The organism is Paraburkholderia steynii (assembly GCF_900100565.1).
Classification (GTDB): Bacteria; Pseudomonadota; Gammaproteobacteria; order Burkholderiales; family Burkholderiaceae; genus Paraburkholderia; species Paraburkholderia terrae.
Map to the genome: position 1 here is coordinate 1 of NZ_FNDI01000022.1, position 57,671 is coordinate 57,671.

Annotated in this window: 45 protein-coding genes and 3 pseudogenes; 36 read left to right on the top strand and 12 right to left on the bottom strand. The window is 56.4% G+C overall.

What is annotated here, in order from left to right:
* The coding region (locus tag BLT65_RS31540) for a transposase (RefSeq protein WP_143036597.1) at positions 1-262 on the bottom strand (262 nt) is incomplete at its 3' end.
* Positions 263-570: 308 nt separating this feature from the next.
* Between BLT65_RS31540 and BLT65_RS31545 the strand changes: the two genes are divergently transcribed.
* The 17 genes from BLT65_RS31545 (at position 571) to BLT65_RS31625 (ending at position 16,028) form a co-directional block, all read left to right on the top strand.
* Positions 571-1,041: an SRPBCC family protein gene (locus BLT65_RS31545; RefSeq protein ID WP_091785351.1), complete on the top strand. Its 471-nt coding sequence runs from the start codon at positions 571-573 to the stop codon at positions 1,039-1,041.
* Between the two features lie 157 nt (positions 1,042-1,198).
* Positions 1,199-1,561, top strand: a complete 363-nt coding sequence (locus BLT65_RS31550; RefSeq protein ID WP_091785357.1) for a nuclear transport factor 2 family protein — start codon at positions 1,199-1,201, stop codon at positions 1,559-1,561.
* Between the two features lie 304 nt (positions 1,562-1,865).
* Positions 1,866-2,630: a glucose 1-dehydrogenase gene (locus BLT65_RS31555; RefSeq protein WP_091785360.1), complete on the top strand. Its 765-nt coding sequence runs from the start codon at positions 1,866-1,868 to the stop codon at positions 2,628-2,630.
* A 117-nt stretch (positions 2,631-2,747) separates the two neighbouring features.
* Positions 2,748-3,512: an SDR family NAD(P)-dependent oxidoreductase gene (locus BLT65_RS31560; RefSeq protein WP_091785689.1), complete on the top strand. Its 765-nt coding sequence runs from the start codon at positions 2,748-2,750 to the stop codon at positions 3,510-3,512.
* 250 nt (positions 3,513-3,762) lie between these two features.
* Complete coding sequence (locus BLT65_RS31565; RefSeq protein WP_091785364.1) at positions 3,763-5,229, top strand: 2-hydroxymuconic semialdehyde dehydrogenase; 1,467 nt, start codon at positions 3,763-3,765, stop codon at positions 5,227-5,229.
* A gap of 8 nt (positions 5,230-5,237) precedes the next feature.
* Positions 5,238-6,047, top strand: a complete 810-nt coding sequence (gene dmpE / locus BLT65_RS31570) for a 2-oxopent-4-enoate hydratase (RefSeq protein ID WP_091785367.1) — start codon at positions 5,238-5,240, stop codon at positions 6,045-6,047.
* Complete coding sequence (dmpH, locus tag BLT65_RS31575; protein ID WP_091785371.1) at positions 6,032-6,829, top strand: 2-oxo-3-hexenedioate decarboxylase; 798 nt, start codon at positions 6,032-6,034, stop codon at positions 6,827-6,829. The genes dmpE and dmpH overlap by 16 nt, the downstream gene beginning before the upstream one ends.
* 50 nt (positions 6,830-6,879) lie before the next feature.
* Positions 6,880-7,803 (top strand): acetaldehyde dehydrogenase (acetylating), encoded by a 924-nt coding sequence (locus BLT65_RS31580; protein ID WP_091785374.1) that lies wholly within the window; start codon positions 6,880-6,882, stop codon positions 7,801-7,803.
* The gene (dmpG, locus tag BLT65_RS31585; protein WP_091785377.1) at positions 7,800-8,864 is read left to right on the top strand and encodes a 4-hydroxy-2-oxovalerate aldolase; all 1,065 of its coding nucleotides are present in this window, start codon (positions 7,800-7,802) and stop codon (positions 8,862-8,864) included. The genes BLT65_RS31580 and dmpG overlap by 4 nt, the downstream gene beginning before the upstream one ends.
* Before the next feature lie 2 nt (positions 8,865-8,866).
* Positions 8,867-9,058, top strand: coding sequence for a 2-hydroxymuconate tautomerase (locus BLT65_RS31590; protein WP_091785380.1), 192 nt, complete (start codon positions 8,867-8,869; stop codon positions 9,056-9,058).
* Between the two features lie 67 nt (positions 9,059-9,125).
* Positions 9,126-9,992 carry a VOC family protein gene (locus BLT65_RS31595; protein WP_091785691.1) on the top strand — a complete coding sequence of 289 codons (867 nt, stop codon included), beginning with the start codon at positions 9,126-9,128 and terminating at the stop codon, positions 9,990-9,992.
* Between the two features lie 93 nt (positions 9,993-10,085).
* Positions 10,086-11,096 carry a CDP-6-deoxy-delta-3,4-glucoseen reductase gene (locus BLT65_RS31600; RefSeq protein ID WP_091785383.1) on the top strand — a complete coding sequence of 337 codons (1,011 nt, stop codon included), beginning with the start codon at positions 10,086-10,088 and terminating at the stop codon, positions 11,094-11,096.
* Between the two features lie 82 nt (positions 11,097-11,178).
* Positions 11,179-11,664 (top strand): VOC family protein, encoded by a 486-nt coding sequence (locus BLT65_RS31605; protein ID WP_244186780.1) that lies wholly within the window; start codon positions 11,179-11,181, stop codon positions 11,662-11,664.
* Between the two features lie 42 nt (positions 11,665-11,706).
* Positions 11,707-12,669 carry a fumarylacetoacetate hydrolase family protein gene (locus tag BLT65_RS31610; protein ID WP_091785386.1) on the top strand — a complete coding sequence of 321 codons (963 nt, stop codon included), beginning with the start codon at positions 11,707-11,709 and terminating at the stop codon, positions 12,667-12,669.
* 109 nt (positions 12,670-12,778) lie between these two features.
* Positions 12,779-13,474 (top strand): class II aldolase/adducin family protein, encoded by a 696-nt coding sequence (locus tag BLT65_RS31615; protein WP_091785389.1) that lies wholly within the window; start codon positions 12,779-12,781, stop codon positions 13,472-13,474.
* Between the two features lie 141 nt (positions 13,475-13,615).
* A complete protein-coding gene (locus tag BLT65_RS31620; RefSeq protein ID WP_091785392.1) occupies positions 13,616-14,587 on the top strand; it encodes a LysR family transcriptional regulator in 972 nt (323 codons plus the stop codon).
* Between the two features lie 808 nt (positions 14,588-15,395).
* Positions 15,396-16,028 (top strand): response regulator, encoded by a 633-nt coding sequence (locus tag BLT65_RS31625; RefSeq protein WP_091785697.1) that lies wholly within the window; start codon positions 15,396-15,398, stop codon positions 16,026-16,028.
* 974 nt (positions 16,029-17,002) lie between these two features.
* Here the strand turns inward: BLT65_RS31625 and BLT65_RS47365 are convergent.
* A complete protein-coding gene (locus BLT65_RS47365; protein ID WP_167306586.1) occupies positions 17,003-17,272 on the bottom strand; it encodes a hypothetical protein in 270 nt (89 codons plus the stop codon).
* A gap of 1,020 nt (positions 17,273-18,292) precedes the next feature.
* On the opposite strand from BLT65_RS47365, the pseudogene BLT65_RS31635 reads away from it, so the two are divergent.
* Positions 18,293-18,565: pseudogene (locus tag BLT65_RS31635) on the top strand (transposase); the annotation flags it as partial.
* Between the two features lie 109 nt (positions 18,566-18,674).
* On the opposite strand, the gene BLT65_RS48820 reads toward BLT65_RS31635, so the two are convergent.
* The gene (locus tag BLT65_RS48820; protein WP_143036598.1) at positions 18,675-19,538 is read right to left on the bottom strand and encodes an SET domain-containing protein-lysine N-methyltransferase; all 864 of its coding nucleotides are present in this window, start codon (positions 19,536-19,538) and stop codon (positions 18,675-18,677) included.
* A 662-nt stretch (positions 19,539-20,200) separates the two neighbouring features.
* On the opposite strand from BLT65_RS48820, the pseudogene BLT65_RS31645 reads away from it, so the two are divergent.
* From BLT65_RS31645 to BLT65_RS31655, 3 genes and pseudogenes are all read left to right on the top strand, one after another.
* Positions 20,201-20,715: pseudogene (locus BLT65_RS31645) on the top strand (autotransporter-associated beta strand repeat-containing protein); the annotation flags it as partial.
* Between the two features lie 367 nt (positions 20,716-21,082).
* Positions 21,083-21,719: pseudogene (locus tag BLT65_RS31650) on the top strand (IS91 family transposase); the annotation flags it as partial.
* A 716-nt stretch (positions 21,720-22,435) separates the two neighbouring features.
* On the top strand, positions 22,436-23,539 hold the full coding sequence (locus tag BLT65_RS31655; protein ID WP_091785400.1) for a hypothetical protein: 1,104 nt from the start codon (positions 22,436-22,438) through the stop codon (positions 23,537-23,539).
* A 510-nt stretch (positions 23,540-24,049) separates the two neighbouring features.
* Here the strand turns inward: BLT65_RS31655 and BLT65_RS31660 are convergent.
* On the bottom strand, positions 24,050-25,606 hold the full coding sequence (locus BLT65_RS31660) for an SEL1-like repeat protein (protein ID WP_167306587.1): 1,557 nt from the start codon (positions 25,604-25,606) through the stop codon (positions 24,050-24,052).
* 31 nt (positions 25,607-25,637) lie between these two features.
* Positions 25,638-26,453: a hypothetical protein gene (locus BLT65_RS31665; protein ID WP_143036599.1), complete on the bottom strand. Its 816-nt coding sequence runs from the start codon at positions 26,451-26,453 to the stop codon at positions 25,638-25,640.
* A gap of 1,330 nt (positions 26,454-27,783) precedes the next feature.
* On the opposite strand from BLT65_RS31665, the gene BLT65_RS31670 reads away from it, so the two are divergent.
* Entirely contained in the window at positions 27,784-28,701 is a 918-nt protein-coding gene (locus BLT65_RS31670) for a lysozyme inhibitor LprI family protein (RefSeq protein ID WP_143036600.1), read from the top strand.
* 263 nt (positions 28,702-28,964) lie between these two features.
* Here BLT65_RS31670 and BLT65_RS31675 read toward each other — a convergent pair whose 3' ends face one another.
* Positions 28,965-29,588, bottom strand: a complete 624-nt coding sequence (locus BLT65_RS31675; RefSeq protein WP_091785408.1) for a GIY-YIG nuclease family protein — start codon at positions 29,586-29,588, stop codon at positions 28,965-28,967.
* Positions 29,589-29,836: 248 nt separating this feature from the next.
* On the opposite strand from BLT65_RS31675, the gene BLT65_RS31680 reads away from it, so the two are divergent.
* The 4 genes from BLT65_RS31680 to BLT65_RS31695 all read left to right on the top strand — a co-directional run bounded on the left by BLT65_RS31680 (position 29,837) and on the right by BLT65_RS31695 (position 33,853).
* Positions 29,837-30,493 carry an H-NS histone family protein gene (locus BLT65_RS31680; RefSeq protein WP_091785411.1) on the top strand — a complete coding sequence of 219 codons (657 nt, stop codon included), beginning with the start codon at positions 29,837-29,839 and terminating at the stop codon, positions 30,491-30,493.
* A gap of 178 nt (positions 30,494-30,671) precedes the next feature.
* Positions 30,672-30,938, top strand: a complete 267-nt coding sequence (locus tag BLT65_RS46700) for a hypothetical protein (protein ID WP_143036601.1) — start codon at positions 30,672-30,674, stop codon at positions 30,936-30,938.
* A gap of 318 nt (positions 30,939-31,256) precedes the next feature.
* Positions 31,257-32,438 (top strand): hypothetical protein, encoded by a 1,182-nt coding sequence (locus BLT65_RS31690; protein WP_143036602.1) that lies wholly within the window; start codon positions 31,257-31,259, stop codon positions 32,436-32,438.
* Between the two features lie 80 nt (positions 32,439-32,518).
* Positions 32,519-33,853, top strand: coding sequence for a MurL-like N-terminal domain-containing (locus tag BLT65_RS31695; protein WP_143036603.1), 1,335 nt, complete (start codon positions 32,519-32,521; stop codon positions 33,851-33,853).
* A gap of 172 nt (positions 33,854-34,025) precedes the next feature.
* Here BLT65_RS31695 and BLT65_RS31700 read toward each other — a convergent pair whose 3' ends face one another.
* From BLT65_RS31700 to BLT65_RS31710, 3 genes are all read right to left on the bottom strand, one after another.
* Complete coding sequence (locus BLT65_RS31700; RefSeq protein WP_091785422.1) at positions 34,026-34,895, bottom strand: DUF5677 domain-containing protein; 870 nt, start codon at positions 34,893-34,895, stop codon at positions 34,026-34,028.
* Positions 34,896-35,050: 155 nt separating this feature from the next.
* Complete coding sequence (locus BLT65_RS31705) at positions 35,051-37,288, bottom strand: KAP family P-loop NTPase fold protein (RefSeq protein WP_167306588.1); 2,238 nt, start codon at positions 37,286-37,288, stop codon at positions 35,051-35,053.
* Positions 37,289-37,712: 424 nt separating this feature from the next.
* Complete coding sequence (locus BLT65_RS31710) at positions 37,713-38,354, bottom strand: hypothetical protein (protein WP_091785428.1); 642 nt, start codon at positions 38,352-38,354, stop codon at positions 37,713-37,715.
* 737 nt (positions 38,355-39,091) lie between these two features.
* Between BLT65_RS31710 and BLT65_RS31720 the strand changes: the two genes are divergently transcribed.
* The 4 genes from BLT65_RS31720 to BLT65_RS31735 all read left to right on the top strand — a co-directional run bounded on the left by BLT65_RS31720 (position 39,092) and on the right by BLT65_RS31735 (position 47,677).
* Complete coding sequence (locus tag BLT65_RS31720) at positions 39,092-39,430, top strand: helix-turn-helix domain-containing protein (RefSeq protein ID WP_091785434.1); 339 nt, start codon at positions 39,092-39,094, stop codon at positions 39,428-39,430.
* 891 nt (positions 39,431-40,321) lie between these two features.
* Positions 40,322-42,556: a UDP-forming cellulose synthase catalytic subunit gene (gene bcsA / locus BLT65_RS31725; RefSeq protein ID WP_091785700.1), complete on the top strand. Its 2,235-nt coding sequence runs from the start codon at positions 40,322-40,324 to the stop codon at positions 42,554-42,556.
* Entirely contained in the window at positions 42,553-44,850 is a 2,298-nt protein-coding gene (locus tag BLT65_RS31730) for a cellulose biosynthesis cyclic di-GMP-binding regulatory protein BcsB (protein WP_091785437.1), read from the top strand. Before bcsA ends, BLT65_RS31730 begins: the two co-directional genes overlap by 4 nt.
* Positions 44,851-45,217: 367 nt before the next feature.
* Positions 45,218-47,677, top strand: coding sequence for a cellulose synthase subunit BcsC-related outer membrane protein (locus tag BLT65_RS31735; protein ID WP_244186782.1), 2,460 nt, complete (start codon positions 45,218-45,220; stop codon positions 47,675-47,677).
* A gap of 10 nt (positions 47,678-47,687) precedes the next feature.
* Here the strand turns inward: BLT65_RS31735 and BLT65_RS31740 are convergent, their stop codons facing one another.
* The gene (locus tag BLT65_RS31740) at positions 47,688-48,839 is read right to left on the bottom strand and encodes a DUF2971 domain-containing protein (RefSeq protein ID WP_091785443.1); all 1,152 of its coding nucleotides are present in this window, start codon (positions 48,837-48,839) and stop codon (positions 47,688-47,690) included.
* Between the two features lie 739 nt (positions 48,840-49,578).
* Here BLT65_RS31740 and BLT65_RS31745 point away from each other — a divergent pair.
* The 3 genes from BLT65_RS31745 to BLT65_RS31755 all read left to right on the top strand — a co-directional run bounded on the left by BLT65_RS31745 (position 49,579) and on the right by BLT65_RS31755 (position 52,733).
* Positions 49,579-50,172 (top strand): hypothetical protein, encoded by a 594-nt coding sequence (locus BLT65_RS31745; protein ID WP_244186784.1) that lies wholly within the window; start codon positions 49,579-49,581, stop codon positions 50,170-50,172.
* A gap of 123 nt (positions 50,173-50,295) precedes the next feature.
* A complete protein-coding gene (locus BLT65_RS31750; RefSeq protein WP_091785446.1) occupies positions 50,296-51,330 on the top strand; it encodes an HNH endonuclease in 1,035 nt (344 codons plus the stop codon).
* Between the two features lie 665 nt (positions 51,331-51,995).
* Positions 51,996-52,733, top strand: coding sequence for a transporter substrate-binding domain-containing protein (locus BLT65_RS31755; protein WP_091785449.1), 738 nt, complete (start codon positions 51,996-51,998; stop codon positions 52,731-52,733).
* A gap of 161 nt (positions 52,734-52,894) precedes the next feature.
* Here the strand turns inward: BLT65_RS31755 and BLT65_RS31760 are convergent, their stop codons facing one another.
* Positions 52,895-53,980, bottom strand: coding sequence for a helix-turn-helix domain-containing protein (locus tag BLT65_RS31760; RefSeq protein WP_091785453.1), 1,086 nt, complete (start codon positions 53,978-53,980; stop codon positions 52,895-52,897).
* A gap of 544 nt (positions 53,981-54,524) precedes the next feature.
* Between BLT65_RS31760 and BLT65_RS31765 the strand changes: the two genes are divergently transcribed.
* Entirely contained in the window at positions 54,525-54,716 is a 192-nt protein-coding gene (locus BLT65_RS31765; protein ID WP_091785706.1) for a hypothetical protein, read from the top strand.
* 16 nt (positions 54,717-54,732) lie between these two features.
* The gene (locus BLT65_RS31770; RefSeq protein WP_091785456.1) at positions 54,733-55,011 is read left to right on the top strand and encodes a hypothetical protein; all 279 of its coding nucleotides are present in this window, start codon (positions 54,733-54,735) and stop codon (positions 55,009-55,011) included.
* A 261-nt stretch (positions 55,012-55,272) separates the two neighbouring features.
* Here BLT65_RS31770 and BLT65_RS31775 read toward each other — a convergent pair whose 3' ends face one another.
* The gene (locus tag BLT65_RS31775) at positions 55,273-55,881 is read right to left on the bottom strand and encodes a hypothetical protein (RefSeq protein ID WP_244186786.1); all 609 of its coding nucleotides are present in this window, start codon (positions 55,879-55,881) and stop codon (positions 55,273-55,275) included.
* A 672-nt stretch (positions 55,882-56,553) separates the two neighbouring features.
* Between BLT65_RS31775 and BLT65_RS46705 the strand changes: the two genes are divergently transcribed.
* Entirely contained in the window at positions 56,554-57,507 is a 954-nt protein-coding gene (locus BLT65_RS46705; protein WP_143036604.1) for a hypothetical protein, read from the top strand.
* Positions 57,508-57,671 lie beyond the last annotated feature (164 nt).

A 57,671-nucleotide genomic window follows, 5' to 3' on the forward strand; every position in this document is an offset into this window, starting at 1 on the left:
CGATGACTGGCACGAACGCCGACGGTGACGCGTCCATGTCGTCGTTACTTGCGCGCGTTTGTGCCTGCCGGTGCAGTCGAACCCATTTGCGCAACTGGTTGGCGTTCACCCCGGCCTTCAATGCCAGGCCCGACAGTGACGCGCCTGGCTGCTGGCAGGCTTCCACAAGCAGGCGCTTACCCGTCACATCGAAGCTGCGCTTGCCACCCACGCCCACGCGGGTCACCCGCAAAGGCAAAAACGAAAGGTCATCCCGGGTCATAAATTGCGTCCGCAAGTTAGAGGTTGCGGACGCAATCGTGGCTCTTGATACACGCAAAAGCTAGGTGGGGGAAATTGCGCGCTTACGATTGATCGGCGAGCGGAGTGGCAGTCGACGCACGAAAGCGGTACGCCATAACTCAAGCAAATAGAGCAAATCAGACGAAACGATTTCCGTAGGAGGCGAGGAATAGCTACTCTTTCCTCGAGGCGATAGCTGTAAAAGCCTAAAGCTGTCATTCGTTGTCGTCACGCAATGCGGCAGACAACACCCAAAGATATGAATCATCTAGATTCAAGGAGACGAAAATGCTCTACGTAACGAAAGAAGTTTCTGTCAATGGCACTCGCAAGCCAGAAGATCCGGTTCTGACCCGGTCTCAGGTTTGGAGCGGGCTGAAAATGAAAGCGTCCAACGCGTTGCCTTTTGTGGCTGTAATGTCCAAGTGCGAGGTCGTCGAGCAAACCGAGAACGGCCTTGTTCGAGACATCGAGGCTAGGGGGCAGGCTGCACGCGAGCGCATTACGTTCTATCCTGAGAAGCGCGTGGTTTTCCTGCGCCTCTCCGGTCCTGCTGACGGTTTCATCGTCAATGAGATCTTGGACGGTGAAGATGGAGATCTCAAGCTCCGCTTCAGCTTTGCTCTACAACTAGTTGACGTCGATTCCGGTTCGGCAAAAGAACTGGAATTTGGCGAGACTATGAAAAGAGACTATGCAACCGCCGTTGATACGACGCTATCGGCAATCCGGCAGGCTGTTAGCTCCGGTCAGTTGTAACTGCCGATCTCCAAGTCGGTAAATCCTATTTCACCAAGCAGCTAGATAATTCCGGCAGTCCATTCGGCTGTCAACGCCGACGCGCTGTGTCTTCAGTGCGTTGGTGTTGATTCGATAGATCCGAGTGCGACATGCCTACATAAACTAGGAGACGAAAATGAAGCGCTTGTGGTATGAAGAGATGTTCGATCACATCGACAACAAGCGGATGGACGAGTTCCTTGCCTTCGTTACAGACGATATCAAGCTTACTTTCGGGAATCAGCCGAGTGCCACAGGCAAGGATCAGGTGCGTGCGGCATTGACAGCGTTCTGGCAGTCGATCGAGGGTCTTAAACATCACTTCGTCAATGTATTCGAAAGCACCGGTCACTTCATCTTCGAAGAAACGGTGAGCTACACACGGATGGACGGTCCTACCGTAACAGTCCCGTGCGTTACGGTTATTCAATTCGACGGTGAGCGTGCTCGCGACTGGCGGATTTACACAGACCTGACCCCTGTCTTCTCTCCCGGTTGAAATTTGCCGTTCGGCGCGAGTGGTCTCGATAGGCGTATTGCCTTTGTATCGTCGCCGTCGATCCATCGACTTGAAATTTGGTCGAAGGAAATTCGTTTTAGCGGACCATACGTCGCGTTGTAACACAACGAGAACCCACAACGCAGGTAGGCGGTCTCTATCAACGCCATGGAAACAGAACAAATAGGTTCGGTCCAGCGTATGGGCAGATAGCTATTGATCACACCCCCTCCTATTGGCCGCATCGGCCAATCGAGGGGAATCTATCGCATCAACTGTGCTTCAAAAAGCAACTGGAGGGGACATGAAAGCATTGCACGAAGGTGGGGTTGTCATCGTAACCGGCGCCGGCGGTGGCATCGGTCGCGCAGCGGCTCAGGTATTTGCCCGTGAAGGGGCGATTGTTGTACTCGCGGATGTGTCGCGCACAGCGGGCGAGGAAGCCGCACATCAGGTTGTTCAATCGGGCGGAGAGGCCATCTTTGTTCCGACGGATGTGACCAAGGGCGAGGAGGTTCGCAGACTTGTATCCGTTGCTATCGAGAAGTACGGCAAATTGACGGCAGCATTCAACAACGCAGGCATCGAAGGGCCGCTCGCGCCAACTGCAGACTATGACGAAGCGGAATGGGACCGTGTCATACAGGTGAATTTGAAGGGTATCTGGAACTGCCTGCGTTTCGAGATTCCCGAGATGGTCAAGGCCGGGAAGGGTTCGATTGTCAATACTGCTTCCGCCTTGGGGCAGGTCGGCGCTTGGAGCATGCCTGCATATGTGGCGTCCAAACACGCCGTCTTGGGTTTGACTCGTACAGCAGCTCTGGACTATGCACCTCACGGTGTGCGGGTAAATGCGCTTATGCCTGGTGTGGTAGAGACGCCAATGATGATGTCGCGCGTTTTCAAGGATAACCCTGCATTGATGGACATTCTAAAGCAGGCTCACCCGATCGGGCGTTTCGCACAGCCTGATGAGCCCGCAGAAGCAGCCGTGTGGCTGTGCTCGGAGCGGGCATCATTTGTGACCGGCGAAGCGCTCGCTTGTGACGGCGGCTATCTGGCGCATTGAGAGGAAGTCAGGGGCGCCTAGTCCAAGGAGTCTAGGTCATACGTATTGAAGGTCGTCGGGGAGCTGCGCGAGCAATTTGCGGCTTTCGTGCCTCGTAATGAGAGTGAGATAATTAGGATGGCAAATCGTCTTGAGGGAAAGGTTGCTGTTATCACCGGAATCGGTAGTGGAATGGGGCGTGCAGCGGCGCTGCTATTCGCGAGAGAGGGTGCGAGGGTGGTCGGATGCGACGTGAATGAGGCCGGCTGTCAATCAACTATCGCCGCGATTCGTAACACCGGGGGGGACGCTGCCGCACTCCAACCTTGTGATCCATCTGAGCAAGAGCAAGCCCAAGCGTTGATCGACTTCGCAATCGAGAGCCATGGTCACATCGACGTGCTTTATAACAATGCTGCGAGTGTCCACTTCGCGCCAATAGAAGATATGACACTTGAGATGTGGCGCGGCACGATGAAGGGGGAGCTAGACATCGTCTTTAACGTGTGCAAAGCGGCGTGGCACCATCTCAAGAAACGCGGTGGCTCGATCATAAATTGCGGGTCGGTTTCTGGAAAGATCGCATACGAAGTTCTACCGGCACTCGCACACTCAGCGGGAAAGGGTGGCGTCATTGCCATGACGCACCAGCTTGCAATGGAGGGTGGCAAGCACGGAATCCGCGTTAACAGTATCTCGCCCGGGTTGGTGCGTACTGGTGCAACGTCGGCTCTTATCGATAACCCGGAATGGTTTGAGCCTATGAAGCGCAAGCTCATGCTCAACGGTCAAGTCGGAACACCCGAAGACATTGCTTACTGCGCGCTATACCTGGCCAGTGACGAGTCAAAGTGGGTGACGGGCGCCGACTTTGCAATCGACGGAGGAACGACCGCGTGGTGAAGTGCCCTTCTTAATGAAGGCTAGCCGAGCGGTTCGAGACGACCGATCCGCTCGGGGTCGCTCTCATTTCGATGTTCAGTTTGGCAGCGGAAAGGACCCGTGATTACAGAGCAGGAAAGGGAATAAATCCCCTTGATATTGCGCATAAGCAGATGTAGTTAGCGGTAAGCCGACCTGGAAACAATAATGAAGACGCTGATGTTTGCCCGATAGTTTGAAGCCGGGGATATGTCTTGGATTGGTATCGAGAATGGAGTCGTCCGTGTTCAAAAATTTCATTAATGGCGAATATGTGGATTCGGTAGAAGCAAAGAGCTTCTCGAAGCGATCGCCAATTGACAATACAGTGCTTTATTCGGTGCCAGAGGCCGGAAAAGTCGAGGTAGATGCGGCGGTCGACGCCGCTCGCAACGCGCTCCAGGGTGAATGGGGGCTCCTTACGACCGACCAGCGTGTGGACTTGCTTTTTGGGGTGGCCAACGAGATAACCCGCCGCTTCGACGACTTTGTCGATGCGGAAATGGCGGACACAGGTCAACACCGGCACGTGATGGAGAACGTCTTCATTCCTCGCGGTGCCGCAAACTTCAAGGTCTTCGCCGAAACGATCAAGAGTGCTTCCGGCGAGTCGTTTCAGACTGCGACACCGGACGGAAAAGGTGCGATCAACTACTCGATTCGAGTACCGAAGGGAGTCATAGGTGTCATCTGTCCGTGGAACGCTCCCCTCATGCTTATGACGTGGAAAGTGGCCCCGGCTCTTGCGTGTGGGAATACGGTGGTTGTCAAGCCATCGGAAGAGACGCCTGCCACCGCCAGCTTGCTCGGCGAGGTGATGAACGCCGTTGGCGTGCCGCGTGGCGTGTACAACGTCATTCATGGTTTCGGACCCGATTCGGCCGGGGAATTGCTCGCTCGGCACCCGAAAGTCGACGCCATCACGTTCACCGGCGAAACCCGCACCGGTGCAGCGATTATGAAATCGGCTTCGGATGGTATCCGAGACGTCTCCTTCGAGCTGGGTGGCAAGAACGCAGGCATCGTGTTTGCCGACGCAGACTTCGAGGCAGCGGTGGACGGGATCTATCGCGCAGCCTTCCTTAACTCCGGCCAGATTTGCCTTGGTACAGAGCGTGTCTACGTCGAACGTCCCATTTTTGAGCGCTTCGTTGCCGCACTGAAGGACAGGGCGGAGGCGGTCAAGTACGGGCGTCCGTCGGATTCTAATGCCAACTTTGGGCCGTTAATTAGCCAAGAGCACAGGCAAAAGGTGTTGTCTTACTACGCCAAAGCAGCGGCGGATGGCGCAACGATCGTCACCGGAGGTGGTATCCCTGATGTGCCCGCAGACCTCGCTGAAGGCGCGTGGGTGCAACCCACCATCTGGACCGGGCTGTCTGAGACTTCCGCAGTTGTGCGCGAGGAGATCTTCGGCCCGTGCTGCCATATCCGCCCGTTCGATAGCGAGAATGAGGTCGTCGCGCTGGCAAATGATAGTGAATGCGGGCTGTCTACCACGATCTGGACTCAAAACCTCGCGCGCGCTCATCGCATGGCAGCTCGGATCGAGGTCGGGATCAGTTGGGTAAATAGCTGGTTCCTTCGCGACCTGCGCACACCATTCGGCGGGTCGAAGCAGTCGGGTATTGGGCGGGAAGGTGGCGTGCACTCTCTCGAGTTCTATACGGAAACACGTAACGTCTGTGTGAAGCTGTGAGGGCAAAAATGGACGACAAGCTGATTGAGCGGTATGGGGACGAGCTGTACGAGGCGTTAATTACACGCACTCCGGTTACTCCGCTGACGGAGCGTGAGCCCACTGTGTCGATTGCGGACGCCTACCGCATTCAGTTGCACATGGTGGAGCGACGTGTGCTCGCCGGCGAAACCATTATCGGAAAGAAGATTGGCGCTACGAGCAAGCCGGTACAGGAGCGTCTTGGAGTACATCAGCCGGACTTTGGCCAACTCACCTCCGGGATGATTTACCGTGAAGGTCAACCGATCGACCTCTCCGGTTTGATCCAGCCAATGGCGGAGGCCGAATTGGCCTTCGTACTCAAGTACGATCTCATCGGCCCAGGCATTACCGCGATGGATGTCATTCGCGCGACGGACTACGTGGTTCCCTGTTTCGAGGTTGTCGATTCGCGAATCGCTGACTGGAACATCAAGATTCAGGACACGGTGGCGGACAACGCATCCTGTGGATTCTTTGTTCTTGGTGAAACAAAGGGCGATCCCCGCAAGCTTGACCTCACACTCGCCGGAATGGTGCTTGAGAAAAACGGCGAGGTCTGCGCGACGGGGGCTGGCGCGGCCGTACAAGGTGGACCGGCAAACGCGGTGGCTTGGCTAGCGAACACGTTGGGGGCGCTTGGTATCCCATTCAAGGCGGGTGAAGTCATTCTGTCCGGTTCACAGTCTGCCTTGATCCCTGTCGCGGACGGTGATGAACTTGTGTGCACTGTAGGTGGCCTCGGCACCTGCAGGATGACGGTTTCACGAAAGGAGGCGGTATGGCTGGCACGTTAACGAGCAACGTAATCGACCAAATTTCGGAACAAGTCGAACAGGCTCAGCGTCAGGCTAGGGTTATTCCGAAACTTAGCGAACAATGGCCCGAAATCACGGTTTCAGACGGGTATGCGATTCAGGCGAATCTGCGACGTCGATATCTCGCATCGGGGGAGCGGCTCGTAGGCTGGAAAGCGGGCCTTACCTCGCGAGCCAAGATGAAACAAATGGGAGTTCACCATCCCTGCATCGGCTTCTTGACGGATGCCATGGCGCGCCCGGAGAACTCGGCAATATCGACCGGTGATCTGGTGCATCCGCGCGTCGAGTGCGAAGTTGCCTTCGTTACGTCGAAGGACCTCCGAGGCCCGGGGTGTACTGCCGAAGCTGTGCTCAACGCGACGGACTATGTGTTGCCTGCTATCGAGATCATCGACTCGCGATACACCGGGTTCAAATTCGACTTGGCAAGCACAGTGGCAGATAACTGTTCGTCGGCGAGGTTTGTCGGTGGTGGTCGTGCACGCTATGCCGAAGAACTCGATCTGCGCACGCTAGGTGTCGTACTCGAGAAGAATGGCGAAATCGTCGCGGTGGCTGCGACAGCTGCAGTTTTGGGACACCCCGCGGAGGCGGTGGCAATGCTCGTCAACGTGTTGGCAGAGCAAGGAGAGATGCTCCCTTCCGGAAGCTTCGTGATGAGTGGTGGGATTACGGAAGCGATCCCTGTGAGCCCCGGCGATAGCGTCGTAGCCCGATTCCAGGAACTCGGCAGCGTTTCGATCCGGTTTGTCGAGTAGCTGTCTGCACTTGGGCATAGGCAACTGTGCCTGACCAGGAGAAGTATTCAATGAAGAAAGTCAGATGCGCGTTGATCGGTTCCGGCAACATCGGAACCGATCTGATGTACAAAATTGCCCGCAGCCCTGTATTGGAGCCGGTTTGGATGGTGGGCATCGATCCTGCGTCGGAGGGACTGGCGCTTGCGCGCGCCAATGGTCTGAAGACCACGGCGGAAGGCATTGATGCACTATTACCATTTATTGAAGAGGATCAGATTCAGATTGCCTTCGATGCGACCAGTGCCTACGTTCATCCGGAAAATAGCCGGAAACTGAACGAACTCGGCGTGCTGGCGATCGATCTCACGCCGGCGGCCATCGGACCGCTGTGTGTTCCTCCCGTGAATCTACGCGAACACGCGCAGGGCGGGGCGATGAATGTGAACATGATTTCGTGTGCAGGTCAGGCGACGATTCCGATGGTTTTCGCCGTCTCCCGTGTTCAAACAGTGTCTTACGGTGAAATCGTCGCGAGCGTTTCGTCGAAGTCCATCGGGCCTGGGACACGTAAGAATCTGGACGAGTTCACATTCACGACCTCCGGTGCCGTTGAACGAATTGGTGGAGCCAAAAAGGGTAAGGCTTTGGTCGTGATCAACCCGGCTGAACCGCCGGTCATCATGCGAAACACGATCTACTGTTTGACCGAGACCGCACCGGACGAACAGAAGATCACGCAGTCTGTGCTCGAAATGGTTGCAGAGGTACAGAAATATGTACCCGGCTATCGTCTCGTGAATGGACCTGTCTTTGACGGCAACAAGGTCTCGATCTACCTCGAGGTTGCCGGCCTCGGCGATTACCTGCCCACGTATGCGGGCAACCTTGACATCATGACTGCGGCAGCCACGCGTACCGCTGAACTCTTTGCCGAGGGCATCCTCGGCGAAACGATCAAGCTCCAGGCCACACAGGCGGAGGAACTGCGATGAGCCACTTGAAAGGTAGGAAAGTACTGCTCCACGACATGTGCATGCGCGACGGCATGCACGCAAAGCGTCACCAAATGTCCGTTGAAGACATGGTGAAGCTCGCAACTGCGCTAGACGACGCAGGCGTGCCGCTGCTTCAAGTAACGCACGGCGATGGGTTGGGAGGCTCGTGCGTCAATTATGGATTTGGCTTGCACACCAACGAAGAGTACCTCTCGGCTGTTGTTCCTCAACTGAAGCGCGCCAAGGTATCGGTGCTGTTGTTGCCTGGTCTGGGGACGATGAAGGACCTGGAGTCGGCAAGAGCCTGTGGCGCGCACAGCGTGCACGTCGCGACGCACTGTACCGAGGCCGATGTTGCTGAGCAGCACATTGGATTTGCCAGAAAGCTTGGAATGGATACTACGGGCTTTCTGATGATGGCTCATATGAATTCGCCAGAAGGTCTGGCGAAGCAAGGCAAGCTGATGGAGTCGTACGGTGCACAGACCGTCTATATCACCGACTCCGCTGGATACATGCTTCCCGAGGACGTTCGGGCGCGAGTTAGTGCGCTTCGCGAGGCATTGAATCCGGATACCGAGATCGGCTTTCATGGGCATCACAACCTCGGTATGGGTATCGCGAATTCGATCGCTGCAATCGAACAGGGAGCGAGCCGCATTGATGGGTCAGTCGGCGGGCTCGGTGCGGGTGCTGGCAACACGCCGTTGGAAGTCTTCGCTGGTGTCTGTGAACGCATGGGCATCGAGACGGGCGTCGACGTATTCAAGCTGGTGGATGTGGCTGAAGACATCGTTGTCCCGATGATGGACCAGATTATTCGCGTTGACCGTGACTCGTTCACAATTGGATACGCCGGGGTCTATTCCACGTTCCTTCTTTTTGCGAAGCGTGCGGCAGCGCGTTACGGCGTTCCGTCCCGTGACATCCTTCTTGAACTCGCGAAGAAGAAGATGGTGGGTGGCCAAGAGGACATGATCGAAGACACCGCACTGACGATGGCAAAGGAGCGCGGTCTTCTCAAGGGCGTAACTGCGACCGCGGCACTGGGGAGCTAAAAATGCCATTTGCTCAAATCTACTTGGTAGAGGGAAGAACAGAGGAGCAAAAGGCGGCGGTGATCGAAAAGGTCACTCAGGCACTCTGTGAAGCCGTGGGCGCCCCGAAGGAGAATGTCCGCGTCTGGATTCTCGACGTACCCAAAACGAACTGGGGAATTGCGGGTGTCACGGCAAAAGCGCTGGGGCGCTGAGCCTCGATATGAGCCCGGTGTGCGGGCTCATACGTAGTACATCGGAAGGCGCATGAGGGAGGAGACAATGCTTAAATTACACGAAATCCGCTACGTCCGGCTTGGGACGAAGAATCTGGACAGCGCGGAGGAATATGCGACCAAGATCCTTGGGATGGAATCCGTAAGGAGAGAGGGTAAGTCGCTATATCTTCGCTCGGACAGTCGGGATCATACGCTCTGCTATTTCGAGGGGGATCCCAACGACCAGACTGTAGGTTTCGAGGTGGTCTCAAGCGACTATCTCTCCAGCGCGGCAGATTCCTTGGAAAACCGCGGGTACAGGGTTCGCGCGGGAACCAGCGAAGAATGCGAACAACGCCGTGTTAACGCATTCATTCATTTCGTAGATCCGTCGGGAACTCAGGTCGATGTTGTCTTGCGTCCTCACGCGAGCGGTCGACGCTATTTCCCTTCGCGCGACGCTGGAATAACAGGCTTTAGCCACGTTGGGCTCTATAGCAGTGACCCTAAGCGTGATGAGCAATTTTGGACGCAAATCGGTGGTGCCAGGGTCAGCGATCGGATTGGTGATGCCGCTCTCCTGCGAATCAACCCGGTGCACCATACTCTAGCCCTGTTCCCGGCGAATCATGGTGGCATCCAGCATATCAACCATCAGGTGGAGTCTATCGATGACATCTTTCGAGCCTACTACTTTCTTAAGGAAAAGGGTGTCGAGATACGGTTTGGGCCGGGACGTCACGCGACATCTGGTGCCCACTTCTTGTATTTCGCCGGACCAGACGGGATGACGTTTGAGTACTCGTGCGGAGTGAAAGTGTTCACGGACGAAGAAGAACGGGTGCATCACCCTCGGCAGTTCCCGGTAGAGCCGAAGTCATTCTGCATCCTCGGTTCCAAGCCGATGGGCATTCCTGGATTTGAGAGTTAGCGTTCGAAACCTACATGTTTGCTCCGACGATCGCTTGCTCGAGTCGAGCGAGATTCGAGCGCCGGTCCAGCATTCTGAATATGAGAGAAGTAAATGAGCTTTAAAGTTACATTGAAACCGACCGGGCATAGCTTCGAGGTGGATGACGGGAAAACTGTCCTGAAAGCAGGCATGGATGCCGGTCTGTTGTTTCCCTACAGCTGCCGCGCAGGCGGATGTGCCACGTGTCGGGGGAAGATCCTGGAAGGGCAAGTGGATTACGGTCCGATCATTCCGGGTGTGCTCCCGGATTCGGAGCGTAAGGCTGGATATGCGCTAATGTGCGTGGCGAAGCCCCTGACGGATCTTGTCGTCGAACTGAAGGAGCTTGATGGTATCAGCTCCGTTAAAGCGATGACGTTCCCGTGCCGTGTTGCGAGTATTGAGCGAACTGCACCTGATGTCATGAAGGTACGGCTCCGCATCCCGATGAACTACAACATCTACTTCCTGCCGGGACAGTACATCGACGTCTTGCTGAAGGATGGACAACGCCGTAGTTATTCGATTGCGGTTCCCCCTCACCATGAAGACCTTACACATCTCGAACTGCACATTCGTCACTCACCGGGTGGGGTGTTTACGGACCACGTCTTTGGCTCAATGGCGGAAGGTGAGATGCTGCGCTTTGAGGGACCGTTCGGCACATTCTTCCTGCGGGAGGACTCTGACAAACCAATCGTGATGTTGGCTGGCGGAACTGGATTCGCGCCGATCAAGTCGATCGTCGAATATATGCTTAGCCAAAATATCCGTCGTCCCATCAAGCTGTACTGGGGTGGACGTGCGCGCCGCGACATTTACATGATGGAACTGGCTCGGGATTGGGCACGACAACATGACCACATCACTTTCGTCCCGGTGCTCTCGAATGCGACGGAAGCGTGCGAATGGGACGGACGAACTGGCTTCGTTCATCAAGCAGTAATGGAGGACCTTCCCGACCTCTCGAGCCACCAGGTTTATGCCTGCGGGACGCCGCTGATGGTCAGCGCAGCCCGGAAGGACTTCGTGGAGCGCTGCAATCTTCCGTCGAGCGAGTTCTTCGCAGACTCGTTTGTCTAATGAGTTCGAGCCGGCGTATGCCGCTAGATAACCAGAACGCAAGGCAACCTGCAATACCTCAGTGCATTTAAAGGTCACCACCATGGCTCAGATTATTCCTCAGATTCCAGAAATCACCCGTATTCCTGTCAATAACCAGGATTCGGTCATCAAGCCCTACGTTTTGGGGCATGGCACGCTGGCTTGCCGCGACATCAACGAAACTCGCGCGTTCTATAAAGAGTTTCTTGGATTGGAGACCGTCAGGCATGGCCCTCGATCGTTCGCGGTCCGCTTGGGCATGAAGTTCCACATCTTCAGCGTCGAAATTGGCGATGAGATTGAACCAGTGCCCTTCCTGAATCATTGGGGGCTCGATGTTACGAGCAAGGAAGAGGTCGATGCCGCCTATGAGAAGACGGTGGCACTGAAGGAAAAGTACAAGATTCGTCAAATCACTGAACCTGCCCTCCAGCATGGTGTGTACTCGTTTTACCTCGAGGACATGGACTACAACTGGTGGGAGGTCCAGTACTACGAGGGAAATTTCCAGGATGACGATCTGTTTGATTTCGGCGACCTGTTCTAAGAATACCTCCGGCCACACTAAACCAAGTAATAGGAAAGTTGCGTGAAGACTGAATACAAGCTTCTCACGTATGCGGACGATGAAGGGATCCCTCGTGGTGGTCTGCTTATCGGCTCCAGGATTTTTGATGCCGCTACGACACTGAACCGCGTCCATCAGACGAAATTTGAAAGCCTCTCTGTGCTGGATGTTCTGCGCGAATGGGATACGTTCATTCCGTTGCTCGACATGGTTGCAACCAGGGTAGAGGACGAACCAGAAGTATCGGCTCACGGAATGGACGTTGCGAATACGAAGTTGCTCGCGCCGATCCAATTTCCCGACGCGATCTTCGGAGCCGGAGCCAACTTCTCGGACCACGTCGAAGAGATGCGTCGTGCGTTCAGTCTGCCAGAAGAACCAAGTCCGCGAGAAAATGGGGGATCGCCGTGGTTTTTCATCAAGTCGCCGACGCCCCGGGTAATCGTCGGGCCGGGTGCTCAGGTAAAACTACCTGCATATGCGAAATCGGTTGACTACGAGGTCGAGCTTGCAGCGGTCATTGGTCGCAGTGCACGCAACGTTTCCGCGTCGGAGGCCCTGGGCTATGTGGCGGGTTATACCATCGCGAACGACTTGTCCGCTCGTGATGGCCTATGGCGCACCAATTTCTCCGAGCGCTCGCCATTCAGGTTTGACTGGGTATCGCACAAATGCTTTGATGGCAGTTGTCCGATCGGTCCGTGGATTACCCCAGCCAAATTTGTCGGTGATCCACAGGAGCTGGAAATGAAGCTCTGGTTGAACGAAGAGATCCGCCAGGACGGTTCGACTAGCTCTATGATTTTCAGCGTCGCCGAACAAGTCGCGTTTCTCAGCAGCCGAACGACGCTCCAACCCGGAGACATTATTCTCACTGGTACTCCAGCTGGTGTTGGGTCGGCGAGAGGGGAGTTCCTGAAGGCTGGGGATAGCGTCCGAATCTGGATCGAGAAGATTGGTGAGATGAGGCATTCTCTGGTGTGATGTGTACCGGGAGGCGGGGATCAAACTGGCGAGCCCGGATGCGGCAGGCTCGCCGAGTGCTCGTTTAGGGACGTCGTCAGGTGGTGCTCAATAACATTGGCGAGTAAGCGTGAATCAGTCGAACACACAATCAGAAGGGTCACTTCAGAGGCAGCTTAGGGTCGCTGCACGCGCGCTGGCTCGGGCTGGCTTGGTGCACGCATATGGTCATTGCAGCGTTAGACTCAATGAGGAGGCGTTTCTTGTCTGTGCCCCTAAACCCATGGGGCTGATTCTCCCTGGGGAAAGCGGGGTTGTCGTTCCGATAGACGGACCTCTTCCCGAGGAGGTGCTCGGGGAAGTGCGTATTCATCAGGCAATATACCGGTTGCGATCCGACGTCCATGGAATTGCCCGTACGACGCCGGCGAATCTGATGACGCTTTCTGTCGCTGAGAAAACACCAGCCCCCCGGCACGGCCTAGGGGCTTATTTCGCCCCTTCGGTCCCTCTTTGGAATGACACGAGATTGGCGAGAAGTAATGAGCTCGCAACTGAAGTCGCCGAAGCGATGGGCGAAGGACGCGCGGTCGTGTTGCGTGGTAACGGCGCGGTCGTGGCAGCGGCTTCCTTACAGGAAGCAGTCGCTCTAAGCTACTATCTTGAAGACGCAGCACGAATCGAGATGCAGATTCGTATGGCGGCCCTTTATGCTGAAGCGCGCGTCCTAACGCCGGAACAGGCGTCTCAACGTGCGGTAAGAAGCGGGGGTATTATGGAGCGGATGTGGGATTACCTAACGGCTGGCGATCCCGAAGCTGACTGACGGACGTAGCGAAGTAGGGTGTAAGACTAGCGACTGCGGGTTCAGTGCGACTGGGCAGGTTCAGCTGGGGAAAAATAAATCGCGATTGGTGTTAGCACCAAGCGGAGACGCGAGACCGACGGGTTTCGCCGCGAGTGCAATATGAAACTTGATTTGAACCTCCTGCGTGTATTTGTAGCCATCTACGAAACACGCAACATCACCGCAGCTGCGGCTTCGCTAAACGTCAGTCAGCCAGCTGCCAGTGCAGCATTGGCGCGCTTGCGGGATGCATTTAGTGACCCGCTATTTGTTCGTGCTCCCCTCGGAATGGAGCCAACCCCTAGAAGTCAGAGCATTATCGATAAGGTCAAGCAAGTATTGGAGTCGATTGACCAGGATATCCTGTCTCAACAGGTGTTTGTGCCGCAGCAAGCGACCGACGAGTTCGTGTTCTGCATGACGGCGATTGCAGAGTACGTGTTTCTTCCTCGCCTGTTTGCTGTTTTGAAGAAGCATGCACCGTTGACACGTATCCGCTCTCTGTCGCTATCGCCGCCGGATCTTATCGAAAGTTTCCAGGGTGGTAAGGTCGACTTGGCGATTGGATTTTACCCCGACCTTGTCTCGGCCGACATCTACCAGCAAAGGCTTTTTTCGCACAATCTCGTCTGCGTGTTGAGGAAGGAGCATCCGATCACCGGCAAGCAGATGACTTTGGACGCGTTTCAGAACTCAGGCCATGTCGATGTCAGGGATGGAAGCCGAACCAGCGAGATGTTCGAGGAGATTCTGGTCGACAGAAAGATTAAGCGCAACATCGTACTGACTACGTCGCACTACATGAGCATCCCAAGAATCATCGCTGAATCGGATCTCATAGCTGTTGTCCCTCTGATTGTAGCGAAGATATTCGCAAGCACGTATAACCTGCGATTGATATCGTTGCCTATCGAGCTGCCTGGGTACGATTTGAAGCAATATTGGCATCGGAAGTACCACCATGATCAACGCCTGCTCTGGTTGCGTTCGTTAATTCAAAGTGAGTTCTCGGATGCATATGTCTCTGACCTGTTGAGAGACATGGGCACAGACAGCTGCTCAGACAACCCGATAGTTCAGGTTCATTTATAAGAAGCTAATTTCCAGATAGGTGTGGGTGCCTGACCTCAGTGAGCTCGGGTATCGTTGTGGGCATGCAAGTGTCGAGGCACGCCATTCTGTGCTTGGCCGATTCTTGGTCAGCGACCCTCTCAGGGCTGCATGCGACTTCTCGAACACCACGTGGATCTTTGTCGACTGCCTGAGTGGGACACGATCGAAGCGTCAATCGCCCCCGCCCCTCCGGTGGCGCGAAATGACAGGGTGCTGGCGGCGCTTGGTGCCCGGGCTTCGCGCCGATCCGTTCGTTGTCGATCACGACCCGGCGGATTGAAGTGACTTTCAACTATCTCCATTATTGCGTGATGACTTGGGGCTATTGACAACGGGCGGCCTCGCATATTGGCCTTTATGCCGGATGATGCGTATAAGTTCAAATGGCAGCTCGTATTGTGACTCGCTGGGGCGTTAAGGAAATGCCGACATGAAATCCAGCGGATTCTGACTTCAGCTGCTTGACCTGACGCCGATATATACTTTTCACGTTCTCTGGACGCTCAACGCTTTTCAAGGCGTGCAGGATGCCATGTCAAGTACGGACCAGCTCGCGATTGCCACTCGAATACCGCGTGACGCTATTTGACCAGACCGAGATCCTATGTGCAGCACTCGAAAGCGCAAGCGTGAGTCCTCGATAGGCAGTTCGCAATAAGCGCGTATTTGTCGTTTAGGTGTTGTCGTAGGCTAACATGTCGGATCCGGAGAATGACACGCGGGGATGCCCGTTACTTTCTGGAACTGCGAAGCATTGACGTCATCATTCGATGGCGGTTCATCAAATATGATCACGATATTAATTGCAGATGACCACGCGATTGTCCGCAGCGGACTCAAGCGAATCATTGCGACGGCGACCGACATGGTTGTCGGGGCGGAAGCGTCGCATGGGGCGGCCGTTTTCGACAAGCTGCGCACCTGTGCGGTCGATTTGCTATTGCTCGATATGACGATGCCCGGTATCAGCGGCATCGATCTGATCCGACGCGTGCGCGCGGAAAGGCCTTCGTTGCCGATTCTGGTGCTGAGCTTCCACGAGGAAGCGCAGGTGGCGTCGCGTGCGCTGCGGGCGGGCGCAACAGGTTATCTGACGAAAGACAGCGAGCCCGACGTGCTACTCGCGGCGATCCGCAAGCTTGTGGACGGCGGCCGCTTCATCGATCCGAAGCTCGTCGACTCGATGGTCTTCGAGACCGATCGCAGCGACCTGCCACCACACGAAGTGCTGTCCAACCGCGAATTTCAGGTGCTGCAGATGATGGCGGCTGGCAACAGCATCAACGAAATCGCCGACACATGCGCTCTCAACGCAAAAACGATCAGCACGCACAAGATGCGGCTGATGCAGAAACTCGGCCTAGTGAATAACGCAGAGGTGATTCGCTACGCGATCCGGCACGGACTTATCGCTGAATAGCTTTCGCGTCTTCCGAAGAAAAAATTTGCTCGCCCGAAAACCGGACTTTTAGCAATTGGCAGGCAAGTCCAATTTCATGAACATCTTCACATGGCCTCCGATCGCTTACTCGGTTCCTTTGGCTCCCTGCGCTCGAGCGAAGTCACGATATTAGAGACGCAAATAGTTGACGGGCTTGGCGATTAGTAGGTAGACGTTCAGCAAATCCGTCAAGACGGGTTCGCTCGATATATCGGCGGCGCCAAGTTCAGCAGCAGGAAGCTTGATGTTGTGTGGATGTAGGGAATTGCCTACAGAATTAATCAGGTCACCCTGATTTCCTCTTTTTTCGGATGCTAGGACAATGGCGTCTGCTCTGCTTGTAGTCGTTCCCCTGCAGCGCGAGGTTGCTGGGTTTTGACACTGTGCCCGATGGACACGGTGTCTATTTTACTTGAACCTTCGGTTTCTTTGTGGCGGTAAGCGCGGAAATAGGAGATCTCGCGAGCACTGTTTTATCGCATTTACTCTTGCCGCAAAAATCTAAATTTTCACTGCCTTGGGCGTCGCGCTTGGAAGGTCAACAGCTGCTTTGAGATAGGTTGCTGTTGGTGCTGGGCACATTTCCGATCGCTGTTGGCAGCTAGTGACGGGAGATTGGCAATGGATGATGCAGCGATGAAGCAGAAGCTAACGATCTTCGATGGGCATGCTATGAGAGATAACTTCGATGTCCAATCGGGCGCTGACCTGCTTTGCCATCTTGTGGTCGCGCAACTTGTTGTTAGAGTGAAAACTGACCAGTGGGCCGAAGCAGATCAAGTCGTCAAGGTAATACGAGCTTGGTCGCACGACAACGAGATCACGATTGACTGGTTCGAAGGTGTGCGATTTGGCTACCTGTCGAAACAGCTCGCGACAATGTTGTGGATCCTCAAGCCACTTCGAAATATGACGCGACTTGGAAAATTGTTCACTTCAGACTGGGAAATCGACTACGAGTCACCAATAGCTCGAGGCATACGAGCCGTTTGCTCCGCTTCCTTGACACGTTGAGCGAGGCTGTGGGTGTCGCGGATGCAATAAGTTGTTCGCGCGCAACTGACCGGCAGCGCATCGAACTGTCCACGTAGCTGCTTCGTCAGTTCTATCCACGATCCCTTGACGATCACTTCGGCAAGCATGACATCGTGGTCGACGAGCGTTTGAGCATGCCATGTATCAAAGCCTTCGTGCAGGGAATGGGTGGCGATGTGCGATGACATCTCGCCACCATGTTTTTACGATAGATTTTCTGTTAAATCATTCCAAAAAAATCTATAGAGAAAACTCCCACAGAATTCGCGAGTATTCAGAGAGCTTGATGTGTGGTTGTGTTTTCGTCCGATTCGCGTTGGACGTGATGGTTGGTCGGGTGATATACATTCACTGTCACACGTCGGCCGAGCACGAGCCGCCCGGCGTTAGGGCCGCCTCTTCCGATTGAAGAGCTTCGGTGGTGACCGCTAGCGCGGACGGGTTAGGACCGGTGGCGCGCTGGGGAAATCCGACCACGGGGATGGGTCCTGAGATAACGGACGCGCTGGCGAAGCTAGAGGCGCGGGACCTGAAAATAGTCTGGCGACAATCGATTCAGCAAGGATCGGTGAAAGGAACCTCGGCACGAGTGCTTGGGGGCCTTCGGCTATTCCTTTGATATGCTTGATCAAGCATATCTACGCTATTCCCTAAGGAAGCATATGTTCGCAAAAGCATATGCTCAATCTTGGGAGCGATGCCCATGCGAGTATTTGGCTTCTTTGCTGACCAGGAGGGGTGTTCGGCGGCGTGGCTTTCGATGTAGCGATGGCGATACTTGCTTGCCACCCTGGTAAGCAGGCATAAGACGGTTGGCGCAGGAGAGTTTGTAGTGGTTGACACAGGAGCGCGGATTCGAAGGGCTCCTAGACGCATTCGGTGCGGAGAGGCTATCAAGTGCGCCACGAGTCAGTGTTTGTTGTCGGGCTAGCGAAGCGCGCTTGCGCCAAGGCTGAACTACTGACGTTTTGCGGGTGGTTCTCTGACTCGCGGCTGACTGGGCGATTTGGCACTGCTCCCGGTGGCGATGTACGCTCGGCGACGTCACCTCGCCAGAGCACTGCTACAGCGCCAAACGTCTCTTCGGGATTCAGGACCGTTGCCATCGTGGCAGTTGGACTGTGGCCTGCACCTTGCGAGGAAGCCATTTTCCCAACGGCTCGTCACCGAATTGATTGACAATCAGGCATCGGGAAATATCTCGGAAAATACGCAATGTTTTTGAATCTTCTCCGACTGATGTATCTGACGAAGAGTGGAGCTTCGCGGCCCCCTATCTGACGCTGATGGACGTCGGCTCGCCGCAATGAAAATGCGAACCGCGCGAAATGTTTATCGCATTGCGCTGGATCGTACGTGCCTGTGCGCCGTGGAGAATGATGCCCAACAACTTTCCCCCGGTGGAGCGCGTGTATCAGCAGCCCCAACGCTGGTTGAAGGCAGGCTGTTTTGACAATAATATCTGCGATCGGCGCTCGATCTGCGACCGCATCTCGCCTGACATTCGTGATGCACATCTGCTAAACATGCATGCAACGACTGCCGGCGCGCGTCGGTTGCGCCCCTGCAGGGATGACCCGTCGCCCGGACCTAGATGACTTCGCCGGCCGTTGAGTCGATTGTGCTTGCAACCTCGTCGATGCTTTTTCTTGCGATCCTCGCATGCTGGTTCGTGGGAGCGGGGTAGCCGACCGGCCGGAAAACACGATCGCCCGATGAGTACGCACGACCTGACAGTGCGCAGGTGCCGGCTTCCGACGCTTTTGTGAGTTCCCAGCGTTGTTCGCTGTAGCAACAGCGTCCTGCCTCGCGCCAGGAAATGACCAGCGAATCCGGGCCGGGACGCTCAAAAATGCGGATGATTGCCTGCGTGACGGGGAGTGGGGCGGTAGGATTCCTCAAGTCCATTGACTTGCGTGAGGTGCGCAGGGGATTTGCAGTTCGCATCCGGCGTTCGTCCAGCATGGTGCCCCTGCAGTTCAACGAGCCGCAGTGACAGGCGTATTGCTGACGGAGCTGCTGCGTAGCGCGCTCTTTCACAACGAGAGCATAGTCGATGGCTAGTTCTTCGCCCGCATCGATCGGCCGGGTGGTCCGAATGAAAATCCTGCCCCTTTGATATTTCGCTTCGCAATTCGGCTTGCATGAATGATTGATCCACCGCGCACTGTTGCCGCCGACAGAGCCGTCGATAACTGTGCCGTCGCCGAGATCGAAAAAGAATGTGTGGTTAGGTTGGGACGGATCACGCGGATGACGCAGCAGGGCCTCGTCCGATGTAATGTGTTCCCCCTTGTACTCACAGATCAATTCTCCTGTGCGAAGCGGTTGGAGTGCAAACACCCCTCTGCCGTGAATGTTTGACTTTCGAACATTGATTCTGCGGCTTGAGAATTGCGTCAGCACGGATGATGTCATGCGCGTTTTGTTGTGTGACTGAGGCGGTTTTTTCATTTCACTCGTCAACTTGCTTCCTGGACGCATCACTTCCCGACGGGAACAGACCTCGCTGGATATGGAGAGAGGAAGGGCTCTCCGCGTTGCATGGACTCTGAACAGTCGACCTCGCAAAACATCCGCATGGACACGCCTGCCGAAGTGTTCAGCGAGCATATATCACGATCGCTTGTCTGGTGTTTAGGCCGGCTCGGCCAGAACCACTGTGGCGTGAGCGTGCGCAGCCTGAGCGCGGACAACGGTGCGCCACCTGATTCGGGCGAGTTACATCGCCCACCAGGGCGACCGTAGTGTTCTGCAGGCGCACAGCTTCTTGACGGGACATGCCCTTCATTTCCCACGGACCGTTGGCGTCATAGACAACAGGAGTCACAAAGGGCTCGTTGCCCCGAAGAATCAGTTTTCTTGACATTTCGGCGTGTCGCCCGACGGCGGGCGGTGTTGCACACTCACACTTCAGGACTGACTCGAGGCATACAAAACTTGCTCGCACCAATAGCTGCGCAGCCGGCAGAATTAATTCCGCATGTTGGCTGCTCTTTTCATCAACGGCAGCAGCATAAGCAAACTGAATGCGAATTCCTGTCAGTGATTTCTGATTTCTTTGTCAGCATTGACCGTTCGAACTTGGGAATTTCGCGCGCAGTTGCCTCGCACGCGTCGCGACGGATGCCTCCATAGGCGGTTTTAACGTCGCCGACAGGTGGCGCAACAACATCGGAGGACGGGCAAACTGACGCCGCAAGGTAGCGGCACGCTGACGCTCGCTGGCAACAACGCATATAGCGGCGGCGTGCAGGTGAGAGGCGGCGTGCTCGGGGCGGCATCGGCAAATGCGTTCGGCAGGGCCGACGTGTACGTGGGCGGTGGCGGTGTGACGGTGGGCGCCAGCGCACCGGTGACGGTCGCGGGCAAGTACACGCAGCTCGCAAGCACCACGCTCGAACTCGACATCGACTTCGACGGCTGCGGCGGTGGCCGATTACGCGTGCGGGGCCAGTTCACCATCGCCAGCGACACGCTTCACGTGAAATTTGTCAACGGCTACGCGCCATAGGCAGGCGACACGATCACGTTGGTCGACGGCGCTGCCGCGTGGGCGAGATTCACAACAGTCGCGGTAGATGGCTTCAATGCACGAACGCGGGTCTTGATTGCGGTCGGCACCGGCCTGGCCGCTTTTCGGACAATTGTTGTTATTGCACAGCGGGTCACTGTGCGACACGTACCAGTTGCCCGACGCAGCCCACACGTCGAGTTCGATGACCTGCACCGTGTCCAGAGCATTGAACACGTATTCGAAATCGCTTTCCCTATCGTACGTGCTGTGTGACCCGGCCAGCGTCACGTTGGCATCCGGGCGCAAGTCAGACCTATAATCGCCGCAATCCCGGTATTCTTAGGAAAATCCTTATGGATAATTCAAGCTTGGCTGACTCGATGCTCGCTGAGCGGTACGGATAGCATCGCCTCGAAGGTATTTTCGATAGTTGGGTGACGCGTTGTACCAGTGGTCCCCAATATTCGTACTGGTGCGGATATGGCTCTTCCTGCCGGTACGCGTGCTCTCGCGCCTGTTCCGGCGACGCTTCCTGGAAGAGCTCACCCATGCATATCGCCTGGGCCAGTTGCGTTTCTTTGGCGAGTATGCCGGGCTTGCTGATCCCCGTGTCTTCGCAGCGTGGCTCGCGCCGCTGCGCGCGAGAATGGGTGGTCTATGCCAAGCGCCCGTTTGCGGGACCGGAGGCGGTGCTCGCGTATCTGTCGCGCTACACGCATCGCGTGGCCATCTCCAACCAGCGCCTCATCGCGCTCGAGGACCAGGGCGTGACTTTCCGCTGGAAGGACTATCGGGCCAGCGGCCGCACACGCCAGAAGACGATGACGCTTGATCCGCAGGAATTCATGCGGCGCTTCCTGCTGCATGTGCTGCCTGGCGGCTTCCATCGCATCCGCCACTATGGCCTGCTGGCCAATCCCGTGCGCCGGCAGAATCTGGCTGCGATACGGGCGCTGCTGGACGTGCCGGCTGCAATCGACGCGAGCGAAGGCCCATCACCAGGCGCTCCCGTACCGAAGTTCGTCTGCCGGCACTGCGGCGCGCCGATGATCATCATCGACATTCTCCTGCGCAGCCAGCCAATCCGCGCACCGCCGACATCTTGGCCCAACGCATGATGACGAATGACTCTGCACGTACAGAACAACTGTCGGCTCTTCGGCAACGAGCGCCACAAGAAGATGCTTGTGCCTGTTGTGACGGGCAGACCTTGCCATGCTTGCGACACCTCCGCAGACGTGAGGCATGGATGCGGAAGAACATGCAACTGCCTGCTAGATCGCCGCTTCGACTGACGATCGTCACACTACGTAATTCATGAGAGCACTTCAATCCCCATAGCCGAACAGGATTCCGGCGCCCCCGGTCCATTCCGCGGTTTCCTCCCTCGAGCGTTGTCCAACGCCTGCCCGCACGCGTCATCGTGCACTCACAGGGCAGCGGACAAGGGCAGGCATCGAACAACGCTTAACAGGTTATGCCTTTTGCATCATGCGTGCGCCTGTGGCAAGCGTCGCTCTCGGCGGGATCTGGTCCAATTCCGGACAATCGCCATTCCTAACTCCGCGAGATCGGAATTGATGACCTACCTACGAAGGCGTTGTCGCTTTCCTATTCGGACATGTCGTACTGTGACCGTTGCACGCACGTTCGCACTGTCTCCACTCTACCTCTGGTTGACAAGGTTTCAGACGTCTCACTGTTGGCAGACGATCGCCATTCGCAGGGCATTTTTTAGGTCGCGTGCTTTACCACCGCCGTTCGCGTATATTCCCTTGCCACGCAGGCAGAAAATGCAGTGCGGAGACCACAAAGTGTATAACAGGCGACAAGAATGGAAGACTACGCAGATCGCGTGAAGGCGACTGATCGCCCGGCTGATTTACCAAACATAGAGTCGGAGCTTTCACTAGAACAGAGATTTCGGCTGGACGAGCAGCGCGAGCATGAAAGCGAGCAACGGTATCTTGCGGCACGCATGCAAGCTCAACAGAAGCGCGCGAAGTTAGCGTTCCAACGCAGGGCAATTACCATTGTCTTGGTATCCCTTTCGATGCCGTTGGCTGCCGCTGGCGTATTTGGAATACAGGCTGTCATCGACAAATGGCCCCTATTGCTCGGCGGTGCGTTCGTAATTGCGGCAATAATCACGAGTGCATCGGTAGGGTCGTCGAGTAGTTTTCTGGATGTTGACCGTGAAAGGCGTATAACTCGGCTAAATCCTGCTGCTGCTTGGCCTTTCCCAACAGGATCAAGACCGGGCGACGCTGAGGACAAGGACGATGACCTAGGCGACAAAGAAGGCGAGAAAGAGATTGAGTTCTTTGATGAAGCCGACGAGCAGTTTACTTCAACGACGAAATTCAGCAGGGTTCGTCTGGAGAGCGATCCATTTGGTGCCTATTTTTTTGATCTTAAGAAAATTCTTGAGCGCAAGGCAGATGATGCGGACGCGAAAGCATCTATTCTTCTCGACAAAGGAACCAACTATACTAAGCTCGGAATTTGGTTTTTTGGCATTTCGATATTCATATGGCAGGTGCTTGCGTGGGTTCACGGATTCCAGAATTTTTATATATACGGCATCGCCTCTTGTTCAGCTCTTTTCGTATTCATTGAATTTATAAGTGCCTGGTTTCTAAAGCAATATCGCCAGTATGTCGACACGTCAACATATTTGCTGCGAGTGAAAGCGATTTTCGACCGATTCATGCTTGTGTATTTGGCAACAAAATCCGGTGGACATTCAATCTCTGAAGAAGAGGATAAACGCTTGCAGATGCTCATCGAATTACTGAGCAGGGAAATCACTTGGCCGGAGACATATCTGCAGAAACAGCAAGACATTGGGTTTGCCAAAGAAGCAATGGAAGCGATCACTCTGCTGACGAAAGAAATGCGCAGTCGGGAAGCGAAAAAAGATTCGGCGACAACGTGATCGGTTGTCGGATTATTTCACGCGTAGAGTATGGGAGCACGATATCGGTCCATCCCAATGCGGCCAATAGTTGTCATTCGCGCAACCCAGAATGCTGTCGTTGCAACGACCGGTTCACTTCAGAACTTGCCGAATGCGCCGTGGAAGCTTCTCAGCGGCCATAGCAGACGTCGGAGTGTCGGCCGCTGTTAGACAAATCATGGGCGCTTTACCACTGTTCGTGTCGTCGTATAGATCGAATTGATGGAGGGGGCGGTCTTGCTTCGGATGAATGCCACGTCGCAGCCGCGGCGTGTTCGGGCCGGCGGTTTGCCTCGCAGAAGATCTGCGCCCGTGTCGGAGGCCGCGTCGGAACGATGGTCCTGGATGTTTCAATTCCTATGGCCGTTAATGTCGCGCGAGTTTTCATCGATACTCGGGAACGACGGCAAGCGCTTCCTTGACACGCATGTTTTCCCTCCTCGGGCGCGTCGGAACTCGCGGGAACCGGTACGGTGAACAGCGTGTCCCCTATCGGCCTGGCAGGAACGGAGCGTTGACATTGAAGACGCCCAGACCCATATAGCCGGGCGGTTCGGCAACGAGATCAATGTCTTTCCCCGGCCTCCATTTCGCAGCCGCTGCTTCCGCCTGCGCGATCTCGTCCGCTGACAGGTAGCTCTTGTTCTCGGACAGCGTCGTTTTGGCGAATTCGTAGCCCCGGTTGGCCGACAGGGTTTCCCAGGCGAAGCCGCGCCGCAAATCCTTCTCAACCCCGTTTCCAGTCATGTGGGCCCATCCCAATTCGTACTGGGCGCGACCGTTGCCTGCGATCGCTGCAGGGCTGAGCCATTTGACGGCCATTGCGTGGTCACGGGGCACGCGCTCGCCATGCTGAAAAAGGGAACCGTAGAGCGACTGTGCGTCCGCGTCACCGAGTTCCGCGGATCGCCGGATCCAGTCCAGTCCTTTCGCATCGTCACGCGCCGTTCCTTGCCCGCGCAAAAGCATCCGGCCGGCGGCGAGCTGGGCATCGGCGTTCCCATGCTCTGCCGCCTTCAGGTACCACGAATAGGCGATGGACAGGTTCTTCTCCACACCGGAGCCATATTCGTAGAGAAAGCCTATGCCAGCTTCACCCGTCGGGACACCCGCAGCTGCGGCGCGCTGGTACCACTGCATGATTGCCTTGTAGTCGGGTTTGCCGTCGACGCCCTTGTACAGCAATCCGGCCAATTCAGCGTATGCATACGGCTCGCCGGCGTCGACCGCATTTCGGAACCACTCGAGGGCCAGCTTATCGCTCGGGGCGACGCCGTGTCCGCTGGCGTAGCATCGACCAACGTTTGTATAGCCTTGGGGGATGTTGGCTGCGGCCGCGCGACGGAAGTGGAGCAGCGCCCGATCGTAGTCGATCGGAATACCGGGGCCACCGGCCTCGTACACGGCGCCGATATTGTTCTCGGCGGCGACCGCGCCCTGTGCCAGCGCCTGCCTGAAAAGCTTGAGAGCGCGGGGAACATCTCGCGGAAAGCCCGCATTGCTCATGTACAGCGATCCAAGGTTGATGGCCGCCGCAGCATCATTGTCCGATGCGAGACTCAGCCAGTGCGCGGCCTGCGCTAAGTCCTTGAGGACGCCGACACCGCGCATGTAAAGCACACCGAGCCCCGACTGCGCGGCAGGAAGTCCCTGTTCGGCATATTTGCGATAGGTAGCGACGGCTCCCGGGTACTCGCGAGGATCGGACTGACCGCCAAACAGGGTCCATGATGCCAGCCCCAGTTGGCCTTCCGGACTGCCCGAGCTCGCGGACTGCTGGAACGACGTCAATGCCGCCGCGGGATCACGCTGCATGCCGACTCCATACATCAGCATGGTTCCAAGATCCGCCTGAGCGCGAGCGTTACCCGCTGCGGCCAGCTTGCGCAGTTCTGCCGCTGCGTCTGCAAGGTGGTTTTGTGACAAAGCGTGCTCCGCGCTCTCCACGTCCGCACGAGCGGGTGTGGCGGCGAGTGTCAGCGACGCCGCCGCAAGCAGAGCGGCAACCAGGCAACTGATGCGGGGGTGCCGATAACGGGTGGGCATCGCAGCCATATCGTGGTGAAAGAGCATAGGCTCACGAATAGTCGGGGAGATCAATCGGGGCGCGTGCGGGCCGCGACACCTGCAAAAAATGAGAAGCGGCGACCGCGAGGAGAAAAAGCACTGTAATCGCGGTAGTCCACGGGATCTGGTAGGCGCGGCCAGCCCCTCCCGGTAGGGCGGCAAAGAAGCGCGAGTAGGGCAAGAATCCGAGCAGCGTGTTCACAATGGCTACCGCGGTGACGCCGAGCGTGATGCCCGCGCGCCAGTAGCGGGTCGATTTTGCCGATTGGAGAATTCCGGCGGCCAGCAAAAGCGCGGCGATCGGAACCCCGGTAATTCGCGGAATCGAGAACGCGAAAACCGAATCCGTGCCGCCGCCCGTCAGTGCTGCAACAAGGCCGCGATAGAGGAGCATGGCGGCGCCGGCGAGGCATGCTTTCGCCAGAATGTCGCGCACGGCCGGTCGCTGGCTTGCGCAGCTATCAGCGAAGTACTTCGCGCCAGTGCTTCCGTACAGCACTGCGAGTGTCCACGCGCATGCGGGAACCGCGCTCAACGCCACAGTCCACGGCAACAGGGCGAGATAAGCCGCGATCGCACCAACGGCGGTCGTCCCATACAACGTGCGCGCCTGCCTTGTACGCCTGACCATCAGCACCCCAGCGCACAGGGACGCCGCCGAGCAGGAAAGACCGATCAGCCAGGCGACGCGCTGGCTTGGCGGGTACGCATGCGCGGTTTCATGCCACCCCAGCGTCAAATAACTGGTCGATGTCAGAATGCTGAGAAGAGATTGGAGTAGTAGCGCGTAGAGCGTTATGCGAACTGTAGAGTGTCGTCGCTTCATGATGCTGGGCCCCGACGGGGCGCGAATTTAACAGGCTGTATCACGGTTTATCGGCAGCCCGGTTCAGGAATTTAGTCTCGCAACAAGGGGTGCGGGGGGCGACCGTCCACGTGCCACCAGAATTCACACGATCCGTGCTGTGCCGATCGCGACCGGAGGTACGACGGCGGAGAATCGCGGCCACGACTCGCGCCGCGAAGATATGCAACGACGGTGTTTGGAACACGGAAAAGAAAGCCCGTTAGCGACGGGCAGTCGTCACCAGTCATTTAGGGTTGTTCAATGCCTGCTATGGTCACGCACACGTGAGTGCCCCGCCATTGCACGTTGCTGGCACGCGGATCGGTTCATCGTCCCTTGGGTCGGATTATGCCAATTGCATGAATCTCTCGTCCGGTACTACAACGTGGGGTTGTGGGACGTAGTGCAGCTACAAGCGGTCCTTCGACATTGCCGCTCAGATCGTCGACAGTCACATTCATCAGACTCGCGGACGAGGAGGGTGATTGGGACGTCATTCGCCGCTGCCACCGCAAATGCAGGGTTGCCGGAAGGGTGCAAATGATCTGCTTTCTGAGCGCCGGCGGCTAGCAGCGGCTCGAGCGCGTAATCGACAAGCAATTCCTTGCCGGGTTCAATATTGCAAACCGCTTCGATTTGGACGGGACCGTTTACCTCAACGGCCTCGCGATTTGCCAAACAAGCGTGGTCGAGCCTTCTGGCGCCATGTCCGCCACGTTCCCCGACAATGATCCGCCCGTCGGACAGCCCGACCAGAAACCTGTGCGCGGTGTCGTCACGTTGTGCATGGTGGCGTGTTACCTCGTGCGCCAGTTCGCAACCGGCCCCGTACTACGAACCGAGTATGCAGATGCAGTTGTATCGGCGCGCTCAGTATCTTCGGAAAAGCGCGTCTTTCGCGTGACGTTGCATTTGAGGGCACCTCAAGGTTGACGATATCTGTTCGGATGCCATCGACACAGCTCTGGCCGTACGGGAGGGTGAGATTTTACGGGAGAGGACAGCGGGTGCCTCGTTGGTTTTCGCTCAGACTTTATGAACCCGACTCGGTATGGTCGCATTTTTTGAAATGATCCCGTGTATTGGCTCGCGCAAACGTTGGCGGCATTTAAAAAACCCGAAAAGCGCTTTGCACGGCACTTGAGAAATTTCACAGACAATAAAACTCCCCTCAAGAAAGGCCCTATTTTGACGTTAACGCATCCTCGAAGTACTTGCGAATAAATCGAACAATCCGCGACTCAGCGTTCGTTCGATTCCCGGTGGGTAACAAGAACAGTTTCTGATTTTTAACTTCGAGGGAAGAGTCGTGAAAAAGCTGGTTCCGTTGGTTGTTGTTTTGAGTCTCGCTGCATGTTCGCAAAAGCAGGAAATTGCCTGCAATGACGAAAATTCCACTTCGGTCGTGACGTCAATCTTGAAGGATGCGCTTGTCAAGCAAGTGACGTCAGCGTTTCAGCAAAATGCTGTCGCGAATGTGGATGGCGCCTCGATTCGTGCAACCGTTGAGAAGATCTCAATCAGGCTCGAAGATGTGCTGACTACAAAGAGCGATCCGAACAGCACGAAAAAATTCTGTCAGTCATCGCTTAAGCTCACTTTGCCGTCAGATGTGATTGCCAACGCGGACGCCACAAGGAATATGCTTTCGCAGAACAATTCTCATCAGGGCGCGCTGCAAGCCGGGGTTGACTTCGACGCAGATACGGTCAAGGCTTCCCTTGATTACAGTGTTCAGCCGACCGATGATGGGAAGAAGATCTACGGTAGCACCGAAGGCAACAGCGCCGCGATCACGTTCGCTTCCACGATCATCGAACAGTCGATGTTAAAGTCCGCCCTGGATAAGCAAAAGGCAGCGGAACAGCAGGCACAGCAACAGCAAGCGCTGCAGGCTCAGCAGCAACAAGCTGAGATTGCTCAAGCGCAGGCTGCGGAAGCTCAAGCCGCTCTCCAGAAGGCGCAGGCTGATATCAAGGCCGCAAACGATGCCATTAATGTCGTCTGGAACGCTGGCAGTAAAGAGTGGCGGCAAAACCTGCTACCTGAACAGCGTCTCTGGCTGGCTCAGCGTGAGAATGACTGCAAGATCAAGGCACTCGATATCGGGGCATCTGATTCCGTCGCATTTCAGACTGCAAAGCTCAGTTGCGAAGTGCAGATGACGGTTGACCGTACGCAGGTGTTGAAGTCGGCACTTCAGCAAAACATGGCTCAGGCGAACTGACAAGGGTCTGTTGGGTCGCCGTCCCCATCCAGCACGAAGAAAGGATGGGGACGGCGCGGCCCCTTGTTTTTCCCACCCAGCATTCCAGCATTCTGACTAAACAACCCGCTATGTGTACGTCGACGCTGATGGTAATAAGAATCCGGCGTCTGTCTTGGGGGCAACCATACCGAGACAAAACCATATGTGGGTATCGGTATCGAGGAGTGGACGGCACATAGGCGGGTTGTCGGCGTTTTCAGGGAAAACGCAAACCGAAAGACCTAAGCTTCCGACTGCTCCATCGCCAATTCATTGACGAGTTCCTCAGGCGCCTGTTTGCGCTCATTAGAAGCGATTGGTTTGCCGAAAACGCGGTCAAACCCCCACTCGGCGTATTGTCGTAGAACCGTAGTGCTGTTCTGCATCGGGAGAATTAAGACCGCCCAATAATTCGCCTCGTGTTCGGGATCTCGGATATTGATTCCGCCAGCGCCGTCACCTTCATCGAGCTTGATACACCGAGTCCAGACATCCTTCTTCTTTTTGGTATTCGTTTCAACATAGCGCCGATTGTCAAGGTGACTTTCAATGCGCTCTTTAACATTGTGAGCCTGTCCTCGGTACAGCACCGGATAGCCATTGATGACGAGATTGCACTTGTTCGGACCTGGTCGATTAGGTATGCAGTCACCAACAATCAAGTAGAATCCGCGCCCCTTCGGTATTTTTTCGAAGTCACGTTCCTTTCTTAGATCCACAAACTTGTAATGGTGGCTATCGTGTTTCGGCTCATGCTCGCGGAACAGATTCTCAAACTTTTTGACATAAATTTTTGAAATTTCTTTATCGACATCGGAGAATGCAGCGATGATTTCGTGGGCAATCGACTTTGATCTTGACGACATAACCTTGGTGAAGTATCAGGTTAGATGACTTGAAGACAGTAATATCGGACGTAAAGCTGAATTCTTTAGGTTGTTCGGCGTCGTGAAACCGCGTGCCGACAATGCTGTCGCTTTCTGGGCCATCATTCAATCTTCGACCGAATTGATATCCCGAGATTGGTGGCGTAATCGACCTTGGTCGCACCCTACGTTGCCCGTATCCCATGCGATGTGTCATAGTGCGGCCATCAATAATACAAGGGGAAATCATGGCGACGCTGGAAAACCTGCAAGCAAAGATTGCAAAGTTGCAGGCGCAAGCGGATGCAATTGCGAAAAATCAGTCTTCGACAGTCATCGCGAAAATTCGCGACCTGATGGAAAAGCATGGGTTGACCACAGCTGACATTGATGCGTACGTAAGTGGCCGGAAACGCGGTCGAAAGCCCACTGGCGTAAAGTCCGCCGAAACGTCGGGGCGGGCGGCGAAATATGCCGACCCTAAGACCGGAGCAACCTGGACCGGTCACGGTCGCGCGCCGGCATGGGTTGCCAATTCGAAGGACCGCAGCAAGTTTTTGATTGAAGGCGGCGCTGAACGCATAACAACGGCTACCACGAAGGTAGGCCAGACGGGAAATTATGTGCGCGGACCGCAAGCGCCGAAGTATCGTGACCCGAAAACGGGTGCGACGTGGAGCGGTCGCGGCCCGGCCCCAGCATGGCTGGTTGGCGTGAAGGACCGAACGGCATTCCTGATTGCGGGCGTGAGCAAGGGTGCTGCAAAGCCGAAGGCCACTGCGGCGAAGAAGGGCGCCGCCAGGAAGGTCGCTATGAAGAAAGTAGCAGCAAAGAGGAATCCGGCAGGGGTGAAGAAGTTGCCTCGGAAGAAGGCTGCAGCAAAGAAACCAGTGGGGAAGAAATGAGGGGCAAAGAAGGCTGCTGCCAAGGAAGTGACCGTGGCTGCGGAGGCGGCAGCACCCGTACCGACAGGCAATATAGCGTGTGAGCGGCGGTTGATTGATTCCTTCTTCTGGCTAAATTTGGCAACCAGGTTAATGCGAAATCGAATCTGACTCACTGCTATTTTTTTCAGGAGTGGAAATGAAACTCGGTGAATATATCGCACATCTCCAAGACTTGCAGGAGAAGTATGCGGGACTTGATATTGAAGTAAGTCAACCGCACCCAAGAACACGTACCGATGCCGGTATCTACGTCATACCCGCGAAAGCACCCGTGGTATGGACAGCGCAAGCCGATGGGGACAACCTCTGCCTGGTACGTAAGGATGCGTCGCCGCTTGATCCAGCCATGAAATTGAAAGGATCCGGCCCCGACGGCGTCATCATAGTGCATGAATTGGATTGATTCCAGCATAGTTGGCGCCTTCTCCTCGCTGCGTTCGTGATGTGCGCATCACAGCAACGCAAGCAGATGCATCAGGTCGACTTTCGCGTGCGTGGCCGGCTAGCTGATTGACCGGTTAGAAGTGTTTCTCCCGACCGCACCCACCGGCTTCCCAATACGTGGTTTAGTCCGCAGGCGAAGCCGCGTGATCGGCTCCTCCTTTGCCTCTTCATGAAGCAACCAGACGATAGGGGCGCCGTCACGGTCGAGTGCGCATCGGAGCAATGATAGTATGCGCAATATTCGCTCTCTCATTGCAAACGGGCAGAGGAGACTCACGTGGCGGCGGTTCCAATGGAGCAGGTCATAATCTGTAGTGGTTCGGCATTGGCTGCATTGCCATTGCTATTGGTCATAGCTTACGTCGCTCTCGGCCGGGGCCGGCGCATTGAAGAGCTTAAATCCTACGTCCGTTCATCTGCGCGTGCTGCGGACGTGCTGCCCCCGGACGCGAAAGACGCTGCTCAAGCAGACGCAGAGTCGCTCGGTGATCACTTCGCTCGGCGTTTTCTTGAGTCACATCGAAAACGCGCATATTTCGCTTCTCTGGTTGTTTTCTACAGCGTTTATGGCGTGCTTCTCTATTGGTCCTTCCTTGCTTGGGGCCGTGCGCTCACTTTGGCTGCAGGGAGTCCGGTTGAGTCGCCCGCGCTCTGGTCAGTTGTGCGCCTCGGTGCCGCCGGCGCGTTTGGTGCGACGTTCGGTGCGATCTGGCATCTACATTGGCGGGTAATACGGCTAGACCTGCAGCCTCGCACGTTATTGCAACTCTCCGCGAGATTATCTGTGTCTCCGTTTCTTGCGATCGCGATTGCAGGTCCCCTCCCGACACAGAGTCCGGAAGCTACGCTAGTGGCGTTCGGTGCAGGGTTGTTTGGTGACGAAGCTCTCCGTCGAGTCAGATGGCTTTGGCATAAAGCATTGCAGATTGCGGGCAGGAAAGAATCGTCGCTTTCCTTGCAACTCGTTCAAGGTATCTCGAGCGATGACGAGCTTCGCCTGTGGGAAGAGGGGATAGCGGACGTACAGCATCTTGCTGTCGAAACGGTGCTTAGCCTCATCACGAACACGAGTTATAGCCTCGAACGGATTGTTGACTGGAAAGACCAGGCGTACTTATGCATGTATGTCGGCGAAGAAATTACGAAGTGGCGCAGTGTATCGACGCGAGGGGCACTTGACGTACTGGGAATGGCCCCCGAGTACTACGGAAACGCGCCGCATGAAGCGGTGGTAGCGGCCCTCGCGAAGACCGTGGGTAAGGATCCTGACATCCTCAAGCGGTTGATCAACACGATATACAACGATCCGCAGGTGCATCAACTCTGGTCGTACGTCGAAAACTCCTATCCCGCCGAATTGGCGCAGACAATCACAGAAAGGTCGAAGCTAGCGGGCGCGCGAGGGAGAAGTCCAACACCTTCCCCAACGCCGGTGTCGGAACCCACTTCCCCGGGTTGACGCTTCCCGCGCGGTGCTGTCTTTGCCGGAATTGCAAGCCGACAAGAAGAGACTTCGGTTCTTTAAGTGAAGGGGGCGAAATGGGGGTTGCCAAGCGGCTCGATTTCATCGGCGCGACGCACAGCAAGGGACAGTGTCCTTGGAGATTGGACTTCGAGATTGACAGTCTGCCTGTTCACGCGTTCTTTCGCCCACCAGTTGAACTTGTATCGACATTTTCCGAGTCCGACGTAGGGCTGCTTGCATTGCCTTTAGCTTGCCATCTCACCGCGGATGTCAGGCCGCGAGTCGTGTCTTTCTCTGGCGCAGGCGCACACACAGGTTTTGCAGAAGTGTTCCGCTCGGCAGTCAAAGCCCTGCTTCTTGAGCAAGATGCCTATTGGGGCCGGCGCGTATTGACGAAAATCCCAGCCGTCAGATATACCCGCCGGATGAGCTTAATGCCCAGTGCGAAGCGACTCGACGAACGAAAGGTCGTTCTCGGATTTAGTGGGGGAAAGGACTCGCTGGTTTCACTGTTTAGTCTTATCGACGCCGGTTACACGGTGATTCCGGTTCTTGTCAATGAAGGAGATCGCACGTGGCAGGACTTAAGGCGCTGGTTACCGAAACTGAGAGGTCTGGGCCTTAAGCCTCTGACCGCCTATCTGCGGATACATTCACGCCCGGCCGTCCAGGCCAAGTACGGATATTGGAATCGAAGCAGCTACCAGGTCGGCTGGCTCACTGTATTGTTGGCACTCGTCGCCGAAAAGGTCGGAGCAAGCATCGTCGCGCTAGGGATTGAGTCATCGGCAGATCGGTCGGGCTACACGTTCAGGGGAGAAGTCGTCAATCATCAGCACCAGAAGACGACGAACCACATGCTGGAGTTGGAGGACTTCTTCTGTAGATCGGTGAATCCAGGCTTACGTATTGGAAGCCCGATTGCTCCTTTCACGGACGAGGCTGTATTGCTCGCGTTGTTTCGCGGAGTCCGGGCCAACTGGAGAGATTTCTCGTCATGCGGGAGTTCAAACTCACGGAGCAAGCACTGCTGCGTGTGCGATAAGTGTGCCTACATTTTCGCATTGCTGTCGCGCTCGAAAGAAGGGCGGTCCCTCGCAGCAAGAACCTTCAGGCGTGATCTTTTCCGTGATGTTGAGCTTTACCGCCCGTGGTTGGATGCTCGATATCGTGAGCCAATGGCGTGTATCGGTGAGCGTTGGGAACTCTGGGCGGCACTCGAAGACGCGCAAGCCTACGATTCGTCTTCACCCGTGCTGCAGCTTTGGCAGAGATGCGCGTTCAGAGCACAGTTGAACGTGGCCACGAAGAGCGCTGCAAGCATTCCGCAATTGAACGTGCGACTCGCGACGCCAGTGCTGCGCGCAAGTCAAGTGATTGAAAAGTGGATCGGCTCGACACAAAAGTAGTTCTAGAATTCAATCTGTTCGATGACGCACTGCTTCGTTGGTCCGATCCATAGATCTTCCTTGATTCGATGCCAAGACAGATCGAAAGGCTACAAGCCTATGCCGGCCATCCGCTCTAAGCATTCATTGTGTTGCGAGAACGAAATGCAATGCTCGAGGAACACCTCGAGCTTCATTGACGCGGAGTATTTTTTTCTTCAGTTCGGTAGAAGCGATCAAGGTCATCTGCTTCGATGTTCCAATGTCTGGCGGTCGCTCTGCTGTTGGGGCGCGCCGTCTCGAACGCGCTCGATGCGGTATCGAACAGCATGACATAGAAGTGGACGAATTTGGCAAGTATGTGGACGATGACCTGAATTGCCGCTCGACCGAGCCTGTACTGCGCTTCGAGGTCGACAGCTTCCCGGATCTGCATCGTACTGATCCAGTTGCTGTGCGCGTAGCCGCTGTAGTGCGAATATACGTTGTCGAAATATTTTGGATGGAAACCGGCGCGTATTGCCTCGGTGCGCCATTGCCAGCCTTCGCGCCATTTTCCTTTCAGCACGTTCTGAATCTGCTTCTCGCTGTACATAGATAGCAACGCCGAACCGCGGATCTCTTCGATGAGTCGGGTCGCCTGTGCCTGTGCGCTTTGCGCTTTCTCCCGTGCTTCATCTGTAGCGGGATGCAGCTTCGCCCGATCCAGCAGACCGCCGAGTTTCCAGAGCTTGTGCCGGAACCGCCGCAGGTCATCGTTTTCGTTCTGGAAGATCCAATGTAGCGTGATAAAACCCTCGATGCACGCTCGTGCGAGGATGATGACGGACGTATGGTCGATTGCATCTACGGATGAACCATCTGGCATCAGGATTGCACCGGGGGCCAGCAATCGTCGCGCTGAGTGGGCCTGCTTGAAGAGCTTGTGTGCGAGAACCTGAGCGTCATTTTTCCATTCCTCGCCGGGCGCGATTGCGCGTCCTGCCTGTGCCTCGATGATCCGGGCCGTGAGTTGTAGCAGTACGTCAAAGTCCGTTTCGATGTTACGAGCATTTTCTGCCATCTACGCCTGGTCCTTTCTATTGCCGGGATTGCTTGATCTGCTGTTGTCAATTCGCAAACACGATGCGTCATGACGCATTCCAAGGAGATGTGCTCAGGTACGTGGCACGGAGGTCCATGGTTGCCCGTGCCTAAACACATGGCCTGTAGGGAGTTTCACAGTCCGAGTCGCGCGAACGGATCGCTCGGGTTGCGGCCATCGCGAACCATTTGCATGCCATTTTCGAATACTTCCAACGCCTCGATCTCGTCAGCGGTTAAGGCACGGCGGTCACCGATTTGACGAATCCGCGCGCTGAATTCTTCCAGAGTCACGGGGGGCGACAGGTAGCCCTCGAAAATCTTGGTGTTCATCGACGGAATCCGTCGGGTCGTCCGATCGCCATGCGTGTGTTCCGTGCCTACTTGAACAGCTTCGACGAGCAGTCTCAATATGGCGCGATCGTCATTCAGTATGCGCGCGAACCATGCTTTGACTTCGACATCGCTCCCCCACGTTTGCCACAGCCGCAGCAAGAAGTGAATATCCGGTAGCCATTCAAGTGCGTTGGTCTTTGCGGCATGTCGCACGCGAGCAACGACGGTCAATTTCAAGATCTCGACAGTTTGCGGGGCGAACGCCTGGAAAACCGAATCGCGCTCCTGGGCGTCGGGTTGGTGCATGCGTGCGATGCTCCATGCCATCTGTGCCGCGAGAACAATTGCGTCGCCGGTCCGGATTTGCTCTTCGATAAGCAGTTCCCCCTCGCCCTCAGGAAGCATTTTTGTGAGATGCTGCACCAGCCAGTAAGCTTGAACCTCGGGGCGGATGCTGAAGAAGTGCAGGCTGGAATTTCTTGCATCACCCACGAACCCGTCGCCGATTCGAAAGAATGCCTTTAGGCAAGCCTTGGCGAACGCCACCGGCAGGTCATCTCGTGCAATGAGTGCAGCAATGAGCTCATTCGCCTTGCCAGTACCCGTCGGCCGTCGTTCATCGTTCGCGGCGATCCACGCGTCGGCCAATGCATGGACGTTCGCTCCGAGCGTGATGAATTCTCGAATGTCACGCTCGCTAAGTTCATGCGGCGGAACGGAGAACTGAAAGTACCGATCAAATTTGTCCGGATGACAAATTCGAGCCTCGACGCCCCATCGGCGCATGGAGTCGGCGCTGTAGTACATGTTGCCCCAGACCGCCTGCATTCTTGGAAAGAGACGGCGAAATAACGCCTTGATGGTGTCGCGGTAACGCTCGTCGACCGTGTTCAACCAGCGTTCGTAAAAGTCGTGTGCCGACGTCCGGTCGCCGCCGCGTTCTGATGCAAGGCCCGTGAACCTGTCCTTGTTGTCCCTGACAAACTGGTACGCATCTGGGACAAATACTCGCAGGCATTCAAGGGCAATGAAATCTACGGGATTGACTTCGCCCCTGAGACCAGGGAATGTCACCAGGAGTGCGTTGACGGCCCGGACCACGTCTCGTGGAGTTTCGATTAGTGGCGAAATGCCGTCGTGAAGGACGTTTGCCCAGTATGTGGGGTCCACGCCAATCTCGTTCTCGTCAAACTCACCAAAGAGGCGTTCCAGGTCGGCGACAAACTTTTCCAAAACGAGCCCGCGTGACACAGCGGGTAAGGCAAATTGAACCTGGACTATCTTCTCCAGATAGGCGTGGCCATCATTGATCCCGAGCGCGACCTGCAGTGATTCTGATACCAGCCGCCGGTCGAATGCCAAGATGTAGATGACGTTTGGGAAGTCGGCTACCGCTTTGATTACTTTGAAGACTTCGCACATGTCCTCGGGCGTTAACCTGTCGATATCGTCGACGAACACCACGAAACGCTGGTCGCTCTTCTCGAGAGCATCGGAGATGTCTGCTTTGAGTGTCTGTACATCTTTCCGCTGCCGCCTGAACAATTTCAGGAAGAACGCGACGGCCTCCTTCAACAGCGGAATCGGGAAGCCCGCGCCAGCCGATATGCTTGATGAGACGGCGGTTCCAATGGCGTCCGCGTAGTCGGCGAGCGCATTGGCAGCATCCATTAGAACCGCGTTCTCAGTGGGAAAGCGGGTACGAAATTGCGAAAGGAACTGTGTTGCGAGCTGTTCCCTGTCCGAAAACCACCACGGGTTGAAATCGACGAGCACAGGCGGCGGCGCGCTTGCCTTATCCGCCGATTCAGAGTCAGTCGATGAAAGATAGTGCCGGATGAAGTTCAGCAAGCTGGTCTTTCCGGTGCCCCATGGGCCATCAATGGCCATCACCAATCCCTTGGGGCTTGGCGTCCTCTGTACCGCTACTGCGATCGCTTTGGCAAAAGGGGCGTAGCCGAACGCGTCAAAAGCGGGATGCGCCTGGGGTAGGTCGCTACCGAGTCGCGCCTCAGGAGTCGGCTCAAGCAATTCCACGTTTCGGATCCTGGTAGGTTATGGATTCAGGCGTGTTCCGTAGCAAACGGGCCTCGGGTTCGTGTGAAACGTAGAGGAGAGGTATGCCCGCAAGACTCATTCGATTGTTTGGCATGCGATTCCGTGGTGGTGGTCCGAGTTGCTACGAGGGATCGTCACGAATTGTACGTGGCATCTCGATATCGCTGGCGACCCGCGCCCGGCAGAACCGGTTGCCCGGCGGCAACTCGGACGCAACTATTCCCTTTTGCTGACCAGGCAAGGTCTGTTGGCGACGTATTGGTCCGGGCTCGGCGAAGTGCATCAGCGAAACAGCGATCGAGGCGGGGGAGTCGCGTCCGGAGCGCACTTGCATGCAGGCTCGTAGCCGAATCCGTCGAGACGGATATGCTGGCCGTTTGCGTTCGTAGCGCCGGCACCGCTGTCACCAGCGAGCCGTTGATCGAATGCTGGTGGTAGCGATCGGTGCACTGGCGGTCGTGGCTGTCACTTCAGTCGAGGTTGCCGTTGCAGCCTGCGCCTGCTCAGCACGCTTCTGTTCGAGTTGCGTGATGGCTGTGACCATTTCCTTCGCGTTGTCGTCACGCTCTGCGACGCGCTGGAGGCGCTCCATCACCTGCGGCAGCCACTTCGGCTTGTACTCGGGCTTGATGGTGTCCGGGTCGTCGAAGTGGAAGTCCGTGCCGCCGCCGAGGGCGCCGAAATTGCGCTCCACTGCATCGACCAGGAACACCTTCTCGTCTTCCTTTCCCGGGCAGGTCTTCGTGTCCAGGATGACTGCGTGGCCCGCGGTGTGGTCCAGGTCCGGCGGCAGAACGCGCTCATCGCTGCGGCCTGCATTGATGGTCTCAGGCCAATCCCGGACGTACGGGACGATGAGGCCGCTGTAGTGGCACTTCGAATCTGCCTTGTACCACTGTGGATGGAAACCGACGACCGTCACCATCTCGCGCTCCTCCGGAGCCTTGTGGAGAGGGTAGGTCTGGTCCGGCCACAGGATGACGCTACCGATGAGCGCGCCGGCGATATAGATGGCGTGTGCTGCCCCGAAAATGATGTCAAACATGATTTACGCAAACTATTGAGCACACTGGGACGGAGGGATGTTCTGTTTCGCACACCATCTGGTGCGATAGATATCGTTCATTGACGGCTGCGTAGGCGCTTCGGGTTGCGCGACAGGCGCCCTTGGGAAGCCGGCAACATCAAGCCAAGCTTGAATATCTGTCTGCTGGCAATTCTTGTACGCCGCACTGCACGCGTTATACGCGGCGTCAACGGCTGTCTGCTCCGATTCGTAACCGGTTTGCCACGCGCATCCGCCGTCACCACACACTAGCGCCCCGTATCCCGGTCCACGACTCCGGTCCAATACAGCGCACTTTTGGGCAAGCCTTGCGTGCCCGCCACGCCGCGCCGCTGCGCGACAGCCGGACAGCGCCACGTTGTCTGCCTGTGTTTGCGTGTCGTAGTTACTCGCCCGATACAACGTTGAGTTGTCGGCGGGCACCGCCGATATAGATGTGAAGGCAAAGCCGCTTGTACAGAACAAAAGGGACGCACAAAGGCAACCTGCCAGCTGTAGTTTGGCTCTCACTGTATTTATTTTCTCCAATCACCCCGCAGACCGCGACTCTTAGTCGGTCTGCCCCCGACGCTACCAACCAGAATCTGGTTCAGAAAGCGCACTGTGCTCGCATGTGTCGAAAACATCCCTCGCCGGTACTCGAGCGGATGGCACATGATCGCCGATATTACGAATTTCGTAGAGAAGCGGCAAGTCAAATCTGCGATTTTCGTAGGATGATCAAAAAGGAACCAGCTACTGTCTTCGGGCGCCGTCTTCGAGCAGCGCGGCTGCGGGCAGACATCCCCCAAGACAAGCTTGGAGTCAAGATTGGTCTGGATGAGGGCACCGCGAGTGTCCGGGTGAGCCGCTATGAGACGGGGGTGCATGAACCGCCATTTGGCATAGCTCTGAAATTAGCCGCAGCCTTGCGGATACCAGCTGCGTATTTCTATTGCGAGGACGACGAACTCGCCGATGTCGTGCTCGCTTGGGGGCGCCTGACGAAGTCTGAGCGGAAACGTATCAAGCCCCTCATTACTGCGGAACTCGAGAAGGCAAAGGGGGCCGGGTAGACATCGTCGCAGAACGTCGCATCTAATTCCTTTGCTGGCGCCGACGTCACATGCAACAAATCGCTCTATAAATCGGCCAGCCGTAACCCGTTGCTTACGGGTGAAATTGCAGCTTACGTTCCCCTTGAAGCAGGGTAAGGCAATTCGGTTTCGACCAGGTGACCTTGAAGATGGTTTGCTGATGTCGATGTGCCCCCGCCCGGGCAGCCGCGGTTCTACTGTGTGACAGAATGACGCCGACCTCGCGTTGGCTATTCCCGACGATAGTCAAAGCAAAAGCGGGGCGGTTCACGGTGCGTTGGCCGCTTTGCACCGCAGGCGATTACGCTGCCTGGTTGCGAGAGGTGCATCGATGCGATTTGTTTGCGTGAAGGTGTTCGGCGCGGCATAGCTGTACCGCGCCAATCCGAAGCGGATCTTTCACAGTATACGTTCCTCGACTCGACAGCCCACCGCCCATTGAGAGCAAAACAAACCGAATCAATTACCTTCTCGGCATTTCCTTACCGTTATTTTCAGGAAATGACTACACAGCCTACCCTTCAGCCTGTTCTCGCAAGGTCCGTAAATAACTTGGTAAGTCTACGTAGAAGTAGGCAACAGGTATGTCGACGAGTCCGGCGATCGAATGACACTTCATTGCCCGAATGCCCGCTGAGCAAAGCGAACGAGCGGGCCTTGGGCTAGAGGCGTGCTTGATACTCCAGTCAATCTTTTTATCGCCACGGGTTCCCGAGCGTGAAGCATCCCAGACGTCCAGATACGAATGAAGCGGCCAGGGTGGCAATCATCGACAAGTTCTGGCCGACATCTGCCTTTACGGCAAGGTTTGGGCCCGCCATCGAGCGATTCGGTAGCGCGCTACCGTTCTCGCGACCGTTCGGATGGTTAATCGCAGTCGTCTGGTTTGGCTCCCTCGCAGCCATTTCGATTGTTGTCGTTGTCAAGCTCGACTTGAGTGCCCAGTTTTGCCTGTCATTCTCGGTGCTGGGTGCCATGTTTCTGTTGCGACGTTCGGCACATCGCGAACGCCCGCGGCTGCTCTTCCTCGCCTGCTCCGCGTTCCTGACGTTTCGCTATCTTTACTGGCGCACCACATCGACGCTCGGTTACAACGGCCTCGTGGACTCCATCTTCATGATGTTGCTTTACGGCGCCGAAATTTACGGCGTCGTGGTGGCCATGCTGGGCCTGTTCGTCACCAGCCGGCCGCTCGAACGCAAGGCAGCACCGCTTATCACGACGTCCGGTGCATTGCCCCATGTCGACGTCTTCATCCCCACCTACAACGAGCCCGCAGATCTGCTTCAGGTGACCTTGCGCGCCGCGCTGGACATGCGCTATCCGCGCGAACTGCTGAACGTCTATCTGCTGGACGACGGCGGCACACACCAGAAGGTGACGCAATCCGATCCCGACAAGGCCGCCGATGCACACGCTCGAGCCAGCGAGTTGAAGGCGCTGGTCGCGCGTCACGGTGGCATCTACCTCACACGCGTTCGCAACGAGCATGCGAAAGCGGGCAATATCAATGCGGCGCTTGCGCGTACTCATGGTGAACTGATCGTGATTTTCGACGCGGATCACGTGCCCACGGCGGACTTTATCGAGAAGACCGTCGGTCATTTTCAACGCGACGACAAACTGTATCTCGTCCAGACGCCGCATTTCTTCATCAACCCCGATCCACTCGAAAAGAACCTCGGCACGTTCGGCAAGATGCCGCCTGAGAACGAGATGTTCTATTCCGTCATTCAACAGGGACTCGATTTCTGGAACGCGTCCTTCTTCTGCGGATCGGCTGCCGTATTGCGGCGACGATGTCTGGAGGAAATCGGCGGCATTTCCGGCACGTCGATCACCGAGGATGCCGAAACGGCCTTGATGCTGCATTCGCGCGGCTATCGCAGCGCCTACATCAATGAGCCGCTGATCTCTGGCCTGCAACCCGAAACCTTCGCGAGTTTCATCGTGCAGCGGGTACGCTGGGCGCAAGGCATGATCCAACTGTTTCTACTGCGCAATCCGCTGCGCCTCAAAGGTCTCTCGATCGCACAGCGGCTCTGCTACTTCTCGAATGCGTTCTTCTGGTTCTTCTGCTTCGCACGCGTCGTGTTCCTGTTTGCGCCCGTCATGTATCTCGTATTCGGGCTACAGTTCTACAACGCCACCATTCCACAGTTCTTCGCATACGGCCTGCCGCAGATGATCGCGGCGATTCTCACGACGGACCTTCTGTTCGGCCGCTACCGCTGGACGCTGGTTTCTGAAGTCTACGAATTGCTGCAGTCGATGTTCTCGTTACGCGCAGTGATTGCCGTCATGCTGCGACCGCGTGCTCCCGGCTTCAAGGTCACGCCCAAAGGAGAAAAAATCGAGGAGGACTCCATCTCCGAACTGGCAGGCCCATTTCACGTGGTCTATCTGATCGTTCTGCTTGGCGCCGCTGTCGGCATCTGGAAACTGATCCAAGGGTATCCGCATCAGGACGTGATCATCTCGGCGGTGGGCTGGTGTGGACTGAATCTTGTCCTGCTGAACGCGTGTATCGGCGTGCTGTACGAGCGCAGGCAGCGGCGCGCTGTGCCGCGCGTGCCGGCGAATCTCCATGCTCGCTTCCATATCCACGCCGAAACAGCCGGTTCTGCTGACACGCCCATATTCGATTGCCGGGTGATCGACATGTCCGCCGGCGGCCTCAAGTTGGTGCTGTCGGCCGCCGATGTGACGAGCGTGCCGAGTCGCGGCAGCGCCACACTCGAAGTCTTTAATGTGGCAAAGGGCAGAACGAGCCACATCCCCCTCACGATCCGCAATTCGTTTGTCGATGCCAATAGCGCGCTCGTCGTCGGTGCGCAGTTCGCCGACGATAGTGTCGCGGGCCTGTCCGAGCAGGTATCGCTGGTGTTTGGCGACAGCGGCCGATGGCGCGAATTCCGTCAGAGCCGCAATCGCCGCGTTGGCATCTTCCGCAGTCTGCGCGTCGTCGTGAGTCTTGGCTTCATGCACGCGTTCAGCCACTACCGCTTCTTCTTCGCGAGCATGCTGCGCAATGCAGTGCGACCCTTGCGGGCGACCTCGAGCGTCATCGCTTCTTTCCGTGCTTTCCAGAAACAGCGTCCATGAGCGTTTCATCCATATATCAGGTAATCATCCGTGCGGCCTGCACCACGGTACTGCTGCTCGCCGGCAGTGCCGCGTTGGCTGCAGCGCAGCCGAAGAGCCCTGCCGCAGACGCGACCTCGGCCGCATCTGCATCTGGATCCATCGCAGCGAACCAGACCGAAATATCGCTTGCAACGCTCGGCAATCTGTCCGGTCCGCTGCGCCTTGCCGGTGCCGCTGTGGCGCGGAGCATGAGCATTCCACTGTCCGCACGTGAACAGGCACGCGATGCCGTGTTGCATCTCGTCGTATCGAATTCTGTGTCGTTGCTGATGGCCCGCTCACAGCTTGCCGTGCGGATCAACGATCGCACTGTTGCACAACTCCAGCTTTCGCCCAGACAGCCGGAAACGACTGCCGACATCCGCGTGCCCGTCGACCTGCTGCGACCCGGCTACAACGCGCTGACGTTCGCAGTTGCAGAGCATTCGACGGAAAACTGCGAAGACCCGAACTCACCCGAACTGTGGATGGAAATCGACACGACGGCTTCGACGCTGCGCATGCAGACGGAACTCAAACCGCTGACGCCGACGCTCGCCAATCTGTCGGACCTCGTCGATCCGAAACAGTGGTCCGCGCGTTCCATCGCGATCGTCAACGCGGCACGCCCGGACAATGATCAGCAACTCGCCAGCGGCGGCCTGCTGGCGCAAGGTATCGCGCTGCGGCTACGTTATCTCAGTGCGACGCCGCGCGTGCTCGACGCGCAACCGGGTACGGGCGCGGGTATGCTGTCGGGCCTCGCGCTGACCCCGCTCGCCGGTTCCGACGTGTTGCTGATCGGTGCACGCGATGCATTGCGCCGCTACATCGATCCGCAGATTGCGGCACGCATCGACGGCGCCTTTCTCGGCGTCTACCCGAAACCCGACGATGCCCGACACTTCGTCCTCGTAGTCAGCGGCCGCGATGATGCCGAGGTCAATCGCGCCGCACGCGCGTTTGCGCACAGTGAGTTGCCGCTGCCGCGCAGCAGTGAACTCGTTGTCGGTGAATTCGATGAAAGCACGCTGCCGCGGTGGTCGGCATCCAGGACGATATCCGGCACGGCGCCCTGGTCGTTTCGCCAGCTCGGCTTCACGAGCCGCACGCTGCGTCCGCAAGACGAAGTCAATCTCGATGTGCGGTTGCCCGCTGACATCTATGCGCCAGAGGATGCGAAGGTCACCCTCGACATGAACTTCTCCGAAGGTGCCAGAATGCGTGAGGACTCCGTCCTCGACGTCAGGCTCAACGGGCGTTTTGCGCAGGCGATCGCACTTGACCAAACGCAAGGTGCGGTCATCCGCCACTATCGCATCAGCCTTCCGTTGCGCGACTTTCATACGGGGCAAAACACATTGTCCCTGCGTGCGCTTCTCGTGCCGTCCGTGTCGGATCGCTGCGTATTTCGCCAGACGGACAATCTCGAAGTCACGCTGCTCGACAGTTCGACACTCACGCTCCCGGACGCATCGCACTACGCGACGCTGCCTGACCTCAAGCGCTTCGCCGACGGCGGCTTCCCCTATACGGTTCCGCACGACGGCAGCGGTCTCGCCGTGCGTATCGCTTCGAAGGACCACAGCACCATCGCGGCGGCATGGTCACTGATGAGCAAACTCGCGCAAAGCCAGATGGCACCGCTGACGAGTGCACAGGTTACGTTCGGCGCGCCAGGTGCCGGTCGTCATACGGTTCTTGTCGGTGCGACGCCGGCGTTGCCTCTGGCACTCCTCGATCACGCGCCCTGGTCGCCGGGCAAGAGCATCAGCGTCATGAACAGTATGGGTGGTTCTTCGGACGAGCGGTCCGGTAGCTGGTTCAACCGTCACTGGGATGCATTGTTCGATGCGCCAGTCCATGCCGCGCCGATAGGCGACACGCTGCGCGGTGATCTCACCCTGTCGCAGCAACTGCTCGTCATGCAGTATCGCGACGCAGCCGGCCGCGCGCTGACCGTGCTTACCTCGGCGAGCGCGGACGAGTTGCTCGACGGTGTCTCACGGCTTGTCGAGCCGACCTATTGGGGCGGTCTCGATGGCAACGTGGCGGTGCTGAGCTTCAATCATCCCGGTCTCTGGACGGCACAAATCGGAGACACGTACGAAACAGGCACGCTGGGCGCAATGGAGTGGCTCGGCTTTTCGCTGTCCCGTCATCCGTGGCTGGGGTATGCGGCGCTCGTGCTGCTGCTGGCCGTATTCGCTGCATCGACTTCACTGCTGTTGAAGCGCTATCACCAAAAGCAGCATCGTGACGCGGATCAATAACGGGAACAGTTGGCGCTGTGCTGTCTGGTTGTGTCTCGCAGCCCCGGGCTCGTGCCTCGCGGCACAGGGCAATCTGCTTGCCGTCGAGCGGCATGATACGGCATCGGCGACCACCGCCGACAGGCTGGACACGACCAGGCTTCAGCGGCATGACCAGCAGGGCCTGGCCAGTGCGGCTAACTCGACCACGTCTACGCGAGTCGTGCAGACGGACCAACGCAATCTGATTGCTCCATTAGCGACACCATCTTCGTCGGCTCGTGTATCGCGCGTTGTCGGCGACTCACAGAAGGCGTCACCAGAAGGCGTGGACGCCGACAGCACTTACGCTGATTCGACACCAGACGAACGTCCTCTCTGGCGTCTGTTGCACGAAAACAGACTTGCCGAATTCGATAGCAAAGTGGCGGCGCTCGAACAGAACGTCTCGTCATGGAAGCCGTCCGCCTCGCTCGTTGCAGAGCGTGCGCGACTGCAACAGGAAGCGGACATCGCGGGGGCATTGAAAGACGGTTCAGCGAGCACGCTGCGCCTCCTGATCGCACGCGCACCCGATGCATTCAACTGCTCGCACATCGACCGCCTTTGGAAAGCGGCAGACGTGTTCGCAAAGACGGGTCACGTCGATGAAGTCAATACGCTTTATCGAACCGTGATTGTGGAGTGCAAATCGGATTCTGATCGGATTGCGACGCTGTACCGCGCCGGGCGCGACCTGCCGCCGGCGCCAGCCGATGCGCTGATTGAACTCGAGGCCGCGAACGGCCAACGCGATTCGCAAGGCGAGGCTGCTTTCCAGCAGCTGCGTTATGAGCGTGCAGTCGCGGCACTCGGCAAGGAATCGCCGGACAGTGACAGCGCAGCGAGGCAATTAAGCGCGATTGAGCCGTCTATTCTCGCCCGGCGTGACGGCCCTGCGGCGACGCTTGCCGGCTGGATCGCACTTGCACATCACGACATCGGCAAGGCGGTGGACTGGTTCGAGGCAGCGCAGACCTTTACGCCCGACGGTGTCGACGCAACACTGGGACTCGCTCAGGCAAAAATCGAAACGCATGCGTATGATGAAGCGCAGGCATTGCTCGATCAGCCGAAGTTACGCGATGATCCGCTGGCGCGAAAAGCACGCGCCCAGATCGCATTCGCGCGCGCAGACGCAATGTACAAACAGCGCCGTTACCCGGAGAGCCTGCAATGGCTCGAAACCGCGACGATCGAAGGGTTGCCGCCGACAGAGAGCGCCCTGCTGCGCGGCTGGAATCTCTATTTCATTGGCCAGTACGCGCAAGCCGCCGACGCATTCCGGACACGCTACGAACATCGTCACGATGACGGCAGCGCTGAAGGTCTCGCACAGGCCATGCACGTCATCAATCCGGATGCGAAGTCTGATCGCACGGTCGGCGAGCATGGAGAAGACCGTGTAGACGCTTACCTCGATGCGCTCGACGCGCAGCAACAGTACCACCGCAAGCAGTTCGTCGAATCGCAGGCAACGCTGCGCAATGCACTCTCCGGGCCAGCCGATCCGCAACGGATCGCTCGATACGTGCCTGCTGATCTGACGGGTATCGACGCGCCATCGGTTGCCGGAGGACTGACCTGGTCGGATCACGTTGGCGCACCCGGCCAGGGGCGGCTTGATACGATTGCGCCTGAGTTGCGAGGCGAATGGATTCACGACACGACCCAGTACGAATTGCGGTATCGACAGCTATTCCTGAACGCGGGCACGACATCGCTCGATCAGACGGTGCCCGGGTCGCTATCCGTACTCGATGCGGCAGTGGGCAAACAGAGCAATAGTCTCAACGAGACAGTACGTGGATGGACGATGGGCGGATCGACGCGTGCCGAGGAATTGCAGGCCATGGTGGCTGACAGGTTGCGCATCGGCACGTTGCCGAAGTTCGACTGGAGCGTGTCGCTTGGCGCCACGCAGGGCGCACCGACTGGTTTCCAGCCAAATATGTTCGGCAACATCGCTCAGCAGACGGTATGGGGAGCATGGTCGGTCTACGTCGGCATTACGCCTGTACGAGACTCGTTGCTCTCGTGGCGCGGCATGTCGTTGCCTGAAGTCGTCGGCGGTGACAAGTGGGGCGCCGTGCGTCGTGCCGCAGCGGGAACGCAGGTGCGCTGGCAGGTGGCTCCGCGCTGGAACATCAGCGCGGCGACGGAAGCCCAGTGGCTGACCGGGATGAACGTGATCGGCAACGAAGGTATGTCGGTGGATCTGTCAACCAGCTACGATCTGCATCTGAGCGGATTCGATTACTTCAGCGTCGGCCCTGCCGCGCACTATCTCTCGTATCGTCGTAACGAAAACTTCTATAACTGGGGACAAGGCGGTTATTACAGTCCGCAGTCGTCGATGAGCACAGGGCTCGCGCTGCAATGGCTGTCTAACGAAGGACGTCATTGGCAGATTCAGGGTAGCGTCGAAGCTGGCTGGAACAACACGTTGCAGCACACCGAGAAATGCTTTCCCTTTCCATTAGAGCCACCGACAGCGTTTCAAAACGCGATCGCAAGTCTGCCTGGTTCGAACGGTGAGATCGCTACAGCGGTGTCAGACCTCACCTGCGCCGGCAGCCACGATCACGGACCCTATGCGCACGGCCAGGTGGCCGCGGTTATCAGACTCTCATCGCGCCTGCAGGGCGGCGCGCTCGTCGACACAAACGTGACACCCGGCCGCGACCGGCAGTTCGCAGCGCTGGCGTTCGTACGCTACATGCTTGAACCGCGTTCGGGTGTTTTCAGCCGCGATTTGCCGCACAACACCCGCGACTTTTACCTGCAACTCGATGACGACCATAACTAGGATGTCGTCGCTATAGGTGTGAGTCATGGTCCTGCGCGATACCCAACTCAGCCAGCAGGATCCTCAAATTTTTTGCATCGATAATCTGATGCATTCCTTCCCCCGGCACGGGTAGCCCGGGTAACGACGGGAAGGTGGGGCAGCACTGCTTTTTGGCGGTGTCAATGACGACTCGCCCCTCGCGAGTTAATTGCGTATCGAACAGATAGAACGGCTTGTTGCCGCTCCGGCGGCGATTATCCAGGAGCGTAAGATCCACTTTTTTCTTGTAATGTTCATTGCATCTTGGTCCGAAGATAACACCAATAATATCATTGGTGTGATGATGCAATATTCTGTCGCGTCGGCTTGTTTTCTTGACCTTGGCGAGTGATTCCACTGCGGCATTTGAACGCTCGGCTGAAAAAAGTCGATGCTCTGATTCATAATTCCAGAACGCATTTTTCTGTAAAAATGCTTCTTGTGCTTTTGCCTTTCCCTGAATCGCGCACTGTAAAATCGGAACTCGCTTGGCGTCGTCTATATAATTGACTTTTAGGAAGTTGAAATTCATTCCGTCGCGGTCTAATAGATTGTGCCGAAGCAGTATCGAGTCGGATTGGGAGGAATTATAAATGACCACGCAGCCTTTGAATCCATCGGCATAGTGCGCCCACATCATCGGATTGAGAGGGGAATCGGAGAAAGAAACACTATAAAACACATGATCAACGGCTCTCGCCAGTAATGCTGTCAACCATCCTTTGCATGCCTCCGCTTTCTTCGCGGTTGGCATTGCAGACATGAATTTCTGATTTTCGGCTCCAGTGAAGTCTGATTTCAAGTGGTCTGAGAAAATTTCAAGCAACGATTGGCCCTGATTATCTATTTCGCGATATAGAGAACCCGTAACGGAATCGAAGTCCGAATTTTTGAATAGTTGGTTTAGCTTGGATACGAGCTCTCGGTTGTCAACGTCCAAAAGAAACTTAATATCCAATGTCGGATATTCGGGTGCTAACAATAACAGAGTAGCCCAAAGTTCCTCACTATCTTCAAAATAAAAGCTGGCTTTCAAGTCGTGAGGATCATTTAATTCATGATTGGCAGAAAAATAGAGCTCGTTATATCGAATGGCTTTCTCGAAATATACATTCGGTCTGTAGTATTTAAAAAACGGCATTTTCTATCCCGGTGTGGTTGTTTATGCCTATTATCTTAAAATTCGGCTGGGGTCATTTTTGAATTTTCCTGGCGCGATGGAGCTTCTGGTCAAGGAAGGTATTCATTTTTGGCGAGTCCAAACATTCTGTTGCTTGTGGACTTCCTCGACTTTATCACTTTAAAACAATGAAAGATCAATGAAATGATTGTATTCTCAAACGCCAGCATGAAATCGTTCCTTCTCACAGACGCCGATGCATTGAGCATAATGGGCTAGGGGAGGAAAGGGATCCGAAGTCGTCACCGGTGAACAGCAGGCGTATCGCTTGACCAGCTTCTGACAATTTCCCACAGGCACGACAACGGGGCTCGACTGGGACCGGTCGTCAGGTGGGGACGTCTCTCCGTCCCGTCTACTTGAGACGTCCCGTCACGGAAGACAATGGTTGGCACGGCCAGATGTTGGGCATAGCCCGCAGGGAAATTTACAGTTCGAGTCGCGGGAATGGTTCGTTCGGGTTGCGGCTGTTTCGGACCAGTTGCATCCCGTTTTCGAATACTTCCAATGTCTCAGTTTCGGCAGCCGTCAAGGCACGGCGACCACCCATCTGGCGAATCCGCGCACCGAATTCTTCCAGAGGCATGGGAGGTGACAGATAAACAACCTGCGCTATGTCTCATGTGGTGAAGTGGTCGACCATGCGTGGCTCTACGCCACTAAAGTATTTGCACCAGCGGTCGTTGATAGACAATGACGCATGTTCTCAGAACTGAAGAAGGGAGAGTGGGCATTGGAAGCGATAGGTAGCCTCTTGGCTGGTGTCATGGGCGGGATGGGAGCGGCGATGTTGAACAACTTCGTTGGCGAGGACTATCGACGCTTTCGCGATGCTGCGGCGTTGGCTGGCGCTCTCGCTGGTGAGCTTGACGCGCATGCGAAATCCATACGAGAGATACGTTCAAAACTGCTTCAGTGGTCCGAAGGTCCTGCAACTCGAGAACCTATTCGGAAGTTTTCACCGCCGACCGATCCTGTGTTCGACAGCTCCGTTGCCAAGCTGGGACTGCTCGGCCCGAAACTGGCTGGTAAGGTTGCATCAATCTACCAGGAGATGCGCCAGATACGAGCTGACCTCATGATAATTGCGCAGGAAGTAAAGGAGATGCAGTCAGCAGAATTGTCTGCGCGACTCGGTCGATGTGTTGCCCTTTTGAACGTGAGCGAACCACGTGCGCTTGCACTGATCTCGGACCTGAAAATCTTCACAGGCAGACGCTACTTCCTCTGGGGTTGGGTCTTCGTTTTGGTAACTGGAGTCTTCGGAAAACGAGAGATTGACAGTCCGGTGTGAGGATAACTCGGAGCATATTGCTCCGAGTTTTTTGATCCCAGGCAGGCACTTAACCGTCCGACGGACATACAGGTTAGGCCACTGTATCCGGGTCAACCACATTCACGACATCGTCCCATCGCTATGAGCAACGTACTTCCGCCAGCGCGTCCGACCAGCAAACGTCCTGTTCGCGAGCTTCTCATTGAAGCAGGGCACGACGTTTCTGCGTGGAGCGTCACGAACACCGGCCGTGCCATCGCCAATCCTAACGATAACATTTCAAGGAACACCGCCTGGTCCTTTCCGGGTAAGGACGATGAACCACTTGTCGTGTGTATCTGGTTTAATGGCCTGACCATCACTGGTGATGAGTCTTTCTACCTTGGCAACGATCGTGCGTACCGTCAGCGGCTGCTGGACCTCGATAATGGCGAGCGCCGCAACGACGTACGCAATCGCCTGCGTACCTGGACGAGCCGTTCACTTCAACTCGACCTGGCAATCCAGGATGCATACAAACGCAACCGACCTGTGCGGCTGATTCTCGTTGATGGCGATGACGTGGACGAGTCAGAGGCAGACCGCGCTTCCACGGTTTCAGCTCGTTCGCTCGACCCTGATATATGGTGGGTTCATGAGTATGATTTCTCCGTTGCTGGCGGTGGCGGATATCGCATCGTCCGCGGTGGCGATCCACCGGTGCGTGATGTGGAAGAGGCGACTCCGGATATTCCCGACCTCGGCGATGATCCCCTGTTGCAGGAATTCGTGCAGACGCTGGACGAAACAGAACGCGACGCCGTCATCAAGGCCCGTGTTGGCCAAGGACCTTATCGCGATGCGCTCTTTGAGCGTTGGGGCGGATGTTCGGTGACAAGTGTCACGATGAAAGACCTACTGACGGCGAGTCATATCAAACCGTGGAGTCAGTGTGAAACCGCTGCAGAGCGCATAAGCGTGTCGAACGGCTTGCTGCTCGTGCCGACGCTCGATCGCCTTTTTGACCGCGGCTTCATTACGTTTGGAGACGACTTCAAGATCCGCATCAGCTCGCAGTTGTCGCTAGCGCACCAGCGCCATCTCGGCGTCGACCCGAATACCCAACTGCGGTTACGGCATTTTGATGATCTGCAGCCGTACCTGAAATGGCATCGAGAGCGGGTATTCAAGCCGTGACCGTCGACCTTGAACCGATCGCTTTACAATAGAGGACAGTTCCGCCTCGCAAACAGAGGCGTTGAAGCAATCGGAACACGGCAATGATTTGCTCACAGAGCTATGACAAGCAATTTCGACGATGAACGGCGTGCTGATCTGCTTTGCCACCTTGTCATTGCACAACTGATCGCGCGCGTGAGAACAAATGAATGGCTTCGAACCGACCATCTGGTCGAATCGAGAAGGATGTGGTCGCACGTCAATGGCGTTTCGCCTGACTGGTTTGAAGGTGTACGACTTGGCCGCACGTCCGAGCAGCTCGCAATGTCTATCTGGGCCATCGAACTACTGCACGATGTCGAAGAGCTTTCAAAGCTATTTACTGCCGGACCGAGACTGGACTACCGGTCTCCTATCGTACGCGGGATATTCGACGTTTGTGCAGCCCGTCTGACAACGTGGCGGTACGAGTTGTAGATTGTTGACGGGCTACGAACGCTGCTTTGATCGGTAACGAACGATTGCGGGATGGGAAGCGGCCGGTAAAGGACGCTTCTTGTAGCGGACACTTCGGTCCATGACTGGTTGAGTGCGGTCAATAAGCGACCTTCGTGCATGTAGGTAGAATCATCGACAATCGGCTCTAAACCTTGAAGTTCATCCCCATTTCGCGAGACCCAGCGATGAAGGTAACGATTGCGTACATCGACGAACCACCGTTCGGTTGGACGAAAGCGGATGGTACTGCTACTGGTGCTGATATCGATCTGGCCGATGCGGTGCTTCGGGCGATCGGTGTCAACAGAATAGAGCATCGACTGACGACGTTCAGTGAACTGCTTTCAGGTGTCGAAGCGGGCCGGTGGGACATGAACGTTCCGCTCTTCGTTACGCCTGAGCGTGCGGCGCGGGTAGCGTTCAGCGTGCCCGTTTGGGCGATCGGAGACGGCTTCCTAGTTCGGGCTGGCAATCCGAAAGGGCTCAAGAGCTATGCGTCACTTACCGAACGCCCCGATGCCCGCCTGGGCATCATCGGCGGTCAGGTTCAGCACGACGCGGCGAAAGCGTCAGGCGTAAGTGAGGATCAGATAGCCATCTTCGAGCATCAGAGCGACGCGATCGCGGCGGTACGCGCGGGGGAGATCGACGCGTACGCAAGCACCGCCGTGGGAAATCGCATACTTGCGGATCGTATCGGCGTCTCGGTCGTTGAGGCCGTGGAGCATGAGAGAGGAACGAGTGACAAGCGGCAAAACCTTCCTCTCGGAGCATTTTCGTTTAATAAGCGAAATAGCGATTTGCTCGCTGCGGTAAACCGACAGCTATGCTCTTATCTGGGCTCACCAAACCACCGCGCTTGCGTGGCGACCTTCGGCCTGACACACAACGAGATCGATCCAGCTCTCGCCCATCAAGCATAAGACGGTGTTCGGCCAGTTTCGGTCACTCGGCAAGGTTGCGTAAATCGTTGGCAGTCAGCAGGTGCCTCTCCGCTGTCGAGGCCTTTTGTCGAATTGACACGGCCCTGTGTTTTCGCGCCCCCGATCGCAGCTAACAATCGAATCTGTTCAACATTGCCAGTCTATGTGAAGCGCTCCCGTCTTGCATGTTCCCGCTTGAGCAACGGCGCATACTCGTGCAATTCCCGTGGCGCGATGTCGAAGGCGCGACGGAATGCACGTGTAAAGCTCGACGCATCATTGAAACCCAACCCGAAGGCAATGTCCTGTACCTCCATATGCGGAAAGCGCACTAGCTCATCTGCCGCCATTCGCAGCCTGCGGTTGCGAATATAGGCGGCCAGGCCGCCTTCATGCTCAAAGAGACGGTACACGCTGGCGCGCGAGAGATGCAGCGATGCCAACACGGTGTCAGGCGACAAATCCGGATCGTGTAGATTGGCCTCGACATGCCGCCGCACTTGTCCATAGGCAGCAGCACGTACCGCTGCGCGGCCGTTGCCGGAAAGACCCGCTTGACGGCTGAAAGCTGCGACGAGTAGCTCTACCGCATTGAAAATGGACTGATGCGCTTCCTCCTTGCTCAGTCCGACGATTTGTTGCTTTAGCGCCACCAGATGCTCAATCAGTATGCGTGTCAAAGGGGTGGTGGCGTGAATCCAGCGGCCATGCAGCGATGCGGCATCAGGGAACGACCTTTCCACCAGGGCGCGCGGCACAAAAAGGAGCAGTATCCGACCATGAAAACTCCGGATTGTGCACGGCTGATCCATGTCCAGCGCGAGGATACTTGGCACTTGCGGTATATGCGGCGCGTCGAGCCGTGGCTTGCCGCCCAGGAACTGCCCCGGTGGCCCTTCAAGGAACACGCTGAAGCTGATGTCGCGAACGCTCTCGGTCGAAACCCGACCCAACGATCGCACGGCCAGGTTGGGCCCGGTGCGGAAGTCGAAGAAGCTCAGATTGTCGATCGTGTAACGAGACAGCGATGCATCGAACGTATCCTCAGCTTGCTTTGACGAAGGCCGTATATCGTAGACTGGACTCATACGCTCCTGCCAGGCCTGGAAGCTTTGACGGGCGTCGCCTTGAACGCTGAAATTGCTGTGCACGATGCCGGGCGCAAGCGTCGGCGGCCCCGACGGCAACAACAAGCGGCTTAGCGGTAAAGCAGTGTGTAGCGGGTCGTCGTTCAATGCAGTGCTCATCGATGATTTTCGTCCAGTTTTGATCCGCCCCGTGCGGCTGAACTTTATGTTGAGCCACGAGCCCGCTCGGAGCGCGCTCGTGTAGGTTGCCAAGCATATCAGTACTTGCTTTGCCTAGCGCACAGCGAACGACTCGCCGGCAAATCGATCATTTCAGTACTCGGAACCACGCCGCTCCTGAGCGGACCGACTCTCGGTGGCCGTATCACATTTCCGTTTCGGCTTGTTGGAATGACCGCTTTCGAGAAAGGCCACTGTCTCTTTCGGGTCGGTTTCGATCCGTCGCTGGTATCCGCTCCCGACGATGTTTCTCACCCAAAACATCACGTGTGGATTCTTTGCGGCCCAGTGCGAATCGTGAGGCGTTGCTGGCGCGAGACACGCCCTTGCTTCCGTTATGCAAGGGTTTATACTAATAATCGTCTCCTCCATGTCTCCTCCTGATATGGATTCGGCCCGCCGATTGGCGGGCCTTTCTTTTTGCACGTTAATTTCCGTCCAATCCGCCCCTCAAGTTCTGTCTCGCGGCGCCGTTACCGCAGACATGGACAAGGAAACAGCCCTACAGATTGCAAGCGCCGCGCATCATGCTGCGCAGGGCATTGTCTATGCCCGCTTTGATCTTCCTGCTTCCCGTCAGAACCAACTGTACAACCGTGTCTACCTTGGCTTACTCGAAGACTTCACAGGCCAAGGAAACCTCGCCGAGTTGCTGGCCGCTCTCGCTTGTCCGTGATATCTCTTCACGAAATATGAAACGCTTTGCTGCCCTTGCCATCCTGGCTCTGTTGACAGCCTGCACATCGATATCCGAAGTGACGCCGGCAGGAGACGGACACTACACTGTGACAACGCAGGTGCGGGGCGGCATGACCCCGTGGGGTGAGGTGAAAGCATCGAGCCTAAAGCGCGCCGATCAATACTGCAAAGAGCAGGGAAAGCAGATGCATCAGGTCGATATGCAAACGCACGGAGTTCGTGGCTGGACGCCGCAGGAAGCCGAACTGACGTTCGCGTGTTTGGCGGGATAGTGAGTTTTGGGTGTATCTCGTAGCGCCGCCCACAGCTGGTCCAGCCATTACTGCAGCATATTTCGCGAACAGCTTCGTGTGGCCTCCCTGTCCCTTCGCGGGCGGCTACCCTTGATATTCGGATCTTGATGCCGGCAGGCGCCGCATCATGGCAATTCGCTTAACTCTGACAACGAAATAGCCCGGCGAGCCCTCGGACGACACTCAGATTCTGCGAACAACTCCTCCGACCGTCAATGAATACCATCGCCCGGCAGCGTTTTAAGTTGAAGCACTCGGGGCGATTTCGTTGGTGCGTGCGTCTATCGGCCTCGCCTCCAATCTCTGTTCAAATGCAAACTGTTTAGGCCCCTGAAGTGATGCTTTGCGCCTTGCTTCGGCATTTGCGATGAAATCAGACAGTTCGCGCTCCATAGCCGAGTCTTTGGCGCCGGGTTTCCAAGTTTCGACGCCGAACCGGCGGCGCGTAGCACGGGCTAGCACTAACGCAGACATCGCGGTCTTTGCGCATTCGAACTCAACCTGCCAGCAGAAGTCCGTTGGTTCACCGAACTCGCGAAAGGCTTCCACATGTTCGCGGGCAGCATGCACCGTTGCAGGATACTCGCGCAGCTCAGAAATAGTCCTTCGGCTGAGCACCTGCCAATCAAGGGTGTCCGGGAAGGCAAACGACGGGATGGTGACATCCTTGCGGACGTCGTGGCGACCATGACCTGCTGAGGCCGTTAGTGCCCAGACGGCCTTGTGCATCATTGTTCGGCACGCACGAGCATGGCGTTCCAACGACAATGCGAGTTCCAACACCGTGTCATGTCGCTGGCGCTTGCGACGACGCGCGTTCGATGCCGTGATCCACGCGAGCGTAACCACGGAGCCTACGGTTGCCGATGTCAGTGTCACAGTTATCGGGGTATCCCAGCTAAGTCTCTGGACATGTTCAAGCCATTCGTGCCGCATGCCATGCGCCTCGAATTAAAAGATGTGCGCAGAGTATAAGCAATCGTTTGCGGCTGCACCGAGGCAAAAATTCGGAGTGTGTTATCGCCGCAACGTTTGGATCAGATGGCCTGTGTATGCCAGGCTGTATTGGGCTCGATTCGCCGGGAACTCGACGGAAGCGAGAATGGAGGTCGGAAGTGTCCGATCTGTGCCGATTGGGTTCTAGATGTCCATCGCGCGGAAAATGGTAGCGCTTTGGTAAGGCTCGGTACCCCTGGCAAGTCTACGACCTCGGTTGAAGATCGCACCGACGGTCATCCGGACAACTGCCCGACAGAATACTGTGCCGGGGACTGCGCGCTTCTTACACACTCGTTACGTCCATGGCTTCTGAGTTGCTCGCTTGCAGTCGACGCATGCGCAGCTGTGATACGCCCGAAAGAGACTAGACACTGGAATATGTTCGGGGACGACGCGTGTAACGGGTGCAGCCGTCGACCGTATAATGCCGATGGCGGATCGTATGGGCGTTCAAGTTCTCTTGAACTTTGTCGTTAATCCATAGTGACAACATTTTCCTCGCCTCCCGGGGGCATTGCATAATTGAGCACGTGGAAGACCATTGGCGAGTTAGCTCGTAATAAACTATTTCTCGGCGCCGTCGTAAGCTTGGTGCTGATCATCTGTCTGACGATCCTGATACTCGTTGGATGGTTTGGTGTTTCTTTAAAGACACCATATTTCGACATCTCGACGCCTAAAAAGCCTGATGCCGCGCAAGTACGCGCGGTGGATTCGATCCAACATGCGGCTCCCATCCCCACCGCGAAGAGCAGCGGAGATGATTCACGGGAGACTCCGACGAAATCAGCGGCGTCGAAGGCTGTTTCGTCAGGTAGTTCAAGCAAGGAATCTGTCGCGCATAGTTCTCGAGGTACGCCATCGGTTCTCGTCGTTCCTCTGGGCACCACATTGCACGATAGTCTCACGTCGTTACGAGGACGGAAGTTTGCTCGGCATCGTGTACAAGGCGGAGAGTTAATCGTATTTCGCCAGGAAGCGTTTGGCCTGAACTGGGCTGTCAGCGAACTCTTCAGGAATGACTCTGCAGTATCGGCAACGTTGACAAAACCCATATTCGCCGAGGGCCGAGAAGGAACGGCTGCATGGCAATCCGACGTCCTGCAGCCCGTGTCGGTGTTCTGTTTCGGGGAGGGGTATCAATCGCTACGCGATACGCTTGATACGAGCATGCAACTTGTATCCGGTCGACTTGATGATGAGATGTCGGCGAACCTTGACGTGTCCCAATTCCAGCCGTGTCCTAACGGCAAGAATTGCACTATGGAATGGGTCACTCGCTACGGCAACTGGACATATCACGCTCCCGGGATGCGCGATGTAACATTGAGCATAGGCAAGTCGGAATACACTCAATACGAGTTCGCCGACGGGGGCTATGACCGGACCGTATTGCGTCGCCAACGTTGCGAAATGCGGCTCATCTTCTCCGGTCAAGACGCACCGACCAGGGTTCCCCTGTCGTTGCTCCCGTGACTGGATGGCCGTCACGAAAAAGGTGGTGGAGTAGTTCAGGGGAGACGACGGTCGATCTTGTCGGAAGCGTTTCTGACGACCGTGAAGAGGACTACGTGAATCCCCGGAAGATCAAGGATCGCGAACTGTTCGCGCGAAAGAAAGGAAGGGCAACGGTTTCGGAT

Coding starts and splice junctions, on each gene's coding strand:
- BLT65_RS31555 (WP_091785360.1), top strand. CDS start 1,866: ATGAAAGCATTGCACGAAGGTGGGGTTGTCATCGTAACCGGCGCCGGC.
- BLT65_RS31760 (WP_091785453.1), bottom strand. CDS start 53,980: ATGAGCACTGCATTGAACGACGACCCGCTACACACTGCTTTACCGCTA.
- BLT65_RS31720 (WP_091785434.1), top strand. CDS start 39,092: ATGATCAAAAAGGAACCAGCTACTGTCTTCGGGCGCCGTCTTCGAGCA.
- BLT65_RS48820 (WP_143036598.1), bottom strand. CDS start 19,538: ATGAAAAAACCGCCTCAGTCACACAACAAAACGCGCATGACATCATCC.
- BLT65_RS31590 (WP_091785380.1), top strand. CDS start 8,867: ATGCCATTTGCTCAAATCTACTTGGTAGAGGGAAGAACAGAGGAGCAA.
- BLT65_RS31660 (WP_167306587.1), bottom strand. CDS start 25,606: ATGCCCACCCGTTATCGGCACCCCCGCATCAGTTGCCTGGTTGCCGCT.
- BLT65_RS31750 (WP_091785446.1), top strand. CDS start 50,296: ATGAGCAACGTACTTCCGCCAGCGCGTCCGACCAGCAAACGTCCTGTT.
- dmpG (WP_091785377.1), top strand. CDS start 7,800: ATGAGCCACTTGAAAGGTAGGAAAGTACTGCTCCACGACATGTGCATG.
- BLT65_RS31565 (WP_091785364.1), top strand. CDS start 3,763: ATGGAGTCGTCCGTGTTCAAAAATTTCATTAATGGCGAATATGTGGAT.
- BLT65_RS31730 (WP_091785437.1), top strand. CDS start 42,553: ATGAGCGTTTCATCCATATATCAGGTAATCATCCGTGCGGCCTGCACC.
- BLT65_RS31605 (WP_244186780.1), top strand. CDS start 11,179: ATGGCTCAGATTATTCCTCAGATTCCAGAAATCACCCGTATTCCTGTC.
- BLT65_RS31755 (WP_091785449.1), top strand. CDS start 51,996: ATGAAGGTAACGATTGCGTACATCGACGAACCACCGTTCGGTTGGACG.
- BLT65_RS31675 (WP_091785408.1), bottom strand. CDS start 29,588: ATGTCGTCAAGATCAAAGTCGATTGCCCACGAAATCATCGCTGCATTC.
- BLT65_RS46700 (WP_143036601.1), top strand. CDS start 30,672: ATGAAACTCGGTGAATATATCGCACATCTCCAAGACTTGCAGGAGAAG.
- BLT65_RS31700 (WP_091785422.1), bottom strand. CDS start 34,895: ATGGCAGAAAATGCTCGTAACATCGAAACGGACTTTGACGTACTGCTA.
- BLT65_RS31595 (WP_091785691.1), top strand. CDS start 9,126: ATGCTTAAATTACACGAAATCCGCTACGTCCGGCTTGGGACGAAGAAT.
- BLT65_RS31560 (WP_091785689.1), top strand. CDS start 2,748: ATGGCAAATCGTCTTGAGGGAAAGGTTGCTGTTATCACCGGAATCGGT.
- BLT65_RS31580 (WP_091785374.1), top strand. CDS start 6,880: ATGAAGAAAGTCAGATGCGCGTTGATCGGTTCCGGCAACATCGGAACC.
- BLT65_RS31710 (WP_091785428.1), bottom strand. CDS start 38,354: ATGTTTGACATCATTTTCGGGGCAGCACACGCCATCTATATCGCCGGC.
- BLT65_RS31765 (WP_091785706.1), top strand. CDS start 54,525: ATGGACAAGGAAACAGCCCTACAGATTGCAAGCGCCGCGCATCATGCT.
- dmpE (WP_091785367.1), top strand. CDS start 5,238: ATGGACGACAAGCTGATTGAGCGGTATGGGGACGAGCTGTACGAGGCG.
- BLT65_RS31620 (WP_091785392.1), top strand. CDS start 13,616: ATGAAACTTGATTTGAACCTCCTGCGTGTATTTGTAGCCATCTACGAA.
- dmpH (WP_091785371.1), top strand. CDS start 6,032: ATGGCTGGCACGTTAACGAGCAACGTAATCGACCAAATTTCGGAACAA.
- BLT65_RS31545 (WP_091785351.1), top strand. CDS start 571: ATGCTCTACGTAACGAAAGAAGTTTCTGTCAATGGCACTCGCAAGCCA.
- BLT65_RS31625 (WP_091785697.1), top strand. CDS start 15,396: ATGATCACGATATTAATTGCAGATGACCACGCGATTGTCCGCAGCGGA.
- BLT65_RS31550 (WP_091785357.1), top strand. CDS start 1,199: ATGAAGCGCTTGTGGTATGAAGAGATGTTCGATCACATCGACAACAAG.
- BLT65_RS31680 (WP_091785411.1), top strand. CDS start 29,837: ATGGCGACGCTGGAAAACCTGCAAGCAAAGATTGCAAAGTTGCAGGCG.
- BLT65_RS31665 (WP_143036599.1), bottom strand. CDS start 26,453: ATGAAGCGACGACACTCTACAGTTCGCATAACGCTCTACGCGCTACTA.
- BLT65_RS31655 (WP_091785400.1), top strand. CDS start 22,436: ATGGAAGACTACGCAGATCGCGTGAAGGCGACTGATCGCCCGGCTGAT.
- BLT65_RS31770 (WP_091785456.1), top strand. CDS start 54,733: ATGAAACGCTTTGCTGCCCTTGCCATCCTGGCTCTGTTGACAGCCTGC.
- BLT65_RS31740 (WP_091785443.1), bottom strand. CDS start 48,839: ATGCCGTTTTTTAAATACTACAGACCGAATGTATATTTCGAGAAAGCC.
- BLT65_RS31745 (WP_244186784.1), top strand. CDS start 49,579: ATGTTCTCAGAACTGAAGAAGGGAGAGTGGGCATTGGAAGCGATAGGT.
- BLT65_RS31600 (WP_091785383.1), top strand. CDS start 10,086: ATGAGCTTTAAAGTTACATTGAAACCGACCGGGCATAGCTTCGAGGTG.
- BLT65_RS31695 (WP_143036603.1), top strand. CDS start 32,519: ATGGGGGTTGCCAAGCGGCTCGATTTCATCGGCGCGACGCACAGCAAG.
- BLT65_RS47365 (WP_167306586.1), bottom strand. CDS start 17,272: ATGTCATCGCACATCGCCACCCATTCCCTGCACGAAGGCTTTGATACA.